A 55,708-nucleotide genomic window follows, 5' to 3' on the forward strand; every position below is an offset into this window, starting at 1 on the left:
AGGTTACCCACGTGTTACTCACCCGTCCGCCGCTAACATCCGGGAGCAAGCTCCCTTCTGTCCGCTCGACTTGCATGTATTAGGCACGCCGCCAGCGTTCGTCCTGAGCCAGGATCAAACTCTCCGAGGTATGCAGGATGCATATCACACATGCGTTGCTACTACACGATGTAGTGAACTTGGCATGTAATCATTTCCTGCCTCGTCAGCGTTTGACTGACTACCTATGAAGTATCATAGGATTTTTTTATAAAAACTCGAATTAACAGGTACGTTTTGTCTTGTTTAGTTTTCAAAGATCATCTTCGCCGTCTCTCAGAGGCGACTTTATTAATATAACATTCTATCAAGATAAAGTCAACAACTTTTTTCTTAATGTTATTTATCAACCGCGCTGTTTCAGCGGCGAATACAAATATAACACCTTTTGAAAGAAGAAACAAGTATTTTTTCTAAATAATTTATTTTTCCTTATCTCTTCTTATATATCGATACAAATGCTGCTCATCTCGGGAATTGTCTATTGTTGATCCTGCAGGTCTTTAGTATATTTATATTAGATTGAAACTAAATAACCGCAGGGGGAGCTTTGTGCTGAGAGTGAACATTCGTTGTTCTGACCCTTTGAACCTGTCAGTTAATACTGAAGTAGGAATGTGGAATCACTTGGATACATATGGTGTATTCAAATCGATATGTTTTTCTATGAATAACATACTCATCCTTACACGGTCTCTCCTTGCTCAATTCATGAAAAAGGAGATTTTTTTATGCAGCAATCAAATCAATTGGTACGACTGATGGAAATCGCGATTATGACTTCACTTGCACTTGTATTAGATTACTTATCAGGTCTCTTTTTAAGAATGCCGAATGGCGGATCTCTTGCTCTGATTATGATTCCCGTTATTCTCATGTCTATTAGATGGGGGATATCTACCGGATTTATCATCGGTGTGTTAATCGCAGGTCTTCAGCTGATGAATAGCCCGATCATCGCTACACCTGTTCAAGGATTCCTCGATTACTTCGTTGCATCTGTTGTTATTTCTTTAAGCGGCTTGTTTTCTGGATTGATCAAAAAAGCCATTCAGGATCAAAAGCGAAAGCAGCAATTTTTCTATATTACCTTAGCTGTTTTTGTTGCTAGTTTCTTCAGGCTGCTGACGTTCTTTATTTCTGGCGTCGTTTTCTTTTCTCAATATGCACCGAAAGGAACACCAGGATGGGTCTACTCTTTAATTTATAACAGCACATATATGGTTCCTTCATTTATTATTTGCAGTATTGTTCTTTGTATACTCATTCCAAGTGCATCCCGTTTGGTTTTTCCTCATCAAAAATAACCGGCTGATGACAGCTGGTTATTTTTTTATGCATAATTTGCTGCTCTATGGAATCTATTAATAATAGAAGATTTCATGCTGGAGGTACGACAATGAGCCCTTACTCCATTATGCTTTGCTGTTATATTCTCAGTCTTGCTTATTTTTTGGCAGGCTTCTATGAAGCTTTAAAAATAGCAGGCGTGAAAGGAAAAGTAGAAGCTTCACCGTTTATTTCTTACATGTTGCTTGCTGTACTTTTCACTTTTTTCTCTCATTATTACTGGAAGCTGACGATTTAATTCGTTTTACATGGTTATTCAATCTAGACAACTCCCATCCATACCCTATTTCATTATGGTTCTCGCCAGCCAGCTCGAACTGGCTGGTAACGACAAAACTAGGTTGAAGCTTTTGATAAAATTGTTTCGCCGAATTTTGTTCAAACACCCATAGCAGCATATTCTGATAACCCTTTTCTATTAAATATTCCACTCCTTTTTCCATTAGAGCAATACCCGCCCCTGATTTCTGTTTCTGTTGTAATAAATAGATGGCATATAGCTCTCCATCATATGTAGAATAGCGTTCGTCACGTTGTTTTCCGAAAGAAGCAAAACCAAAAACGCCATCCTCATCTTCCGCGACAAACGTGCCTTCAAGCGGTCTTCTTCTCCAGCTCTCTTCCCGCTCTTCAATGGTTAAACCATCTAAATACTCCTGCGAAATAATCCCTTGATAGGTCGTCTGCCAGCTTTTCACATGAATCTCGGCGATTTTTGGAATATCTTGATGTACAGCATGTCTCACCTTCATCCGCTCCACTCCTTTTAGCTTTTTCCACCTTATCTTCATTATGATAAATTTCTATTACATAGAATTCAATGACTAGCGTTTTGTCAGCACATCTTTCAATGGTTAAATCTTCTTCTATAAAAAAGTGACACCTTCTGGTGGAAGGTGTCTTTTGATTTTAGTGTTCTATTTGATCATCAGCTTTTTCGATTTTTCTTGGTTGTTTGATTTCATTTGTCAGTTCTTGAATGCTTTGCTTCACATTGCCTTTGCCAGAAAAGTTCTCAATAATTTCTTTCACATCAATTCCAGAGGATGCTTTCAGACTCTCTTGAAGACTAGACATGAGATTTGTGGCATAGCCTGTAACTTTATTGGCACCGCTGCCTTCACCGTTACCGCCTGTATCCACAACAGTAATTTTATCAATGTTAGAAAGTGGTGCAGATACTTGCTTCGCATATTCAGGAAGCATTTTGACAATCATATCAAGAATCGCTGCCTGACCATACTGTTCGAATGCTTCCGCAATTTTCTCTTTCGCTTCGGCTTCTGCAAGTCCTTTTAGTCTAATGACTTCTGCTTCTGTTTCCCCTTTCGCACGATCCGCTTCCGCTTTGGCAAGCCCGTCAATACGAACTTTCTCAGCTTCTGCTTTTGCCATTGCTTCAATGCTGTATTTCTTCGCATCTGCTTCAGCAAGACGTTTTGCTTTTTCTGCCGCAGCCGACTGCTCAACAGCATAACGGTCCGCATCTGCTTTCTTTTTCACTTCAGAATCATATTGACGTTCACGACGCTGAATCTCTTTTTCTTCTAATTCAATTTGTTTCTGACGCTCAATGATTTTGACTTGCATTTCTTGTTCAGTTACGTGCTGACGGTTACGAGCGGTTTCTAAATCGTACGCTTGGTCAGCACTTGCTTTCGCTGTATCCTGTTCACGTCTGAATTCTGCTCTTTTCAGTTCATTAATCTTTTCTGCTTCAGCGATTTCAGTAGCACGCTCAAGCTCAGATTTCTTCGCATCTTTATCTGCTTCGGCACGTTTGATCCGTGTTTCTTTATCTGCTTCAGCTGTTGCAATATCTGCATCGCGTTTTACTTGGGCAATTCTTGGTTTACCTAGAGATTCTAAGTAGCCATTTTTATCACGAACATCTTTGATCGTAAACGAGACAATGACTAGACCCATTTTCGCTAAATCTTGAGAAGCAACGCGTTGTACTTCTTGTGAAAATTTTTCTCTGTTTTTATAAATCTCTTCAACTGTCATTGACCCTAAGATGGAACGAAGGTGACCTTCTAATACTTCTCTCGCTTCGTTTTCACGGTCTTCTTTTGTTTTACCTAAAAATTGCTCTGCAGCAGTAGCAATTTCTTCAATCGATCCACCAATTTTTATGATGGCCGTTCCATCCGCCATGACCGGTACACCTTGTTCGGTATAGACTTCAGGGGTTGAAACATCTAGCTTGCTAGATAGTAAGCTGAGCGGCTCTGCTTGTTGAAAGACTGGAAGGACAAAGGTACCGCCGCCTCTTACAATCTTAATCTTGTTTCCACCTTCGTCCACGTGGACATTTTTACTTCCTAGATAACTTCCTGTCACGATTAATGCTTCATCTGGACCTGCTGTCCGGTATTTAGAAACAAATACACCAATAAGTGCAATAAGAATGACAAGCACAATTCCAATGATCACTAAAATAGTTGTTCCTGGCATAGCATTCCCTCCTAGATTTCTTCATTTGGTATAACAGATAAGACGCCTTTGTTCACTTCGACAACTAGCACACGGGTTCCATATGGAATCTCCTCTTGGTCGAAGCTGACAGCTGGCTTTGAGATTTTCCCGCTGTTACTGATTAACAGCACTTCTCCAAACCCGTCTTTTGGAACAGATACAATGATCTCCCCAGTTCTTCCTTTTAAATCGGCCTCCGTATAAGAGAGAGATTCTTCAGCAGAGGAAAGCGGGACTAATACAAATACATTCAAACAGGTCACAAGGATCACTGCGAGGATGGCAGATAATAGTGCGCCAAGTCCACTTCCTACAATTGCTGTTTTTTCAGAGATAAACCCTCCAGCCGAGAAAAAGGTAAGAAATGCGAGGATCAATGTTGGTTGAAGGAATGGAACAGGGATCGCTTCAAACCATCCATCAAATACATCGCCGAAAAAGACGAAAACAAGTGTCAGGATTCCTGATATCATCAATATGTATAAATACAGCGTCTGAAGAGGCAGCCCAAACACATCCATCTTCCTCACCCTTTCTTCATGAAATGAACATCTGTTGTTTCATTTAGACCATACTCACCTCCAATGTATTCCTTGTAACAGGTAATACGAACCACTTTTGTAAAGGTTTCATATTTCATCACAATTCTTCAAAGGGATTTTCGGATAGCTCAAGAATGATTGTCATGTACCCTTATGTTAAAATTTGATCTTGAGGTGATGAAGAAAATGAGTTTATTACATGAAGCAAGACAAGAATTGTGGCACGAGCTGCAAGGTTTGAGCGAAGAACAATTGAACCAAAAATTATCTGATGATACTTGGAGTATTCAAGAGGTAGCAGATCATTTAAAGAAAATGGACCTAGTTGCAGCAAAACATCTAGCTGCTGAGGGGAAAAAAGCACCGATCAAAGAATATGAACCAAAGCCGGTGGAAATGGCAGAGGATCGTTCGAAAAAAGCCACTGCGCCTAGTATTGTTGCGCCTGAGCACAAGCATGTGACACCTACACATTTAAAGGATGAGCTCGATACAGCTCGTGAGCAGCTCAATCAAATTTTATCAACATTTACTGAGGAAGATTTCAAACGCGTCATTGCACACCCTGTGTTTAAAGAGCTATCCCTTAAGCAATATCTTGATTTTATCGGCGCACATGAAAAACGCCATATTCATCAAATCAAAGAAATTAAAGAACAACTATAAAACATAAAAAGGACTCCCTTTAGGGAGCCTTTTTTCATTGTTACACTGTTTTAGGTGTTAACTCAAAGCAGCGCGCATAAATCCATTTGTACGCTTTTTCGTTTAGATCTCTTGGGTTTCCAACTGTTTGCGGATCTTTCATCGCTTCTTTAGATAAACGGTCAATCATATCTTTTGATACACCTTGTTCTTCTAATGAAGGAATTTCTAAATCTTCTACTAAATCATACATCCAGTTCACGGCTGCTTTGGCTGCTTCCTCTGTTGTCATTCTGCTTGTATCAACCCCAAACGCTTGCGCAATTCGTGCGAATTTTTCCGGATACCCTTTCCAGTTATATTCCATCACTGGTCCCATCATCGCTGCAACACACTGACCGTGCGCGACAGGAATAATGCCTCCGAGTGTTTGGCTCATCGCATGTGCAGCGCCAGCTGATTCACTTCCATAAGAAAGCCCGGCAAGCATCGCAGCTTGTGCCATTCCATATCTGGCTTCCAAGTCCTCACCATCAGCAAAGGCACGGCGAATATAATGAGCTGCATATTCAATGGCCATGAGTGCTACCGCATCTGTAATCGGCTGAGCAAATTTCATCGTATAGCATTCAATCGCGTGAGCAAGCGCGTCAATTCCAGTCATTGCTGTCACATGAGGCGGCATGGATACATGAAGCTCTGGGTCAATCACTGTAAGATGAGCTGCAATAAGAGGACCACCTGTATTGAATTTGAATTCTCTTTCTTCATCAGTAATGACTGCCCATTGCGTCACTTCTGAACCTGTACCAGCTGTTGTTGGAATAGTGGTTAAAGGCGGGATTCTGTTTTCAAGCGGTTTTTTCCCCTCTGCCGCTTCGTAATCAAGAACTGAGCCTTCATGAGTCGCCTCTACTCCAATTGCCTTGGCTGTATCCATTGAGCTGCCGCCGCCTACTGCGACTAATCCATTACAGCCTTCTTTTTCATATAAAGCAGATCCTTCGTTCACTAGACGGACTGGCGGATTTGGCTCTACTTTATTAAATAGAACAACATCAATTTGCGCTTCTTTTAATGAAGCAATGACGGGGTCCACCACGCCCGCTTGATAAATGCCGGGGTCTGTTACAAGCAATACCTTTGAAACGCCGTATGCTTTTACTTCTTCCCCAACATGTTTCACTGCACCAATGCCATGTTTGATGACAGTCGGAATTTCAAATGTATGGAATTTCTGCATGCTTTCAATTTTCATATTTAGTGTCATATAGAATCTCCTCCAAATGCGTAATTTTTATTTAAACCAATGAACTGCTTCAGGTTTTGTATTTCGATATAAATGCTTCAGCTCGGTATATTCTTCAAGTCCCGTGCGTCCTAATTCACGCCCAATGCCTGATTGCTTGTAGCCACCCCACGGTGCTTGAGCAAAATAAGGATGGAAATCATTGATCCAAACCGTGCCTAATCTTAATTGCCGAGCCACTCTTTCGGCTTTGCTGATATCAGAAGACCACACAGCTCCTGCTAATCCATAAATCGTATCATTTGCCAGCTTGATGACTTCTTCCTCTGTATGGAAGGATTCGACTGTCAGGACAGGTCCAAAGACTTCTTCTTGCACAATCCGCATATCTGACGTGCAGCCTGAGAAAATGGTCGGCAAGTAGAAGAACCCATTTTGCAGCTCCTCTGCGTCAGGTCTTTTTCCACCTGTCTCTAACTTAGCGCCTTCTTCTAAACCAATGCTGACGTATTTTTCTACTTTTTCTCGATGCTCAGCTGAGATGAGCGGCCCGCTCTGGGTGTCTTCATCAAAGCCGTTGCCTAGCTTGATTTTTTTCGTACGCTTCACCAGTTCTTCTAAAAATTCATCATGAATGGATTCTTCCACCAGCAAACGTGACCCTGCTGAACACACTTGCCCTGCATGGAAAAACACAGCATTCATTGCCTGGTCAACCGCTACGTCTAAATCAGCATCTTGAAACACAATATTTGGATTCTTTCCGCCAAGCTCAAGGGCTATTTTTTTCACATTACCGCTGGCTCCCTGCATAATTTTCTTCCCTGTATCAATACCGCCTGTAAATGAAATCAGATCTACTTGATCATTCACAGCAAGCTCATCTCCAACCGTTGCCCCAGGTCCAAGCACTAGGTTTGCAACGCCTGCCGGAACGCCCGCTTCTTCCATGAGTTTAAATACTTTTATCGTGGTGAGTGGTGTGATTTCACTTGGCTTTAGAACGATTGTATTTCCCGCCGCAAGAGCCGGCGCGATTTTCCAGCTTGCTTGAAGCAATGGATAGTTCCAAGGAGTGATTTGTCCGCATACACCGACAGGCTCTCTGATTAATTCACTTTTCGAGTTTGGAATTGGCGATGCAATGATTTCCCCGCCATCTTTATCAGCCAGACCTGCGTAATATTGGAACACGTTCGCAATATCATCCATATCTGCCTTGCTTTCCTCTAATGTTTTCCCTGTATCAAGCGATTCCAATTTGGCTAGTTCATCAAGATCACGTCTAATCAATTCAGCTATCTTAAACACAATATTTCCTCTTTCAAGTCCAGAAAGATTTGCCCAGTCCCCTTGATCGAAGGCTTTTCTCGCTGCTTTAATGGCTAGCTGCGCGTCATTTCTAGATCCTTCGCTGACTGTCGCGATCACTTCTTGATTGAACGGATTGATGATATCCCGCGTGTCGCTACTTTTAGCGCCAACCCATTGTCCGTCTATAAATAGTGTTTGACTCATAGAAGGAACCTCCTCTGATTCTCTTTGATAAGTTTGTTAAATAAAAATTTAACGTTTTGAACATAATTAACTTATCATGTTCAAATTTTTCTGTCAAAGGGGAGATATGCTTCATTTATTTTGACTTTTTGTATTCTTTCGTTAACATATAGTCCATAAAGATTTTTTTGAACGTATTGAATTCTCTTAATAGAAAGCAGGGACAAAATGAAAAAGCAGGAACAACAGCCGCAAGCAGAAGATCGTATTTTAGCTGCTAAAGATCTAGTCATTGATTCCATAGCTGAAACGATGGATCTCTATGGCATTACGCGAAGTGCAGGTATTCTATATGGGACGATGTATTTAAATGAGGAAATGACACTGGATGAAATGCGTGAAGAGCTGCAAATGAGTAAGCCGAGTATGAGTACAGGTGTGAAAAAGCTGCAAGACATGAATATTGTCAAAAAAACGTTTCACCGGGGCCGAAGAAAACACAGCTTTGTTGCTGAAAAAGACTTTTTTAAGTTTTTCACAAACTTTTTTCCACAAAAATGGGAACGAGAGGTCGAGGTCAATTTAACAGCAATCGAAGAAGCGCAAGAGCAGCTTCAAGAGGTGGCGCATGATGATCAGCTGGAGGAACATGTAAGAGAGGAAGCGCAGCAGCTCATTGAGCAGCTTGAAAGCTCAAAAGCCTATTATGACTGGTTGAGACGATTAGCCCATTCTGTTCATTCTGGCGAAATCTTTGACTATATTCCAATTGAGCAGAAGGAAAAATAGGCGATGTATTTACGTTTTACAGCTTGAATTTCACAGGAGGATTGATTATAATAAATTATGTCGTCATACCTCGGGGCATTAGCTCAGCTGGGAGAGCGCTACGCTGGCAGCGTAGAGGTCAGCGGTTCGATCCCGCTATGCTCCATACGAAAAACCATTCTTGAGAAATCAAGGATGGTTTTTTTATGTACATATCTCTTATGCTTGTTCTTTGTTTTTTCGTATTCTTAATCAATTTATGATGCGGTATGTAATCACAGAAAGATAAGTTAGGATGAGAATGATTGTATAGGACACAGGAAAATCGCTCGTCATTCCGTGATAAATGAAATAGATGAGTAACGCTGACAGCATGATGATTTGGAACAGTTCTTTTTTCATTTTTCTCTCCTCTCATGATAGTGATTTGGTTGATTATATCACACATGATGTCATTTTTTGTTAGCTATCAGCAAGGAAGCATTTCCTCACTTGCTGATAGCACTTTTTATAGATCGTCACTTCTTCAGCAATTGTTCGATTTTGTTCTTCGTCTTCGGTCCGTAAATTCCGTCTGCCGCTAAGCCGTTCATGAGCTGAAACCGCTTGACTGCATTCGCTGTTTTCGGTCCATAATAACCGTCAATCCCGTTGTTTTTTGCCCCTTTGTCTGGGTAAAAATAGAGGGATGATAAGGCTTTTTGCACAGCAGTGACTTGAGGGCCTTTTGTTAAGGGCTTGGTTACTTTTAAAATGCCAGATGGCAGGTTTGACGATTTCTGTTTGGAAACGGGTGCTTTGTGGCTCAAGCTTTCTGCCTGAACTGGTTTTCTTGTGCTTTTGCTGCCGGTATGCGCTGTGGCTATGCCAGCTTTAAACTGATCCCATCGTCCGAGAAGTTTCCTTGGACACTCTTTCCCGCTCCAATGTTTATGAGGCACTACATTTGATAAAGGAATCCCCAAATCTCCTATCAGCTTGCGAATGAGCCATTGGGCATTTTCGACTGCTTGTTCAAAGTTACCGTCTGCATTTTCACAAATTTCAATTCCAATTGACTTCATATTGCCGGTGCCTCTGCCATCCCCTGCATGCCAGCCGTTTTCGTTTAACGGTAAATGCTGATAAATCACCTGATCATCAACAGTGTAATGCCAGCTGACACCGGTACTTGAACGTGCAACAAACGCTGCATGACTGGCCGCATTAGCACCTTTTGCACTATTTGACGTATTATGCACTGTAATATAGAGCGGCTTCATCGTGTTTCCTGGTCTGTTGCGATGTTGTTTTGGGATCAATGCTTGAATGATTTTCACCATGTCGTTTCTCCTTCAAGTATTATTTTGTTAGCCCTCTTTGTTTCAGAGCATCTTTTTGTAATTGGCCTTTGTAGGTCACATAATTGTTTTTAAACCAAGCTATTACCGCTGTGACCATAGTAAAAATCGTAGAACCTGCCACATAAAGTGCTTCACCTGCGGTTTGTACTTGCTCCTCACTAATCGGCAGCACCGTCTGTCCAAACATGATAAGCGTTTGATTGATCAGAGCAATAAAAAGAAGCACTGTGCGAATCACAGTGCCTTTGTCGAATGTTTTCATGATTTTTCCTCCTATTTTAAATTTCGTTCTATTTTGTCGAGTTTGTCGATCACGACGTCATACTTTTCACTAAACTTGGCTAGTACATCATTTTGCGCCTCGATTTGCTCATTGAGCTTGTTTTCTCGTTCCTTTGTTGTGTTTAATACGTAAAACAGCACCCAACAAAACAACACCGCAAACGGTCCTTGTGTCATTAAATATTGAGTTAAATCCATTTCCACTGCACTCACCTACTCCCTCACTTTGCGCGTCTTTAAAGAAGGCAAAATAAAAACGCCTATTCAGCGTTTGTTGGATATTCTTCTTTTGTTATTTCTTTGTATTGTTCCGGCGTAATCTTCTCGAAACGAACAAATTTTGCTACATCTTCATTTTCATAACACTTCCATTGATAGAACAATGAAATACTACGGAACCAATCCAATTAAATGACCCCCTTTTCATTCAGCAACATGATAAGTTCTGATATTGTTTTTGATTGTTCTTCTACTCTCTTTTCTGACTCTGACAGCTGCTGAAGCAGATCAGCATTTTGCTGTTTTAATAGATCAATTTCTGATGGTGGCAGCGGTTTTGGCTGCAAGTTATCAATGTATTCCTGTGTTGCCGACTCATACCATGCTCTTTTCGTTTCATTGTATTTACCTTTGTACAAACCATCTTGAGGTCTTACATCTGTATATCCTTTTGGGATGTCTGCATCCTCTTCAATTTCTATTTCTTCCCCTGGAAGGTAATTGAATTTTTCGTCGTATTTATATATCCAGTTCATTTCATCCCTCCTGTGCCGCCATGAATTTAAAGCCGAAAGTAATAAATTCATTTGGGTTTGTTGAATTGGAGACACTTTGTATATACACATTACCATCAGTATCAATATGTGTCCTGTGTGTTTGTGGTGTTGAACCAGCACCAATACTAGATGCTACCCCTATGAAATGCATTCCCTGTATAGGACGATAACCACTTGGCAATGTAAAAACAGGTACTTCAAAACCGATAGTCCCCCCTGTAATAGAACCCATTAACTCTACCTCTCCAAATGGATTCTTATAAAATTGCACTTTTTGAGTGCCGTATTGTTTCCATCCGTTTATTATTGTTGTCGGGGATTTCCATTCTATTTGCTCTGCGCTGGTTAACAAACGTTCCCATTTTGACCATACGCTATTTACAACTGTTTTTCGCCATGTTCGGCCGAGATTATCAAAAGCAATAATAGAACCGTAGTTTCCTGCACTATTACATACCCAAACCCCTCGTAAAGCAACACCTGGTCCGTTAATAGCTGATGTGTCTGAGGTGAAATGAACAAAACCTTTATAACGAGGTAGTATGTCATGAAAATCAACAGAATTGATTATGTGAAATTTTCCATAACCATCTGGATTGGTAATAGGAAATGCTTGAATACCATTTAAATCTTTAACTGTGAGCTGCCTTTCCCATTCAGTCCATGTATAGTCAGTCTTCCTGATTCTATAAAAAGAGTTCAGACCATTGACTGCATCATAGATAGCTTGTAGCATGGTATTCCCATAACTGATAACAATCATAAACGCCCTTTTGATCTCTTTTGGACCATTTAGACCTGCATTATAAACGAGATACATTCCTGTTTCCGTAATTTCGTTATAGTCGGTGGTCTCACCTATACTTTTATAAAAGGGTTGCCCATTATCCCTTGTTATTTTATGAAGCTGACTGTTGTTCCATTTATCTTTTTCAGCTGCTGTCGGAATCTGAGTCCAAGTGATAGATAAATGGCTAGAATTATAGTAGAAGTAATATGCATTGCCTGATGTATCTATCGCAAAACCTGTTCCAATGTTATTTTGTCCCACTGTCTGTATCCCTCTAATGGCGAATTGTGAAGGGCTATCCTCTATTCCACTGGGCGCATAAAATGTACATGTCCCTTTGTCTTTAATTGAGTCATAAATTTTTGAGCCGACAGGAATATTTAAAAGTTGTACTCCATTATCTCCTGTAATTTTATACAGCTGCGACTCATTCCATTTCTTTTTTTCTACTTCTGAAGAGTGTTGGCTAGAATCATCGATATGAAGAGTTAATTGTTCTGATATACCAGTGTCGTTATAAAGCAATGTTTTCAACATATCGTTGAATAGATCAGCATGAGCTTTATCACTCGTTTCAAAAGAACGAGGAGTTTTTATATCCAATGTGTTCTCTCCTTTGTTTCAATGAGATTGAGAATAATTTATGATTTATTAGTTTTTTAACGCCATCGGAATCACCTTTTTTCCGGCAAAAAAATAAAGCCATTAGGCTTCGTATTTGTCTCCTGTTATGTCTTGATAGTCATCTGCCGAAATCCAGCCAATGCTTACATAAAATGCAATGTCCTCTGGGCCGTAACATTGCCAGTCCCAAAATTGTTTGATATCTGCTACAGTCGGAAACATCATTCTGATTCAGCTCCTTTAAAAATAGCAAATAGCTGCGTTAATTGTTTTGATAACAAAGCATTTTGTTTTTTCAAAAGCTCTATATCATTTGGCGGGAGAGGGGCTGGTTTTAGGCTATCTATATACTCCTGTGTCGCTGATTCATACCATTGTTGTTTTTCCACATCAAAAGCAGCTTTATAAAAAGAAGGATTATTGGGTGGAGCAATTGTTGTGCATTGATCTGGAATGACATAATTACCTTCATCATCCCTTTCGAACACTTCGATAGGTCTGACCAATTCATTTTGATGATTGTATTCATAGGCTTGTATCATCTTTATCACTTCCTTAATTTAATGGGACGACTGTGTCTAAATAGTATCCAGTTACTGCACTGTTATTCACTGCATGTAAACCGGTTAATTTTAGCTCTCCTGTCTTATATATATATAATTTACTATGACCGGTTGTACCCGATACTGGTACTGATACTACTATGCCTTTATCAGGTAATCCATTAATTGGAATTTTACCACAAATAACTTCTCTATTCGCTACTAGATGACCTCTCAACAATAATAAGTTTCCCCATTTAACATATTGAACTGGTCTGTCACCAATAGAAGAACCATTATCTAATGTGACATCTAGCCACTTGACACTTTCAAAATCAGCATCAGTTACTATTTTTTTCCACCCTTTGAAAACACCGTCAGTATGAACAGTACCAAACCAATGAGTGTTGTCATAACTTCTAATGATATGAATAGTCTTTCTACCATTTACAGTTTCTAAGATATCGATATTAAACCAAGAAGAATCATTATCGACAGGCATATTTAAAACATTAGATCCAACAGCAAAGTAAAATCCGGATGGCAGCGTTAAAATATCGGTACCTATTGGCATTGAAAGTCTTAATCCCTTTGAGTTTAATAGGTTATGGTCATTGAGACGTTTCCACCCGCTCCACTCTTGTTGGGTACCTGTTACATCAGTTGTAGAACGGTTAATATAGACATCTCCTGTATTGTTTGCACCGATGACCCAGCCGTAGGTATTTTCACTAAAAACAGACAAAGCCCTCATGGAACTTCTTGTCGGAAGATCTGGATGTGCTTCATGGATGTACCATGAGTGAACTCCCGGTAATTTTATCAGCTTATCTAAAATGCTAGGATCATCTGCATTAATTCTTTCAAAAGCTTTTCCATCATCAGCAGTGATTTTAGACAATTGTCCTGCATCCCATTTGTTTTTTTCATTTTGAGTCGGCATCTGCACCCAGTTGATTCCAATGTCTTTCACATGATAAGAAAAACAAAATGAATTGCCTGATGTGTCAATTGCAATTCCTACTCCAATATTATTTTGTCCCACAAATTGAAAGCCTCTTAATGCAGCATTTCCAACAGCTGGAGAATCAGCTACTCCAGAACCTCCTGGGGCATAGAATGAGCAGGCACCTAGCGCTTTAATTTCCTCATAGATACTGCCACCAGCAGGGATATTAATCAATTGGGACCCGTTATCATTTGTCATTTTATATAGCTGCGATTCATTCCATTTCTTCTTTTCTGAACCAGAGACGTGAGGGTTTGTATCTCCCGTATGAAGATTGAATTGTTCTAATAGTTCCTGGTCATTTTCAATCAAAATCTTCACTAGATTGTTAAAGAGATCTGCATGAGCCTTATCGCTCGTACTAAAAGGTTGAGGTGTTTTTATGATCTTTTTCTCCTTTCAAAAAACCATTATTATTAGGCGATGTGATGCATTGAACTTATGTTCTCGTTCCTTTGTTGTATTAAGCACATAAAACAGAAAAAGTGAAAGACAGCTACCTCCGATTTGCTCACACACTTTCTTTTTCAAATAATCCTATCTTAGCTGTGACAAGGTAACATAAGCTCTATTTACCGTAATGGTTCTCCCAGTGTTTTTGGGTGTAATATAAAATGTTAATTTATCTCCTGCTTTAAACTTTTGTTGAAGGTATAATACACATACACTTGATGAGACGACAGGATTCCAGTTACCTAATCGTTGAAATTCTATCCCATTCACATAACACGACAAAATGCTATCTGATCCAACAGGAATGTTATTGCTATTAAGATAAAGCCTAATTAAATACAGACCAGTATTTTTCAGTGTAATTTCAGCGCGCGAACGATTATACTCTCCTAAATCGTCTGATCTTGTATCACCAAAATTCAGTTTTGTTGGAACGTTTTCAACTGCTGATACAGAAGAATTATCGAGATCATACGTATCAACAAAAGAAGTATTATCCATATCCTCCTTTGTTAAAACACGTTTCCAGCCTTGCCATCCCAAATTTAAATCAAGATAGTTTGTGTACATGTAATTGTTATAATCTATTGCTATGACCCATCCAAATGTACCTTTTCCATTGCTATCTTGAGAAGTAAAATGATACATACCACGACACGATCTTGTTGTTGGGCTGTTTAATGCTTTACCTGTGGCATAAAATGTACCATGCTTCGGGCCTAAAGAAACAACCTTTTCAAGTAAATCTTCACCATCAGAAACAGATAGAATCACCCCTCCATTATCCGCAGTAATCTTAGATAGTTGCCCTTCATTCCATTTATTTAAATCGTTTATATTCGGAAGAGGTGTCCAAGTAATAGTCGTATGCCCATGATTGTAATAAAAGCTGTATGCCTTCCCTGCTATATCTACCGCAAAGCCTGCCCCTATGTTATTTTGGCCTACTATTTGCATGCCTCTCAGTGATATATTTGACGATGATGGAGAATCTTCTACTCCAGGAGCTGCGTAAAATGTACATGTTCCTTTATCCTTAATTGCATCAAATATTCTTGAATCTGCTGAGACATTGATAAGCTGCATACCATTATCTGCAGTTATTTTATAGATTTGCGAGTCATTCCATTTTTTCTTTTCTTCTTCAGATGCATGTAAGTTCATATCTTGAGTGTGACTCGTAAGCTGTTCTAACAGTCCATTGTCGTTTTCAAGCAAGGTTTGAACCATTTCATTGAATAAATCAGCATGAGCTTTGTCACTAGTTTCAAATGTTTTCGGTGAATTTATTTCCATTAAAATCCCTCCATCAATAAATATCATCAATCTCAAAAACAAATTCGATGTCGCCGTCTTTTTGTTTGTCTGTCATGGTACGGATGGCGGTGAATTTGCCGTCTTCGTCGACAAGTGCTAGTTCGTTGATCACTTCTCCTGCCAGTTCCCCTTCGGCGATCGTGCAGGTGTAGCGGATTTTTGCTGGTTCCATGAAGGTAAACGAATCAATATTTTTTTGGACTAGTTCTTTTTTGAGTTTTTGTTCAGTGCCGTCTAGTGAGATCGGTTTTCCATCCTTCGTTCCCCCATTTCCAAATGCCATTTTGACGACTTTTGTGAGTTTTGTTCCTTCGGCTCTTGCCTTTGCCATTTGTTGACGTGCATACAGTGTTGTTACGGTTAATTGATCAGCCATTGTGATCCTCCTTATAACTCTATTTTTTTAGAAGTTGCTGCTAGCATTTTTGATCCGTCCAGCGGAACAGATCCATCGAGAATCCAGTAATGATCCTTGATCAGTAAGCTTCCACCCTGCTCAGTTTGGACATGTACTGGCAGACGGAACGTTATCTTCTTCTTGGTTTGATGCTGAAGCTGATTTTTTGTGCGTAAAGTCAATGCCGCTTCTTGCTTCGTTTCATGTACCGCTCCAGTCATGACATAGTTCATGCGATGTGCTGTTTCTGACTGATGTTGAAGCCGCATTCTCATGTTTAATGAATGTCTAAAACGAGCAGGCACATCCGTTGTACCTCGTGTTCCACTGAGGTAAAACGTACCATTTAAGACAAATTCACCATTGAGTAAAATCGGGATATGATCGAAAAAACCCACCCTGCTGCGCAGTGTGAGCCTTCCGTGATGATCATTTTTTTCATGTACGTCGGTATGATGAAAAGCCGTGAACGTATAAGCCAAGTGAGCAGGCTTTAACGTTTCAAGAATTTCTACAATATATCTCGTGTTTTGCAGATCATCTAGGTTTACACGTAAGGCGAAATGATAGCGATTGGTTGTGAGACGGATGACAGCACTTGGATTCTTGAGAAAGCGATTGACTGATTTCTCTAATGAAAGATACGTGATTGGCGGAATATTTGACATCATATTGAGTAAGCGTGCCCTGCGCAGTTCAATTGAATCATCTGATTCCCGCTGCACCTTCAGCATTCTTTCCCATCTGTTTAATCCCCATGTCGCAGTTAAAGGAAAGAACTGATCCGTTAAGTCGAAAATGGATTCGTCCAATTGCTCAAATTCTGGTGCCTCTGTCTTGAGCAGGTGATCCACTTCATAAATTTCTGTAAAATATGGCGGCAAATAGTTTTTCATTTCATCCTGTTTGCTCAATAACCTTCACCTGCCTAAGACGCGGAATCTCAATATCCTGTAATACTAAGTTTTTCGACTCTCCATTCAATAACACATCTGCATAATCTGATACACTTTCTGAATGGTACAGAATATCATTTAAGGCGGACATTCGAATGGTACTCTTTTCAAATGCGATTGATTTCAACAGCGTCTTGACCTTTTCTTCTATTTCTTTCTGAGCTCCTTCAAGGGTCCAGTCCATTTGAAGTTCGACAGCTACTTCTATGTCGATATCCAGCCATTTGGCACTTTCAACGGTTGCTTTTGAGCCTATAGGCGCTTGTCCTTCTCCTTCACCTGGCACTGGGTCAATATATTCCTGTACCCTTTTGACAAGAAGGTCTGATGCAACATCTAGATTTCCATCTGTGATAACAATTTTGACCGTCCCTTCTCCGTTCCAAAGCGGGAACACTTTCGCTCTGCCAACACCAGTCACTTCCTCAGCCCATTTTTTATAATGCGCCCTGTTGGCACTGACAGCCTCTCGTCTCGCACGTATTAAATATCGATCATATAAAGAAGCGTCATCTTCCTCCTCTTGACCTGGTATGACCAGTTCTTTCATCGTAATCGATTCAAGTCCTGGAATTGTATCAAGTGACAGCAGCGGCTGATCTGTTAATTGAACATTGCCGGCTTTACCAGGTGTCTCGCATTCTAGCGTGCCATCCTTCGAATATTGGAAATAAACGTCTTCAATAAAAAAACGTGAGCCAGCTGGAATGTTGATATTTTCTGGCTGAATGGCCGCTGACCAAACCGCTTTAGTGGCGGGTTTTCTTTTAATTCCTACTTCAGCAGCCCGCCGATCTAGAAACTCTCCTTGTGCTGTATCTGCAAAGACCAGCTCAAACACTTGATCAAGCCAAATATAGGACTGGGCCAGTTCAGCGGCAGCAGGTGCCAAGGCATTCCAAATCACACTGTTTTCTCTTTTATCTATATCGTCTGGCAGTCTATCCAGCATTCTTTCCATTAATGCTTCGTACGTCTGTTCTTCAAACATCGCCCTCCATCACCTCCTCTATTTCTAATGTGCCCTCATCTGTGACAATCGCTAGTTTGACATGAAACGAGTCATTTTGCTTTGTGACCTCTAACTCTTCAATATGATCAATCCGCTCGTCAACGAGCAGTGCTTCCTCTAGAAGCCTTGGAATCTCCATTTCTTTGTATTCATCCGTGGCTTCTGTATCCGTCAACAGCTCCTGAATTTCAGTACCAATGTCGTGGCTGTAGATAGGATGTGCATACCGCTCTGTTCTAAGTGTCATATAAATAAATTGCCGGATTGCTTCAATACCTGAAATGGTTTCGCCTGTCAGTCTGCCAGTTTCAAAATCTATTCGATACGTCGTCGAGGTTTCGACCTCTTCATCTTCTTCTATTTCCTCGATTTCTTCCTCTGGTGAAAGTGCCACGTTCATCACCTCCCTTACAATTTGTCGATGATGTAAAAGGACTGGCCTCCTGCCATTGAAAGCACCATAATACTGTCTCCTCTTTTTAACTCATCATCCTCACCCTTATTTAAACGCTTCGGCCAAATCAGTAATTCTTCTGGAATGATCAGCTTATGATTTTCATTTAATCGAATGCTCAGAGGGGAAACCGCCGTTACTTCTCCGATGACAAGATCAATTGGAGATGCAGCGTCTACTGCATTCACTGCCAATCGTTTAATCGCTTCACTTAATCTCACGCCTGATCACCCTTTGGCATAGAATTTTTCTCAACAACATCAATGGTCATGGTGTGTTTCACCCCACTGAATTCATGTTTATCTTGATCGATCCAGTAAGTTTTTTTCACGTTGATTTCAGGAATTTTCAAATAGATTGGGAGACCGCTTTGCAGCTCAGGAATTCCTAGCGCTTGGATGCTTTTGACTTCTTGTTTGACGCCTTTTTTCTCTGCCAGCCGTACTTTGGCTCTTTTTTGCAGCTGCGGCTGGTTGATTTGCCCCGTGACTGTTTCAACATGCTGTAAAATACCGTATTTATTCTGACCGGCTTTATCCTGTTCGATCACCACAATCTCGGATTTACTGCCTTTTTTCTTATTCTTCCCCTGTTCATCAGCAGACGTACGCATTTTGACACGAGTGGCTGTCTCTTCAATCGAGGTGCTGTATTGATAGCTGATGAGATTAACGCCTGATTCAATGACCCATACGTCCTCTGGATCAGGCCAGGCTCTCAGCCCCATCTTGCCTTTAGCAGAATAGATTTGATAGTTTCTTCCCGTCTGCCGCTTCGTTTCTTTCAATGCTTTCAATATCATGTCATACAGGCTCGTATCATTTTTAAAGACTAGTGATTTGATGACATGTCCTGTATTGGCGATTGAGGTCATTGGAATTTGAAAGTCAGCTCCAATCCGCCTTAAGATTTGATCTGCTCTTTGATTTGAAAAAACATAGACATCTTGGTTTTTCACCAAATATTGAAGCATATCGTATGCGGTAAAGGTCAGCTTTCCTTCAACTGGCGTCCGGGAAAAAACAATGCCCCTGAACAGCTCTTTTCCTTTCCATTTAAAAAGAACCGTGTCTCCTTCTGAGACACGGTAATATGTTTGACTGCCTTGCTTTGTGATAATATTTGCCTGAATAGAGCGAGGGGCTTGATACCTTTGCCCCTGAAGTGTCACACTCTCTGTGACAAGCTCATACATGGTGCCGCTTCTGATGGCAAAAAGCTCGATCAATGCCAGCCCCCCTATTGTGGTATTTTTAACCTTTGTCCAGGGAAAATCCAATGCCCCGGCTGTTTAATATTCCGCCTGCTACGTTTAATCATCGCTAATTTATTGGCATTCCAAATACGCCGCCATTTTGTACTGTCGCCATAAAATCGGCCAGAAATGGCCCATAGCGTATCCCCTTTTTTGACAGTGTACATTTTTGGTGGTGTTTTTGAAGGCCTTTTCTTTTTCGTTTGTTTTGCTTTTTTCTTTCGTTTGATTTTCCTGGGCGATGCGCTTTTATATTCCTTTAACTCGATCGTAAATTCACGATCGCCAATATCATATGAACCTTCCTTGTGGGTGAAGCTTTCAATGCTGCACGTCATATTGATTTTTGTCCCAGTTACAATCAACCGCACAGATTTCTTTGAACGCATCATTCGTTCAATTTTCGCTATTGCATTCTCTGGTGATGGAATGCTTTTATATTCAGCAATCGGCGAATATTTCTTAGGAAATAATGAGGTGAATGATACTTGTTTCGCCGATGGTACGTCAATAAAGGTCAATTCTCCAAAAGAGGCGACCTTCACTGTTTCATTTTGTACGTTATTTGTGATTTCGAGTTCGGATGGAAGGACAGGGAATCGCAACTTGTCCTTTCCTTGGGAAATCCACAATTGATACACTGATTTACCCATCGATCACGACCCCCTTCGTTCCTGTATGAAGCTCTACTTCTAGTTCATCTACAAGCATTTGTTTAATTTTTTCTACTAGCGATTGCTGATCTTGTCCATTATGGAAATGCTGATCTCCATTGAACTGAATCGTAATCTGTTTATTACCTGACGATGTTGTACTGCCAGTAGACTGAGCTGAGGTGACTTGCTGCATCTGTGCTTCTGGTAAAGGAGCAGATGCATTTGATGGATCATATACTTGCATCCCAAGTGCCTTGGCTGCCTGCGTCAATAAATACCTTCCGCGAATGCCTCTTTCTTCAGGAATAATCCATTCGCGTTTGTTTCCTTCACCGACTCTTGCAACCTGCTCTTGAGTAATCAATCCGCCATTTGCGTAGCCTTTATAAGGGCCGCCTCTTCTCATACTTCGTAATCCCGGCGTGTTGAAGACTGTTCCATATCTGCCCTTAATGTAGTTAATGGCTGCTACGGCATTATGAATTGGGTTCCAAATGTCATTCATGCCCTTGCCTTTATTGGCGTTAAACGTCGTTCCAATGGTTTGCATTAAGCCTTTAGAAGGTGTTCCCTTTTTGGCGTTGGAATCCCATAAGTTGATCGCTCTCGGATTTCCATTTGATTCATGCTGCGCGATAGTCATCAGACCTGGAAGCCAGTTCATAGATGTGCCAGTTGCCATGAGAGCTGCCATGAGCCATTGTTTAATATTAAGCCCTGAAGCTCCCATACCGCTGAAGGCACCGATTAATGAACCAGCCTGATTTTCAGCAAATTTTTTCACATCAACTGAATCAAGCCCTTTGACGACACCGATCGATGCAAATTTCCCAAGACTCATCATGACGCGTGAAGGGGAATGAATGTCTAATTCCTCTCTAAACGCCTGCTCTACTTTCTTCGCCATTTCTTTGGCTGCTTGCGTGACTTCGCTTCCTTTGGAACGCATGCCGCTGTTAAAGGCGTCAATCATTCCAGAACCCCAGCCTGGTGATTCTTGTTTTGCTTGCAGGAATGGTTGTTTGATGTGCTGGTCTACGTATTGGCTCGTGCCAATTGATGTGGCATTTTGACCTGCCGCAAAACCACTCACCGTCCCAGAACCCCAAGTTGGTGATGCTGTCATCACTTGTTGGTATGGTGCTTTTACACGACTTTGCAAGAAGCTATCTGTTCCTGTTGGTGTCATCTGCTGACCATTTGCAAAGGCAGAAACCGTTTGTTGACCATACTTACCTGAGTCTGATGTCAATTGACCAAAAGGCTGCTGAATATTCTTTTGTTTCCATTGATCAAGAGAGATCACTTTACGGTTTAACCCTTGTTCAAAATCGTTATTAAATTGCTCGCCAATGCTGGAGGCTTGAATGTTCGCATTCATTGAGACTGATCCGCCTCCGCTCATTGAACCTACAGAAGCTGATGCAGTTGTAGGTGCTGGAGAGCTTGACACTTGAGTTCCTGCCGCTCCGCTTGGTACAACAGACATTCCAAGTTGAGAAGCAGCCTGTGCCAGCAGCATCTTTCCACGTCCTCGATTATTTTGAGTTGGAATGACAAATTCGTTACCTGCTTCACCGACCCATGATAAGGTTGGCTGGGTGATATAGCCGCCTGTGGCTTTTTTATCAGGGGTTCCAAAGACTTGTTTCAATACAAAATCAACCCCACCGCTAGCCTTATTAAACAAATCTTTGACCCAACCAAACGCTTTAGAAAACCCCTCACCAATAGCTTCTGCTACTTTTACAATCGGCTTTTGAATGTTGTCCTCAAACCATTTGGATAATCCATCCCATATATCTGTCACGACTTTATACGCTTCTTCAAACTTTTCCCCGAAACTGTCTTTAATGGTTCCTACCGTATCTACAAGTGGATTCCACACATTTTCCATAAACCATGTCGATACAACCCCAAAGATTGATTGTATCTTTTGCCATGCATTTGATAATGCTGTCCAAATCCCTGTAGCGACTGTAACAACTGTGCTGCTTAGCGGCGTCCAAACGTTCTCGATAAACCACCCTGCAACTGCACTGAATGTTTCTTGAATCCACGTCCAGGCATTGACTAGGCTTGACCAAATGGTCGTTGCTACCGTAACGACTGTACCGCTTAACGGTGTCCAGACGTTTTCGATAAACCAGCCTGCTACTGTACTGAATGTTTCTTGGATCCACGTCCAGGCATTGACTAGGCTTGACCAGATGGTCGTTGCTACCGTAACGACTGTACCGCTTAACGGTGTCCAGACGTTTTCAATAAACCACCCTGCAACTGCACTGAATGTTTCTTGGATCCACGTCCAGGCATTGACTAGGCTTGACCAGATGGTCGTTGCTACCATAACGACTGTACCGCTTAACGGTGTCCAGACGTTTTCAATAAACCACCCCGCAACTGTACTGAATGTTTCTTGGATCCATGTCCAGGCATTGACTAAACTCGACCAGATGGATGATGCTACTGTGACAACCGTGCTGCTTAATGGTGTCCAGACATTTTCTGTGAACCAAGTCGCAACTGTTGACCAAACTTCAACAATTTGATCTTTAATTTCAATGGCTTTTTGGCCAATCTTTTCAAATCCGCCGCCATCAAACCATTTTCCGATCGTTTCACCGATAGATTCGCCGCCCATACTTCCAGCAATGCCGCCTACTAGACCACCGATGGCTGTACCTACTCCTGGAACTACGCTTCCAATAGCTGCACCTGCTGCTGCACCTGCCATCCCGCCGGCGATACCGCCTCCAGTCGTACCGATCTTTTCACCAGCATTCTCTTTTTTCATACCGATTAAATTTGTTGCACTAAGTAAACCACCTAGAATAGGTACTTTCTTTAATAATTTACCGCTCCCTTTACCGATATTTTTCACCGCATCCCCTAGTCCACTTAACCCCTTGCCACCTTTCATTAGACCCGTAAGGCCACCAACTGAAGCTGCGATACCCGCACCTTTCTTTAGTCCACTAGGGATTTTTCCAAATAACTTACCTGCATTTGTTTTCAGTTTCCCTAATTTACTTGGAGGCCTTCTATTCATTTCGGTTCTTGATGTGGCATTTGGATTTGTTGGTCGTCTCGGTGAACGGCCATTTCTCGCTTTAGTAGATCCTCGGCTGCTTATACCTCTTGCACAACAAGGGCAACAACTACTGCGAAACAAACCTTTTCCACCTCGCGGCTTAGGCTGCGTTTTAGGAGCCGAATTAGATGGTGTTGATGTTGGTGCAGTTGTCGGAGCTGTTGTTGGTGCTGTTGTTGGCGCTGTTGTTGGCGCCGGAGTGGTACTGTTGTTTTCACTTGATTGATCACTTGTACCAAAGAGGCGATCTAATCCAGTCTTCACCCATTGATCTAGTTTTTCTTCAGGATTAAATTTAATCTTCTCTTTAATTCTTCCGATCACATCTTGTTTGTACTCTTCTATTTTATTTTCAACCCAAGGAAGTGCTTTTTCATCCCAAAACTTTCTAGGACTCAATTTTTCCTTCACTTTGTCTGCAACGTCACCTGCATATTTTTGAATTTCATTTAATCCTTTATTGGCAAAGTTCTGTAGCAAACTCTGTTTAGGTTCATCCGTTTTAGCTGACGGACTAGCAGCCTCAGGCTCTTTTTTTATGGTTTTTTCTTTCACAACAGACTCTGCCTGATCTCGTTTTTTCAGCTTACTTTTTGCATTGTCTTGAACTGACACTCTGATTTCGTGTTTGGACATCGTCAAGCTTTTGAGTGTCTTTTTGATTCGTTGAATTGCTGCGGTGGCTTGGTCAACCATGTTTAATCTCATATAGTACGTTCTGTTGATGAGCTGAAGGATTGATTTTTTGATTGATGATATTTTACCTGATAATTGATCGTTCAATTTAAACGTCATCATCATGGGACTTGTCCCCACTTGTCTCAAACGATCTATGCTGGTTTTAATGACATCCAGTCCCTTTGCTTGAATGGATATGACCATATGATTCGGTAACATATTTAACTGATTTTTTAATGATTTTAGATCACGATAGATTCCCTGATCCAGTGTCATGGAAACAGCTGAAATTTTCCGGAGAGATAAAGTGAGATTTCTCAGCTTCTTTTCATCCATTTCTAGGCTTATTTTCACCGGTTTTCTAAATGGTTTGAGCTGCTTCTCAAACGTTTGAAACCGTTTTTGAATGCGTAATAGCTTATTCGAAACCCGGTCTTCTAATTCAAATCGCGCTGTAAGTTTCGCCATTTACTTACCTCCTTTCTTTGCTTCTTTTTCTAGCATGTCTAGTTTGTAGCTGATCAGTCCGAAAAGAAATGCTTTGAATGGTCTTGGTGATTCGTATAAATCAAGGAGTTCAGATGGGGAGTAGTGAAGTTCGTGCATCGCGTAATATAAAAACACGGCTTCTTTATCCCCATCTTTTATTAGTTTTTTGCTGCTTCTTCTAAATCTTCAATTTCATCTTCGAATCCGTTGATTTCGATCGCTTTGTTTAACCAGTTCGCATATTCACCGCCAACTGACAGGACACGTTTTGCTACTTCAACTGGATCTTGTGTGCTGTAGGCTTCTCTTAATTCCTTTGAACGGAAATCTGGGTAAATCGTCGATTCAATTGCAATACGTGCGTAGAAGCGCTGGCTGTCTAAGTCTTTTACACGTCCTCTGCCTTTGACATTTTTGAAGGTTGTGTTTTCTTTTTCCAGTTCATCAATACGTTCAGTTGTAATAGCTTTAAAGACAAAAGGAATGACATTCCCTTTTTTATCAACAAAACGCTTAGAAATCGGTACTTTGACTTCTTCCGCTTCTACTGTTTGTCCTGGCATAAAAAATGAAAGATCAAATGTTTGTTTTTCACTCATGTTTAAAAACTCCCTTTGTTATGTTTTTTTGAATGCAAAAAAGCACATCCATTTTTTGAATGTGCTTTCCAATCTTTTCATGTATAATTTTAATTGTACAATTGAATGGCTTGCTCAAGGGCGTCTGGCTCATCCCCGATAGGAAGGGGGTGATGCATATGTCAACATTTGAAGCGATTTCCCTCATGTTTTTATTCGGGATGTTTATCCTTACTTTGTTGACTTATATAAACAAAAAATAGACTCCCCTTGAGCTTTGGACGGTTGAAGGGGAAGTCTATCCTAAAAACTATCTAAATTGATTAGCCAGCCCCTTTGAGGGCCTCATTGTACATTGCCGGGATGTTAGAGCATCCTGGCTTTTTTATTGTATGCAAATAGCTTTGCATGTAAACATATTTTAATGAATCGAATACAAGACGCTGCCAGACGAAATTTAGACGGCTTCAAGACGGCTGTATTACAACTGCATTATAGCATATTCAGTTTTTAATTTGCTAATTAATTAGCTGATTTCCTCCACTTTTCTTAGAAAGTATTCTTCAGCTTCTCAGGAAGATCAAAGTCTTCAAACGTGAAAGGAACTTCTTCTTCAAGCGCCTCTGAATCAACATCCAATCCAGCGATTTTAGCTGAATCAAAGTTGACATCAAATAATGTCACACGCTCAGTGCCACGGCCTGATGATTTATCGTCAATGACAGCTTGAAGAGTGAAATATGGATCTTCTCCTTTTTTCACGTAATTGAGCATCAATTGAACGAAACGAGATGTAACTTTATAAAAGGTTGCCGTTCCTGTTCCGTTTGCTCCCGTTGTTTTATGACCAGTCATTCGGCGGCCCATGACGTTCACTTCTGATTTGTTTTTCTCCACGTTTGCTTCGAAGGTTTTGATAAATGCAAGCTCCTCACCTTCTAAGAAAAGACGACCTTCTTTACCTGAAATTGTATTTTGCGCTTTAAAAGCCATCTTACTTCACCTCCACATTGAAATAGAATTTTTCTGCTGCATCTACTGGTTGAACCGCTAAATCGATGATAAATCCATCACGATCTTCATTGAGGCCGATCACGATATCTGTTTCTGAGTTAAAGCCTGTAATGCCGCTGCCATCTTGAAGCTGTGTGAGATACTGGGTAATCAGTGTTTTCACAAGCTGCACACCATCATCTGATGCTGGAATGTCATTGCCATTGGCTTTGCGTAATTTAATCAGATTTTTTAATTCGAAAGTTAAATCATTGTTGATCGCATCAAGCACACGAATGATTTTGTTTTTCGCCATTTGCTGGTTCTTTTCAGCTGTGAAGCTTGTCAAGGAGTTAATATCTTTTTCAACACTCACCGTGCGATCTCTCGCATCAAAGGTGAAAATGAACTCCCCTTGTGATAATCGGTATTCTACTTGATCATTGTCAAGGCGTTCTAATGTATCGACTGCTCCTTCGTATTCAACAAAGGTGAGTGACTGATTGAAGTTTGCTCCGGCACTTGCACCTGCGACCCATGCTGTTGTTTGAGCAGGTGTTAGTTCTGTTCCATCTTCGAGTACAACACCGCTTGTCACATTGATGATTCCTTCTTGATCAGCTGCGTAATTAGCCACAACCCCTTGCACCTTACGTCCTTGCTTATCACGTAAACGATCGATAAATGAAGCGAAGGTTGCTTTTAATTGCTCACTATTATCGACTGGAAGGGCAATGACATCGAAGTATTCTGTTTCTGCTGCTTCTAGGAAAGCTGTATAATCTGCAACACTTGCCACGCCGTTTTTCCCGCCGCTTAGTGCCACACCAGCTGTGATGACTGCTTCACCTTCACCAGAAAATTGAACGTACTTGTTTTTCACAAGATCTTTGACATCAGTGACAACCTGTTTGTCCACAATATCTGTTCCCAGATAAGTGATAACATCGCGCTTTGTGCTATCAAGTACATTTTCTGCCACTTGTACTGTGATCTCATTTCCTTTTAGGCCGCCATAATTTGCTGTGACCACAAAGTTTTCAGCAATTTCAGCTTTAGCCGGCTCCCCTTCATTTAAGCGGTAAAGCAAGACCGTTTGCGCTTTTTTCTTTGCTTCACGGAAAAGAAGAAGTGACTTATCATCAATGTTAAGTCCAACCTTCTTATTTAAGTCTTCCATATTTGAAACGGAAATAAAGGTTTTTGGTTCTCCCCAGCTCATCACAAGAGGAAGTGCCACCGTACCTCGGTCACCTAAAGTAATTCGCTGCTCTGCTGTTGTTTTAAAATTAAAGTAAATGCCAGGACGCTTTTTCTCTGTACCTGGTGTAAAAGTGCCTCCGTTCATCCTTTAAACCTCCTTGGACAAAAAAGCATCAATGTGCTTTTTTGCTTCTGTTTTTGTAATTGGTTGATCTTTGATATAAAAAAGAGCGCCTTCAAGGATTTCTGGTTTGACCCCAAAAAGATCCTTGCTGTGCTCCTTTAAGGCTTCAAATGAAAAGCCAAATTCTTTTTCTTCGCCGGCTGTTTGAGCGGGCTGTGCATTTTTAGTCTTGCTCACGTTTGATCACCCCATCTGAAAAGTTGATATCTTCAAGGCTTGCCTGTTTGTCCCGGTTGTACCAATAGCTGCTATCCCATGTCAGGACAATCGCTGCTACGCCTTGATCTATCATTCTTGTTTCCACTCTTTTTATGCGGACATAATCATCAAGCACCTCTCCGTCTTCACTCATCATCTGAATGATTTGACGATCAGCAAGCAATGCATCAACGATTGTTTCTGCCGCATCATGTGCTTTTTCTGTATCAATATGAAAGACTTTCACTTGTAGCGAATAAGATTTCATAAAGGTAGAAACCGTATCTGGACCACTGATCACTGTCACAGGCGGCACATAAACAGATGGCACTTGAAAGCGTTCTGGCAAAAGACGATCATACATTGTCACAGGAAAGTGTGTGTAGATATAATGCATGATTGCCCCGACTTCTTGATTCATTCCATCACCTCCCAAAATGTCGATCGAACCAGCTTTGCAGCTTTCGATCCAGCGACTGTTCAAACATTTGCTCATAGAGCATGACAGCATGATCCCAGTAGCCATTACCTTCAATCCATTGAGAGGCAAGCATCATTCCTGTACTTGCATTCGGATCATATTCAAAGCGGCTGCCAGTCCATCTGCCAGGCACCCATCTTCGCTCTCCACTTGAAGAAATGGCATGTCCGTCATTGACATAGGAGGCATATTCAAGCTGCGTTCCTACTTCCAGTGTGAGACCGCCTTTTGACATGAGAAAATGATTCTCCTTGTCGCCTTGTGTAAAGGATCTTAGAAGCCGGCCTGTATCAACAGCATTCTCCTTGATTAATTCATCCTGAATGATGTCTAAAAACTGTAGGCCCATGTCCTCCAGCCAATCTTGGTATTCTGTCTTTAAGCCGCCATCACACGCTGTCTGCAGTTGTGAAATCAGCCGTCCAAGTCCATCAATTTTCATAGATTTTCCTTCCTGACTGCCATCACTTCGATGTGATGATTTTTCACTTTTTTAGGCTGCTGTAATTTGAGTGACACGCCATTCCACACCATTTTGTCATGCAAGCGAATATCACTTCCTAAAGGAAAATGGACAAGATAGGATTGATAAATGACTGTATTCGGCTCTTCTTGCACAAGTGACTGGTTCTTTTCTATGACATAACAAGCTAGATCGGTCAGGCTGGGAGCGTGGGGATAGGAAAGTGTCATTTGTAAATCATCAGCTGGAATTCCAAATTTCCCGCGGGCAGACTCCTTATGTTCAAGGTGAAAAAGATCACAGCGATCTGTTAATAGAGATTGATAGCTCATAATGATCTCACCTTTAGTTTGGCACTGCCGGCAGTTAATGTTGGTTCAATGTAATCTACTAGCAAGGCATATACATAGGGTCTGCCTTTCACTTGATCAGCTGCCTTTGCATATGAATAATCGCCCATTTTCTCTGACGTAAAGCCTTTCATCATAGATTCGTCATCATTCAGCATGGCAAAATATTGGGCCATTTTTAATAATGCGATTCTTGCTTTTTCAGGGAGAGGCTGATATTTTTCGCTTGAGAAATCGTGACCTACGATCTGAAATACCGCAGCTTCTGCTTCGATAATATCTGCTGTCAGTCTTTCTACAGATCGATTTTTCACACGATCAAATACAGAATAGGCCTGCAGTTCTTCAGCAGAAATGATCATGGTCTGCCGTCACCTACTCTTTCACTTTCATCACTTTTGCTACAGCATCCTCTTCCTCAAATTTGCTGTCTAGCTTCGCTGTGAGGACAATAATAAATTTACGGCTGCGAATATCTTTTTCTACTTCAATTCGAATATTTCGAGAGAAACCTACGATAATATTTTTAGGATGTGTCAGCAAAATATCTGATACATCTGTTCCCGCTTCGTCATATGGCTGCATATTGGCAAGACCTTTGACCGGCACACCGAATGCAGAAGAAAGTCCGCCTTGAATGGCCGCATCTCCAAGGCCCGTCTGACGATTTGCTACTTGATCCTTCCATTCAACTTCTAAGCTTGGGGATGTGTAGAAACGGAAATCCTGAGGAACGCGTAAATATTTTGACGGCATCGCTTTATAAGCTTGCTTAAACATTTGGCGGCTGATTTCCGCTCCATTTGCATCTACGATATGAGATACTGCTTGTTTTCTCACGCCATCCATTTGAGCTAGAAATGGATCTGCTGAAGTCGTATCGCCATTGACGATGAGCTCTTCAATGTCAACCGCTGCTCGTTCAGCGAGCATTTGCATAATCGTCTGCTGAATGCCGTCTTTCTCAATATTGTTTTCAATGCTGTCGTAGGTCATGTGGATCTCTGCGATGACCTCTTTCGCATTTAGCTGGACAGTGCTTGTCGCTGGGACAACACGGTCTTTCGCATCAAGCGCTTTGCCTTCTTCTGCTGGGCGCAAAATACGCTGGCCAAAGCCGATTTTTTCGATTTTTTGTGAATCACTTTCCATTGGAATGATACGTGCATCATTTAAAACGGTTGGTGTATTTTGCATCATTCTAATGAATGTGTTGGATTGGGTTGCGTTCATGAGACCGCCGGTTTTTAAGCTGGCAAGTGTCATTTCGGCCTTGCGAATCAACTCTTGATTTCTCACACTATTTCCTCCTTATTTAGGCTTATAGTAAGCCATCCCATATGGGCTTTGTACTGTCGTTTTGTGTATCGTGGATTGTTTGTTTTGACATGCCGCGCGCTTTTTCAAGCATGTGAATCCGCTCTGAAATAGGCAAAAGCTGCTGCTGAAGCACTTGCTCAAGCGCAGCTTTTTCTCTGCTGGCTGATTTCTCTAAAGAAGAAAGCTGATGACGAATTGGTGCTACGGCTTGCTCAAGCACCTTTTGGACAGGTTCTTCTCCAGTTTGATCTGTTTCCTGCTGTTCAGCATGCTGTAAGACGTTTTCGATGGCCATTTTTGCTTTTTCAAGCTCTCGTACTTGCTCCGTCGTCAAAGCGGCGTCTTGTTTTTGTACGGAGGCTGGCCTTTCACCAATCGTTTGAAGCACATCTTCTGTCTTCAAAATCTCCTGCACGATTGGCAGCAATTGCTCAAGCGCTGATCTTACACCCGCCTCATCACCATCACTTGACTGTAAGGTTTCCAGCAGGTGGTCTAAAACGCTCCAAAATTGTTGTGACATGTTTGCACCTTCCTCTTTCAAAAAGAAATTTTTCAGCAAAGAAAAAAGCCCTCTCTCATTCGTGCTTTGAGATAGGAGCTGATCTTGTTCTTCAATTGCTACGATGTCCGCCGTTCCTGCCATTGAATATCCTGTAATGTGGCCTTTCTGAATTTGATCCCAAATCTCTTGAGAAGCCTTTGTTACAAGCACCCAAGATCCTTTTCGAATCAGCTCACCGCCTACTTCAAAATCAGCTGGTGCAATGTATGATTCAACCACTTCTCCAACACCATGTTGAAAATCATGCTGCTTATCAATGTGGCGGGCATCCTTCATAAAACCATGTGCTGCTCTTTCAATTTCTTTGGCAGACATAAAGTCTTGGTGTGCATCAGGTGTATTCGGTTCATACACGACACCATACACAAGGCGATGAGCATCTTCTGCCTTTGTCAGCACACTCACCTCTTTTTGAAAGTCAGGCTGGCTTTTCTTTGCCTTCATCAAAAAGAATTTCTTTTTGTTTGCGGCTCTGTCCACGTAGGAAACATGCGTAATTTTTGCGTTTTTTAATTCTCTTGGCATATGTTCACCCCCTTTCAAAAAAGCGCACGCGCTTCGGTTTATTCTTTCAACTGATCTGGCTCTCGTTGAGGCTGTTGTTCAGCTGATGTCATGCGGCTTTCTAAAGGTCTGTGATAGAGATCCTCCGGCCATTCCTCTAACGTTTTCCCAAGGATACGTCCCGCCAGATCTCGCAAATCGTTTGGTGACACTGCCCCAGCCTGAATAAATGGTGTCAGAACCTTGGCAATCTCTAATGGGTCTCTAAAGTCAGGACCATTTAATAGGAAACGGACATGCCAAATATCAAGATCCGGCAGGAAAAGGGTATTGAGTTTCCCTGTGATGAGGTGCCGTTCAGGCTGAAATACCTGTTCTTCTGTTGTTTTCCGCGCCGTATCGGCTGTCGCTTTGTTATAGTCTTGAGACTCACCTGTATAAATAGGCGGCAGTCGAAAAGCAGAGCGGATTTTGTTTCTTGTTTTTTCATCGTATTCTAAAAAGAGTGCATCTTCTTGCAAGATCTCTGCTAGGGATTTGAAGTTCACTTTGACATTTGAAACATCTTCTTCTCCAGTTAACCCTTTTTCCGTCGGGAGACCTTCGACTTCAAGCAATAGAAACTTATGTGCATGATCAGAGCCTTCTATATCGTCCATATAATCTTGAAGCTGCTGATAGGATGACTCAGACAGCATTCCATTTTCGACAATGATGGCACCAGGTACGTGCCGCCCTTGTTTAAAATAAAGGTAGTTCAGTTCTTCTGCCTTGCGTGCCCCATACATATTGACGATGTTGCCAATCCAGCGGGGAATCCCATACGTTCCACTGCCGATTTTAAAATGAATCACTTCTGTTGCACGCAGCGACTCTGGGGTGGTGTCATCGTATTTGCCTGTTTCACAATGTAAAATGCGCGGATCACCATACTCCTTGAAGAAGACTTTCTTTTCATTGATCACCTGCACATATTTACGGAATCGCTTCTTTCGATTCATTGTTTTCAATTCGCCGTTTTCTGTATACCGAAATTCGACGTCGACTGGCTCACTCAGCTTGCAAATGCGGATATGGAGCGCATCTAAATACTCGATTCCTGCCGGCTTTCCCTGGCCATCTCGGAGAACTTCTAAAAAACCATTCCCTGTTTTCTCCCGGTCTTCGATGACATAGCCAAGCACCACATCAGCAGACTCATCATAGTTCATGTATTTCGTAAACTCTTCAAGTCTTGTCCATTCCTTCTCTGCCGCCTTCTTTTTTGCCGGTTTCACGCCTTCTGCATTAAAGTCAAAGGCATATTCTACACCAAAACCAAAGCCTAAAATATTGGTCTTATACGCATCAATACATTGCTGAAGAATGGTTGAATATTCTGCCATACTTTTTAATTCATAAATATTGTAAGGCGGGGGAACAATGTCATCCTTTTCGTAGGAAAATTCATCTGCATACATTTGTTTTGTATGATCAGACATGTTTGCCTTCATAATGGTTGCTTTCAATTGTTTCATTGTATGGACCTCCTCTCTCTGTTTGGACGGACACGCTCCGAGGCAGTCTGTTTCAAATCTGTCACTTCATAATCATCCAGCGCATACCAGATGGCTGATAATGTGTGTGGATCGATTTGAAATTCATCTTCTTCTAGACGTCCATCCTTATCTGCCTTATAGGTTAGTGATTGAAGTTCATAGATGGTATATGGACATGCATCAGAACAAATAATTTTCTTAAACCGTTTGATCTTTTTTGTATACTGTAAACGTGAGCCTTGGAACTTATGTGCCGCCACCATTTGAAAGCCGCGCTGCCGAAAATAGTGAATGGTTTTAGGTTCGGCTGCATCGGCTTTAATCAGTTCTTTTGATTCAATGAACTCTTTCAAGTCAAGGGCTGTTTCATCATCTGTTTTCCCGCGGTCGTAATATTCCCAATAAATATATAAGTACTTTTTTTCATGATCGACAGCTAGCCGAATGAGCGCATTGTATGATTCAACAAATCCAAAATCCATGCCTGCTCGTTTCAGCGGTCTGTCAATCTGCTGAATGGCTTCTAATACATCAGAATGGCTTCTCACCTCAAATTGAGGAAAAACCTTTGTGCCATTAATGCCGAAATATCCCTTCCTCGCAATGCGATAGAGGTCTGGATCATACTCTTTCAGCTCATCCAGCTGCTTCACGTAGCTTTTAGGAAGGAATAGATTATCTTCTGCCGTGGAGTGATGGTAATACGTATCCTTGATAACAACGGTTCGCTTTTTGTATAAGGTTTCATCATCTAAAACAAAACGCTTCAGCTGTTCATCTCGAAAAAAATGTCTATACGTCCAATTATCCTGACCAACAGGATTGGTCGATAACATCATATAAAGCGGTAAGGATGGATGCCTTAGCCTTCCAAGCAGCTCTTTAAATCCTTCATAAGAAACCTCTGAACATTCCTCAATCCAAATGATCGAGATGTTGTTGATTGATTTCAATTTTTCAGGTTTGTCCAGCCCTTTAAATAAGATGCTGCTGCCGTTTCGAAACGTCAGTGCAAGCGGCGAACTTCGGCACTTCACCACATGGTCGATGCCGAGGTCGCTGACGATCTCTTGTAATAAAGAAAAGGTTGATTCGCGGTGCGTATCATACACGTCTCGAATGACAAGTGCTGTCCGCTTTTCTTCCAGCAGCTTTAAGACGAGCTTTAAAGCAATGTGATAGCTTTTAGAGGAGCCATAGCCTCCAACTAAAAATTGAAACTTTTGATTCCAATCGAATAGAAAGTGTTCAAAGTGAGGATTGACTTCTTTTTCAATCAATGGCGTCATGAGTCGTCCTCTTTTCGCTTGATCATGATTTGAAGATCTTCCTCTTTTTCTTCACGCACTGCTTTTTTTGTTTTTTCGATCGTCAGTTCAATTTGTTTCAGCCTTAATCTTCGTTCATCCTTCGCATGTGCGAGCTCTTCAAACTGTTTTATTAAACGCCTGAGTTCACCCATTGCACGGGATTGTGCATTTAGAAACGTCGCATGCCGATCCCATGAAAATTGAAACGAATATTCTTCTGAGGTGATGTCTAGTTCTGGCTGAATGCCTTCTCCTGTTTCTTCTAATGAAGAAGGCATGTATGCCGCCTTTTTCAACTCTTTGATCATGTCCTCTTGATCTGCTACATACATGATTCGCTGCGCCCGAATAATGGCTGCATATTGAATTTGAATTTGATCCCAGATTAAATCAAGCGATGTGCGTCCATCCATTTTCTCCATGATTTCAATCGTTTCATCTGAAAGAAATTGATTGAAGATTGAGTGTGCTTGCTTTGACGAAGTTTTTTGTCTTTGCCATCCGTATCGCCTTTTCCACGATTTGACGGTATGGATCGAGACATTGTAATGATCAGCAATTTGCTGGTACGTCATCCCCTTCATATAATCCTGCTTGGCCTCTATCCGTTTATCTTTCATTTACATTCACCTGCCGCCTCCTTTTAATTCGAATGATTCCCTTTGAAGGAATCATTTGTGTAGGGCTAGCAAACATTCGTTTGGTCTTTCTAACTATAGGTGGCAACTGTAAGACAAGCTTTAGCTGATTTATTTTGGATAGAAAAAACGCCTATTCAGCAGCTCTGAATAGGCGTTCTTGTACTTTTTTGGACATCTTCGTCCGCGCTCTTTCCATATGTTTTTGCACAGTTCCTTTTTTGACATCCAGCATGACCGCAATCTCGCTAAACGATAATCCTTGTGTTGTGTGCATAAAGAATACATCCTTTTCTCGATCTGTTAAAACAGACAAAGCTTCATCAATTCGTTTTTTGTCTCTCTCACTGACTTCTCTTTCTTTCTCTTGAATAAGGGTATATTCATGTGATAAAGCCTCTAACACTTCTGGATTTGCAAGAATGGTTCGCTGATAGACTGAACGTCTGTCTAACCCTCTGCGCGCACCTGGCTCTCTTCCGATTTGTAGCCATTCTACTACGTATTCTAGATCGCTCACCATACTGGCGATCATTTTTTTATCATGCTTGTCTTGAACGGACAGCTGATGTTCTTCTTTTTCTTTAAATGGTTCATATTGTTTTCTAGCATTCTTTAAGGCTCTTTTATATTCAATGAGTAAATCTTGCATATTCGCTCTCTCCCTTTTTTAAGAAAATAAAAAACGGACACCAATCAGGTCCCCTTTTAACAGGGTCTTGATCAGTGTCCGCAGGCTTTCCGTCTTGGACGTATTATGATTTGATGTGTTTAGTCAGTTAGCTGATTTTAAAACCAATCTCGTGATCTACTCTTGCAAAATGACCTTTTGCCGTTTGAATAATGGTTTTTCCATGTTCAGGTACATCCATTTGATAAGCCGTTCCTACATTTCCATCTAACACGATGACTTGAATTTTTCCTTTTTCCATCTCACCGACAAATGTTTGGTTATCTTGAATAAATAGTTGTTTTGGCTCGTTCATATGCTTGTCTCCTTTTTTGGTGATGGCCTCGTGCCACTACCTACCGTATTGATAATGATTTCAACTCTTTCACACATACTATAAAACTGGGAAACTCTTAAATCGACAATCTGCAGAGGGACTTGATCAGCTATAGAATGAAGTGCTTCTTGAATATGCTGTAGACTTGGCTGTAAGATGCTGACGTGTATCGGGCGTATCAACCCTTTTTCTGCGTATGTACGCTTTTTTTGGCAGTCAGCAATGTTAAGCGGCATGTGATCAAATAAACGAATTTCAAGTGATAGTGCGCCTTCTAATTTTTGCGGGCATTGTACTTTTGCAGCTGATCGTATTCTTTTCATCAATGTCTCTTTTGTTAACAAATGTTCATGTTCAATGATTAAATGGATGACCATGTTATGATCTCCCGTCATCCTCTGCCCACTGGCGGATGTCTTGTTCGTTTTTACTCGCTTTGAGCAAGCATTTCAAAAATGTCATGATTTGCTTCCATCGTTTCACGTCGCCCTGATTCCTCCTTTATTGTCATCGACTTAGCTTTCAGGAGGGTCATATATGTCTCTTTCTCTTCTGCTGTGGCAAAAACAAACATCGGTTTCTGTTGAAAAAAGGCGATCCAGCCGCCAGCTTGGTCTAAACAAAGCTGCGCTTCTTTTCTAGCATCAAACATCAGCTGATGTCTCATCTTCTTCAGATCCCTCCAAACTGTCATCAATTTCTGTTTGGTATCCATATCGTTTCATGTCATATGACCAGTAGCTTTTTGGATAACCAAAGTTACTCATCTGTGTCACCATTGGATGTTCAATATTCATTCTGCTCGTCTCTCCTTTTCTAAGAACTGATCTTCTTCTAGATAATTACTCTTATTGTGTAACTTCTGACCAAAAAAAAGCTCTTGAACACCGGTATTTAGCAGATCTGCAATATGCTTTGCTATTTCTAAGCTTGGCTTCGTTCTGCCCATCTCTATATTCGCATAGCCGCTTGTGTACTTATAACCTAATTTTTTCGCCATATAGGTTTGTGTTTTTCCTTGCAATATGCGCTCTTCTCGTAAATTTTCAAGTTTCATCTTTCCACCTCTTACTCAATATGTGTAAGTTATATTCATTATGATAATATACACAAAACGAGTAAGTCAACCATATTTTTATTCTTTTTGTGTATTTATTTATCTTTTCCGTGTAATTCATGATAAAATTTACTCATAACATGAAAAAAGGTGTTTCTGATGGATAATTTGACTGGGAAGATTTTAACTGAATTAAGAGAGAAGCATGGATGGAGCAAGTCAACAGTTGCTAAAAAACTCGGATTAAAGGCGATGTCCACTTATGCAAACTGGGAATATGGCTTGAGAAAGCCCGACGGTGAAATGATTGTGAAAATTGCTGAGTTATATGGGGTCTCAACCGATTATCTTCTCACAGGTAAGGACAAAGGCAGACACGATGACGATCTTGCAGACGATCCTGATTTGCAAATTGCGTTTAAAGCCGCCTCAGATTTTTCCGAAGAAGCACGAAGACAAACCATCGATTTTATTAACTACATTAGAGAGAAAGAGAAGCAAAAAGGCCGTCAGCCAAAACAGCGAGACGACCAGTAATCACTCTTTCATCTGCTTTACGTTGCTGGGATGAACCCAGCTTTTTTTATACCTCTTTTTTCCCTTAAAAAAGAAAGAGCATATGAATAAAAAATCATGTGTTTTTTTAAATATATGTCTTTCCCGACATAATATGTGACAATTTTCACCATAATTACTCTTTTTTCACACATTTCAATTGACATATAATTCTATTAATATTAATATATGTATATACCAAAAAAAGGAGTGTTACCGATGATAAAATTCATGAAAGTCTGTACATTGTCTTTAGCTGCTTTAGGTGCTCTTACGTTCTCCCAAACTGAAGGTGCTCATGCAGCTGCACAGCCAAAAGAACCAGTCATAGCAAAAGCTCCTATTATGAATAAAGTAATTACAGTGAACCGTACGCTTTCTGTAGGTTCTTCAATCGCCGTCTCTCTTCCAGCAAGCCAAATTTCTGTGTCGGGTGCAACGTATGCGATTCAATTAGATCAAACGGCTCCAAACTTCACTTGGATTCGTGCCGTACAACGCGGTTCAGTAACCGTTTCTTATTATAATTCACAAGGCGAGCTTGTCATTAACTATATTACGGTTCGATAAGCAATCTAGCTTTACATATCTGAAGGCGATGACATGGAGTCATCGCCTTTTGATGTTTAAAGTTGGTTTCATTTGATTCGTGATTGCCAACACCTCTCCATTATGTTAACTTTTAATAAAAATAAGTTAACATAATAAGGGAGGCATTAATGATGAAAGAGCAACTGTCTTTATCTTGGGAAGCGATAGCGGAGAAGGCCATGAAAAATGAACCGATTACGGTGCAAGAGGCTTTAGACATTCTTGAAGCTGACGATAGTGAATTGTTACCTATTATGCATGCAGCCTATCAAGTACGATTTCATTTTTTTCAAAAAAAGGTGAAATTAAATATGATTTTCAACGCAAAAAGTGGATATTGCCCTGAGAACTGTGGATATTGTTCACAGTCGATGATTTCAAAAGCACCGGTTGAAAGATATACAATGCTTGATCAAAAAACCATTGTGGCAGGGGCGCGTGAGGCTCTCAAAAGAAAAGCCGGGACTTATTGTATTGTGGCAAGCGGGAGAGCGCCTTCTCATAGGGAATTAGATGAAGTTACAGCAGCAGTAAAGGAAATCACTGAAACGATGCCTTTGAAGGTGTGTGCCTGTCTTGGGTTATTAAATGAAGACAAAGCGAAGCGGCTGAAGGAAGCGGGTGTTCATCGGTATAATCACAATATCAATACACATCACGATCATCATGATCACATTACGACAACTCATACATACGATGACCGCGTGTCGACCATTGAGCAGGTCAAACAGTCTGGCATGTCACCTTGCTCAGGGGTCATTATTGGAATGGGTGAAACCAATCAGCAAATCGTTGAAATGGCTTTTGCGCTTAGAGCACTTGATGCGGATTCAATTCCAGTCAACTTTCTTCATGCCATTGAAGGAACACCGCTTGAGCATCAAGAACGGACACATCCGATCAAAGCATTGAAAGTGCTGGCAATGATGAGATTTGTCAATCCAACAAAGGAAATTCGGGTATCCGGAGGCAGAGAGTTTAATTTACGGACACTCCAGCCACTCGCACTTTATGCGGCAAATTCGATTTTCGTTGGTGATTATTTAACAACAAAAGGCCAGCAAGTTCAAACGGATCATCACATCATTGAAGATTTAGGGTTTGAAATAGAAGAATGTGCGTTATAAAAAAGTCTGCCGATTCACCGGCAGACTTCTAAGATTAGAATCTTTTATGAAAATCGACAGTTCCGCTTCCATCTTCTCGGTCAAAGCTGCCAACAAACGTCCAGTTAATATATCCACCGTCACCATTGTTGACAAACGTACCATCTTCAAATACCCAAATACCAAACGTAATACCGTCATATTCAACACTATCATAGTAGACAACATTGTTCAGACCGCTAAAGTCGTGATCTTGGCTTAAATTTTGGACAACTACGTTGTAGTTTTGACCTGCTTCATAGAACGCACTGTATGCCGCGTTTTTTACGAATCCATCACGATTTTGAGATGATTTTACTGCTTGTTCAATTTTATCGGCAATGGCTACTGGATCAATTGAGACACTTCCATCAACACCTGTTGTTGTAGCAGCTTCAGCCGTTTGACCAAAAGTCGTAAGAGATAGAGGGGCAGCAATCATTGACGTGGCGATGACAGAACCAACAAACATTTTACTTGTTTTTCTCATATTTTCTAACTCCTCCTTTAATTGGTATGTTTATGTACTACCCCTTTCTCTGTCTCTTAAACACTAATTTATGAAAAAAATTCTTATTCTACCAATTAAGAGGGTGTTTTTAGTGTTTAATTAGGCGAAATAACAAAAAAACTACTCTTTTATAAAGAGTAGTTTACATATTACATGAACAGGATAAATAAAATCACACCTAGGATAATTCGGTATATCGCAAAAGGCACCAGTTTGATTTTATTGATCAGTTTTAGGAAGAATCGAACAACAAAGAGAGCCACAACAAACGCACTCACAAAGCCGACGATAAAGAATGGCAGCATGTCTGTTGTTAAATATTCAGCATTTTTCACAAGGGTTAACAAGCTTGCTCCCGCCATAATTGGCATCGCCATGATAAATGTAAAGTCTGCCGCAGCACGGTGATTCAAACCAAGAATAACCCCGCCTGCGATCGTCGAACCTGAGCGCGAGAAGCCTGGCCATAATGCCAAACATTGAAACAGTCCAATATAAAGCGCCTGTCTGTACGTCATGTTATCGACAGAGCTTGTTTCTGTTTTCCGTTTATTGATCCAGTCAGCGACAAGCATCAGCACTGCCCCTAAAATCAAACCGACAGCGACCGTTCTGACGTCAAATAAGTATTTATCAATATAATCTTCAAATAAGAATCCTAAAATGACGGCTGGAACAAGTCCAACAGCAATTTGGGCGATGGTCAGCTTATGCCCGCTGCGCTTTTGTTCTTCGGTGATATTTTTCTTTAAGCCCAATAAGTTTAAAATACGATCTTTAAACACGATCATGACAGCTAAAATAGAGCCTAACTGAATCACGACTTTAAATGTATTAGCCGCTTCTGGCGTAATAATTTCCTTTGATTTTAGCCAAAGATCATCGACAATGATCATGTGACCTGTAGATGAAACAGGTGCGTACTCTGTTAATCCTTCGACAATTCCTAAAACCAGTGCCACGAATAAATCCCATAGATTCATGATTTTCTTTCCTTTCAATTCTGATCTTTTGAACACGCCAAACATCTATGTCCACATAAAGACAAGCTTCCTTTATCGAAAGCTCGTCTTTATGATACTATATTTTTTTCAAAAAAAGATTATGACATCAAACCTTTTCTTCTTTATACAAATTGGACCGCATTTTAAACCAATCAAACAGGTGGGTTGTGATAACCTTCAGAACGGCATACGTCGGAATAGCGACAATGATGCCGATGACGCTGAACAATTTACCAGCTGTTAATAGAACAAAAATAATCGTAATTGGGTGAATATGAAGGTTTTTCCCCATCACCTGAGGCGAAATAAATTTACCTTCAATGAGCTGAACCACTGTCCAGACAATAATAAGTTTTAAAAGCATCACTGGTGACGTCACAAGTGCAATCACAATCGCTGGTGTAATCGCAATTGTTGGACCAAGGTAAGGTACTACGCTTGTACATGCCGCAATGATAGCAAGCAGCAGCGCATAGTCAAGTCCAATGATCATATAACCGATTAACAGAAGAACACCGATACAGAAGCTGACAATAATCTGTCCGCGAATATACGAGCTCAGCCGGTGGTTCATTTCGTGAAGCACGATATGTGTATGTTCTCTCATTTTATTTGGAATGAATTTCAAGAAATAGTCAGGCAGCTTTTTGCCGTCTTTTAATAGATAAAACAGAATGAACGGCACCGTCACGATCGAGATGATAACTTCTGTGAGCGCCCCTAAGAATGTTCCTACACCGGTAAAGGTGCTTTCCAAAATCTTCGTCGCTTGACTAGATGCTTTACTTACCAATTCAGACACATTAAAGTTCATCGTTTTTTGCACTTGATTAATAAAGTTACTTCCCGTTAATTGTCTAATTTGTTCTTCTACTGTATCGACGTATTTCGGAAGATTATGAAATAGACTCATGGTTTGAGCTTGTAAAAAAGGAATAATAGACACGATGGTCACTGTAATAATCCCAATAATGACAAGATATAAAAGCAAAATGGAATAGATCCGCTTGATTCTTGCTTTCTCTAACAAGTTGACAATTGGATTTAATAAATAATACACGACCCCCGTTAAAATAATCGGTAAGGCAATGGTTTTGACGAGTACAATGAGCGGTGTGAAAATAAATGATGTTTTCATGAAAACAAGGATATTCAATCCGATTAATAGCAGGACGAGTAAAAAGAGAACAAACTTGTTATCAAGAAAAAATTTTCTAAATCGACTGCTCCACATTTGCATAGAATTCATATCGTTCCTCCAAACACGGGCTATTTTATGAGTAAATTGTACACTACTTGATCATGATATGGTGATCATTGTTTCAGCTTTTTTCCCATTTTGCAATAGACATCGCCCATATAATGAGAATCGGCTGTCCAATAAGTCTTATCCATAGCAAAGCTTGTTCTGTATTTTCTTGACCTGGAAATGGTATTCCCTCACGTGCAGCAAATAAGTTTGCCGGGAAAATGAGTACAAGATAGACAGCAATGAATTTTGCCGCTGAAATCCTAGAATTCGGCAAAAGCAGCAGCACGGCCAGCAGCCATTCAAGACATGCAGTCACATAGACCATTACATATGGAAATGGCCAGCCTGGCATCATGCGAGCAAAGCCGCCCGGCTCTATTACATGAAAAATACCAGCAACTATGAATAAAAGCGCAAAGGTGTATGTACTTCCTATATGCAGGACGCGCTTCATGTTTCCTCCTCTCCCTTCTATCCTGAGTATTACCCGAAGAAGGAAGAAACTACCCACTTTTCGTACATTTATATCCTTTATGTAAGACGCATCAGCCTATATAAAGGTTTCATCCGCTTTTCAATAAAAAGAATATTCTTTCATACAAACGCTTTCAAAGCATGTATAATCAGAGGAAAGCAGAAGGAGGGAATCACATGATTCGATTTGCTGTCATCGGAACGAACTGGATTACAGATCGGTTCTTACAAGCTGGTGAAGGAATCGCTGACTTTACATGTACAGCCGTCTATTCACGATCCGCTGAAAAAGGACAGGCCTTTGCCGAAAAATACGGGATTGAGACGGTTTTTACGAACTTACAACAAATGGCGGAAAGTGATACGTTCGATGCCGTGTATATTGCGAGTCCAAATGCCCTTCATAAAGAGCAAGCCATGTTGATGATGGAGCATCAAAAGCATGTTTTATGCGAAAAACCATTCGCCTCTCATCGAAAAGAAGTGGAAGAAATGATTGCCGCAGCAAAAAAACATCAAGTGTGTTTGATGGAAGCGATGAAAACGACATTTCTGCCAAACTTTCTGCAAATCAAACAGCACCTTGATCAGCTTGGACCTATCAGGCAAGTGGTCGCGCATTACTGTAAATATTCCTCAAGATACGATGCCTATCGAAACGGCGAGCTTCCAAATGCCTTTAAACCGGAGTTATCCAATGGTTCGTTAATGGATATCGGGGTATACCTCGTTTACCCAGTCATATCCTTATTTGGTCTGCCGAATCAAATCACCGCGAGAGGCTATAAGCTTTCTTCTGGTGTGGATGGAAATGGTTCAGTCCTTTTACAGTATGACGGGCATCAAGCACTTCTTTTTCATTCTAAAATTTCAACGTCTCATTTATCCGCTGAAATTCAAGGCGAGGATGCCACGATGGTGATTGATCAATTCCACCGGCCTTCACGAATCACGATACATGACCGTGATGGACATCAAACTGACATCTCGCTCAAAGATGATCAGCCAGCTATGTCTTATGAAATCAATCATTTTATTGAGTGTATTCAGCAGGGAATGGGGCAGTCTCCGGTCAATACATTTGCGTTATCTGTTCAAACCATGTCCGTCATGGACGAAGCAAGAAGACAAATGGGCGTGATGTATCCTGCCGACAGACAAAATGTGTAGGGCATAAAATGATGAACAAAGGGCGAATTATTTTTTGGTTCGCCCTTTGTTTTTTACGTTTCGTGTCAGTCGCTTATTTTGCCGCTAACACATCCGCAAATGCTTTTACATACGGCGGAAGGTCCGGCGGACGTCTGCTGGAGATGAGGTGGCCATCTGTGACGACCGCCTCATCAAACCAATCCGCACCGGCATTTGTCATATCATCTTTAATACCAGGTGTACTTGTCACTTGTCTGCCTTTCAGGATTCCTGCTGAAATCAGCACCCAGCCGGCATGGCAAATCTGCCCGATTGGTTTTGCCTTCGCATCAAATGTACGGACGATGTCTAATACTTCTGGATAACGGCGCAGTTTATCAGGCGCCCATCCGCCAGGGACAAGCACAGCATCATAATCATCAGCTTGAATGGAATAAAAATCTGCATCAGATACCGCCGGCACACCATACTTCCCGATGTACTCATGATTTGCTTTTTCACCTACAAGATGGACAGTCGCCCCTTCTTCTCTTAAACGCAGAACTGGATACCACAGCTCTAAATCTTCAAAATCATCACTGACAAACGCAATGACCTTCTTATCTGATAAACGCATTCTATCTCTCCTCTTCTTTCGATTTCCTCTATTGTACGAGATGTCCTCTTAAAAAGAAAAGCGGTTCCCCTCGAGGAGAACCACTTGACCTTATTCGCTGATCTTGAATTTTTTAATTAAATCGCGTAATTCTTCCGCCATTTGGGAAAGAGTCGTGGATGAAGAACTAATCTCTTCCATTGAAGCAAGCTGTTCTTCTGCTGAAGCTGCGATATCTTGGATGCTTGCTGAACTCTCTCTCGATACATCTGCAATTTCATTCACTGCTTTAGAAATTTGCTCAGATCCTTTCGACAGCTCGCGCACCGTTGTATTCATTTCGTTCATTCTTGCTGCGATTTCCGCTGTTTGCTCATTTATTTGTGAGAAGCTTTCTTTCGTTTGATCTGTAATAGTAAGACCGTTCTTTACTTCTTCATTCACTGCTTTGAACATATTTTGAGATGTTTCAATTTCAGAGACGATTTCATTCACAAGCTTTTCAATCTCTTTTGCTGAATCTGATGATTGAACCGCTAGTTTACGCACTTCTTCCGCAACAACGGAGAAGCCTCTGCCTGACTCGCCTGCGCGTGCTGCTTCAATAGCGGCATTTAGTGCAAGTAAATTCGTTTGATCCGCTATGCCGTTAATCACGCCTAGGATGTTTGTGATATCTTTTGATTTATGCTCGAGTCCGTTGATCACGCCTTCAGCTTCTTTCACTGAATGGTCAATCGTCTTCATTTGGCCGACAGTTTGCTCCACAAGCTGACCGCCTGTTTCCGCGACTGTTTTTGATTGAACAGATGACGCTGTGATGACATCAGACGTTTCGGCAACTTCGTTCAGTCCTTCATTCATTTGTTTTAAATGAACTGCGCTTTGCTCCACCATTTCGCTTTGATTTTCATTGCCGTTTGAGAATGTTTCAATAGACGATGTAATATGTTCGGTTGCTTTTGTTGTTTGACCTGCACTTGCCGTCAGTTCTTCAGATGATGAAGCGACATTCTCAACAGATGTTTGTACAGCTTGAATGACATCTCTTAGAGACTCACTCATTTCATTAAAGCTTGTGCCAAGCTGTCCAATTTCATCTTTTGAGTGGACATCAATTTTTTCTGTCAAATCTCCCTGACTGATCTTCTTCGAAGAAGAGACAAGAGTGGAAAGTGGTTTTGTAATGGAACGGATGATAAAGAAGATCAGAATCCCGCCAATGATAAGCGCGCCGGCTAAAATGATGGCGGCCATATTAAAAACTGGCTGTGCAGCTTCTTCTACTTCACTGACAAACATCGTCCCGACAATCTTCCAGCCAGTCGCCTTGTTTGTGGTGAACTCCATTTGCTTTTCTTTCCCTTCAAACATATAACTCATAGATCCGTTATCTTGTGAGTACATTTTTTCTAACCATTCACCAGATAATTTCGTTCCTGCTTTTTTCTTTGGATGTGCCACATATGTGCGGTCCGGACTTCCAATAAAGGCATAGCCTTGTTTCCCAATGTTAATGCTATTGGACTCTTTTACTAGATTCGCAATGTCTAGGTTCATCGCGATGACGCCTGATCCATCCTCTAGTTTTTTAGAGATTGTGACCACCAGCGTACCGGTTGATGCCGTTGCATATGGAGCTGAAATAGACAGCTCGCCGTTTTTCGCCCAGCCGTCTTTATACCAATCCCGCTCAGTTGCGACATAATCGGCAGGCATTTTTTGATTAGGATATCTTGAAAACACTTTGCCGTCACTTGAAGCGACAAAAATACCTTCTGTGTCATCATTCATACTCATGAACTGCTCAAAGCGTCCTTGAATATCGGTCGTGCCTTTTTGCTTGAGCTTTTTCTCCGTGATCCATTTGCTAAAGAAATCGGCTGCGTCTGTTTTCACTTTTACAACCTTCGTAATATTTTTATCTAGCTGCTCTACATTTTCCTTTGCGCTTTGCATAATTTGATCATTTAAGGAGGTGCTTGCCGTATGATATGAAGAGAATGCCAATACGATGATTGGGCATAAAAGAATAAATAAGAAAGAGAATACGAGCTTTTTTGATATAGATGGCTTTCTGAAATACTGTATGAATTTCATAAAAAAGAAAACTCCTTTTAGTAAGATAGTATATATATCGGAAGTACTACTAGGTTCTTTACTTTTTTAACTTATTAAAGTCTAAATAAGTCCAAATTACCCAATTTATATGCATTGAATGGAAAAACACCTGACGTTTTGGCGTCAGGTGTTTCGCTACTCTCTTACATTTTAAATTGTTTAATGAGCTCTCTTAGTTCTTCTGCCATCTGAGATAAAGTGGCAGAGGAAGAACTGATCTCTTCCATAGATGCAAGCTGCTCTTCTGCTGAAGCTGCGATATCTTGGAAGCCTGCTGAGCTTTCTCTTGAGAGCTCTTTGATTTGATTCACCGCATGAGAAATATCATTTGAGCCATGCGATAGCTCTTTGGCTGATCCGTTCATTTGTTTCATTTGTTCTGTCATTTCTGATGTTTTATCAGTGATTTTCTCAAAACTCACTTTTGTTTCATCTGTAATGTTTAATCCAGACTGTACTTCACCTGCTACTTGTTTAAACATTTTCTGCGATTTTTCTATTTCCTCCACAATTTCGTTCGTCAGGCTTTCAATTTCTTTTGAAGAGCTTCCTGATTGCTCTGCCAGCTTGCGGACTTCTTCTGCGACAACAGAGAAGCCTCTGCCAGCTTCACCTGCTCGTGCAGCTTCGATCGCAGCATTTAAAGCAAGGAGATTCGTTTGATCCGCAATACCGTTGATGACCCCCAGAATATTTGTAATATCCTTTGATTTCTGCTCTAAACCTGCAATGACAAGCTCTGCTTCTTTTACTGCCTGCTCAATGGTTTGCATTTGACCTGCTGTTTTTTGAACGAGTTCTCCTCCAGCCTGAGCGGTTTTGCTCGATTCGATCGACGATTCCATCATATGAGAGGTCGTGTCGACCATATGCGATAGGCTGCGATCCATTTCGTTTAACTGAACTGAGCTTTTTTCGATCATATCATTTTGATGTTCAGTGCTGTTTGAGAACTGTTCAATAGAGGATGTGATATGCTCGGTCGCTTGAGCTGTCTGTCCTGCACTTGCCGTTAATTCTTCAGACGAAGCAGCCACATTTTCAATCGAATTTTGAACAGCTTGAATGACTTGTTTCAGCTTTGCTGACATGTCGTTAAAGCTTTGCGCAAGTTTACCTATTTCATCGTGCGTACGAACTTCAATATGCTGGGTCAAATCACCTTGACTGATTTTCTCAGCCGATTCAGAGAGCTCTATCAGTGGCTTTCGAATCGATTTAATAATAAAATAAACCGCGATTCCGCCAATGACAATCGCAGCCGCAAGGATGATCATTGTTAAGTCGAGCACTGGCTGAGCGGCTTTTTTTACTTCATTCACATACATCGTTCCAGCAAGCTTCCAGCCTGTTGCTTCATTTGTGTCAAAAAACATTTGCTTCGGCTGGCCATTGTATTCATATTCAAAGCTGCCTTGTTTTTTATCATACAATTTCGAGATAAAGTCACCAGTCAGCTTTGTCCCAGCCTTATCGGTTTTATGGGCAACATAACGCTGATCTGAGGTGGCGATAAACGCATAGCCTTCTTGGCCAATTTTGATGCTGTTTGTATCTTTTATAACCGTATTTAATCGTACATTTACCCCGATCACACCAGATCCATCTGCTAATTGTTCTGATATTGTGATGAGCAGGTCATCAGATGACTTACTTGTAAAAGGATCTGAAATAATGAGTTTCTTATCTCCCATCGATTGCTGAAACCATGGTTCATTTTTTGCGCTCTTTGCATTATCTTTGTGTATCTCGGAATATTCAGTTAGTTTACCAATTTGATCTGCAACAAATACTTCTACTACATCGTCATCTGTTTCCGATAATTGCTCTAATTTCACTTTGAGTAAATCTTTGTTTTTAGCAGCCAATTCACTCTTTTTGACCGATTTGGATAAGTATGAAACAATGTCAATTTTAGGCTGTATATCTTTATTAATGAGTTCATTTAATTGTTGAACACCATTTGCAGCGCTAGACATAATCTCATCATTGAGAGACTTTGATGCCACTTCATAAGAAAATGCGGCCAATACGAGAATTGGCACTAGGAGAATCGCTAAAAATGCAGTAATTAATTTCTTCGACATCGTAAAGTGCTTAAAAAAGTTGATTTTTTTCATAACTCTACTCCTTTTGATTTATGATTTGTGGTCTTTCTCTTCTATTCTTAGGTAATATGAATTATTTTTCAAGGAATAATGTTCAAAAAAACCAAAAAATAAGTACAATTACCTATTTCTTTTTATTCAATAAATAAAAAGAGCCTCTAGTTGGAGGCTCTTTTCTTCATGTCTATTCAACTTTAAACTTGCTAATTAAATCGCGTAATTCTTCTGCCATCGAAGAGAGTGTGGCAGAGGATGAGCTGATTTCTTCCATTGATGCCAGTTGTTCTTCTGCTGAAGCAGCAATGTCTTGAATATTTGCTGAGCTTTCACGTGATACGTCTGCGATCTCACGAACAGCCTCTGACACATGTGCAGAGCCTTTTGAAAGCTGGACAACGGTTTGATTCATTGTTTGAAGCTGGTTAGAAATTTCTTTTGTCATGTCGAAAATATTGTGGAAGCTTACTTTCGTTTGTTCAGTGAAGCTTAGGCCTGATTGAACTTCTCGATTCACCGCAGTGAATACTTCCTGGGATACGTCGATGTCTTGCACGATTTCATTGATCAAATTCTCAATTTCTTTTGCCGAGTTAGCAGATTGAACCGCAAGTTTTCTTACTTCTTCTGCTACAACGGAGAATCCTCTGCCAGATTCACCAGCTCTTGCTGCCTCAATTGCTGCATTTAGTGCAAGTAAATTCGTTTGATCGGCAATTCCATTGATGACACCGAGAATTTGGGTAATGTTTTTAGATTTATTTTCAAGCGCCCTGATGACGTTCTCTGCTTTTTTCACGGACTGATCAATAACATTCATTTGAGAGGCCGTTTTTTCAACAAGCTGTCCGCCTTCTCCTGCGATATCTGTTGATTTGATCGATGAAGCCGTAATAGACTCAGCTGATTCATTCATATTTTGAAGACCACGGTTCATTTCCTCTAACTCGACTGAGCTCAATTCGACTTTATCATTTTGGCTTTCATTTCCGCTGGAGAATTGTTCAATGGCTAGTGTAATATGCTCAGTTGCTTTACTTGTCTGTCCTGCACTGGCAGTCAGTTCTTCTGATGAAGATGCGACATTTTCGACTGAAGTTTGAACGGCTCCAATGAGGGATCTCAATGAATCAATCATCGTATTAAAGCCTTTACCAACTTGTCCAATTTCGTCATCTGACTGGATCTGAAGCTTATCGCGCAAATCACCATCGCTGACTTTTTTCGAGAAACGGGCAAGATTGGATAATCTTTTTGAAATAGAGCGGACGATAAAGAAAATAAGGGTTCCTGCTACAATGAGTGTGACACTGAATACGATAATGGCAGTATTGAAAACGGGCTTTGCCGCTTCTTCTACTTCAGATACGAGCATCGTTCCACCAATTTTCCAGCCGGTTAATTCATTGGTGACATATGCAACCTTTTTATCTGTTCCTTTGAGGGTATAGCTGCCGCTTCCTTCTTTGTTTTTATAAATAATACTGGCCAGATTTTCATTGACCTGACTTCCTGACTTTTGGGTTGGATCTGCTAAAACCGTTTGATCTTTCTCCATCATGAAAGCATAGCCTTTTTGCCCAATTTTGATTTCTTTTAGTTTTTGGAGCAGGCTGTCAATTTCCATATCAAGACCAATGACACCTGAACCATCTTTCGTTTTTTGGGCAATTGTGATCACCATTTTGCCTGTGGATGCTGCTACATATGGTTTTGTGATGACTTGTTTGCCGTTTTCTGCTTTCAATGCCTCTTGATACCAAGGACGTTCTCTTGGATCGTAGCCATCCGGCATCTTTTGGACTGGGTATTGCATAAACAATCCCTTTTCAGAGCCTGCATAGATCGCAGAAACATCTTTTTCATTAATTTTTCCAAATTGCTGTAATTCTTTAATGGTTGCATTTCTATTTTTTTCTTGAAGATTAGACGCTTTGAGTGAATCTGAGAACAGTGTCACAGCATCTGATTTGTTTCCAATATTCTCATTGATTAAGGTATCAAATGCATTGACCTGACTCATCGCACTGCCCATAATCTGTTTGTCTAGCTCTGTCTTTGATGTAAAAAACGCACTAATTGTCAGTGCCACGGTTGGCAGGATAAGAACTACCAAGAAGGCAATGATTAATTTTTTTGAAATGGATGGTTTTTTGAACCATTGGATCATTTTTCCCATTTTAACTTTCCCCCTTTACTTCTCTAAAGTTAATATCGGATGAAAGGTGTATTTTTAGAGACTGGAAATGACGTTTAAAAATAAAAAAAATACCCAGACAATTCTGGATATTTTTTCATCATTATTTAATTAATTTTAAATTGACTTGTGAGCTCTTTTAGCTCCTCTGCCATGTTGGCAAGTGTTACAGAAGAAGACGTGATTTCTTCCATAGATGCTAGCTGCTCTTCTGCTGAAGCCGCAATGTCCTGAATGTTTGCTGCGCTTTCTCTTGAGACTTGGCGCATCTCCTGCATCGCTTGTGAAACAAGCTTTGAACCGCTCGATAGGTCAATGGCTGTATCGTTTAATTGTGACAGTTTTTTCGACATTCCTTCTGCCGCCTCATAAATGTGCTGGAAGCTTTCTTTAGCTTCTTCTGTCATACCGAGCCCTGCGTTTACTTCTCGATTGACTGCTTTGAACATATCTTGAGATTTAGCAATTTCTAACACAATTTCTTGGATAAGCTTCTCAATTTCTTTCGCTGAATCTGCGGATTGGACAGCTAGTTTTCGCACTTCTTCGGCAACGACGGAGAAGCCGCGTCCTGATTCACCTGCTCTTGCTGCTTCGATTGCTGCATTAAGCGCAAGTAAGTTTGTTTGATCCGCAATGCCGTTAATGACATTTAAAATACTCGTAATATCTTTAGACTTGTATTCTAATTCTTTCATGACCTGTTCTGCTTCTTGTACGGATGTATCAATATGTTTCATTTGGCTCGCTGTGCTTTCAACAATTCGCCCGCCTTGACCAGCCGCCTCTGTTGATTGAAGTGAGACAGCAGCTACTTCAGATGAGGTTTGTGACATATCTTGTAATCCTTCGTTCATTGCCACAAGCTGATTCGTACTAGATTCGACTTTCTCGTTTTGTGCTTCATTTCCATTTGAAAATTGTTCAATCGACATCGTGATATGCTCTGTTGCTTGACTCGTTTGACTGGCACTTGCCGTCAGCTCCTCTGAAGCCGAAGCCACATTGTCGACAGATTGCTGTACAGCACGAATGACGTCACGAAGAGATTCACTCATCTTGCTGAAACTTCTTGTGAGATCTCCTATTTCATCCTTCGATTTCGTTTCGAGGGTTTCTGTTAAATCCCCTTCACTCACTTTTTCTGAGAAATCAACAAGCCTTCTCAGTCCAATTGTGATCGAGCGAACGATGAAGAAGATAGCGACACCACCAAGGATAAATGAAGAAATTAAAAGAATAATGGCAGAATTCCAAACTGGCTGTGCTGCTTCTTCTGTTTCTGAGACAAACATCGTTCCAGCAATTTTCCAACCTGTTAAATCATTTGTTACAAAAACGAGGCGTTTTTGTTCTCCTTTATTCTCATAAGTTGATGTTCCTTCTTTGCCGCTGTAAAGGATAGATGAAATATTTTCTGTGACCTTAGATCCTGATTTTTCTTCTGGATGGGCTACAATTTGTTTGTTTTTATTTGCAATAATTGGATATCCTTCTCGTCCAATTTTAATATCTTTTATTTTATTTACAATGTCTTGCACATCAATATCGATTCCGATGACTCCCGACCCATCCTTCAGTCGCTGAGCAATCGTGACAACCATGCCGTTTGTTTTGGAAGAGCCCTTTCCGTTTGTTGTGGCAGAAATGTATGGATTGGAGACAACAGGCTCACCTTTTTCATCCTGCATCGCTAGTTGATACCAATCACGTGTTGTTGGATCATAGCCTTTTGGTATGTCTACTTTAGGAAACTGAATGAAATCACGATTTTTACTTGCTGCATAAAAACCTACTACATCATCTTCATTGATTTTGCTGTATATCTCAAAATGCTCATACAGTTCGTCCTGGTTTTTCTTTTTAAAGTCTGCAGCAGTAGATGTTTCAGCAAAGAGTTTCACCGCTTTTTCCTTATTCGAAAGCTTTTGCTCGATCATGTCATTCAGTTCATTGACTCTTGCATTTGCTCCGTACATGATTTCATGATCTAGTTCTTCTTTGGCAATCTGATATGAAATCGTACTGAGTGTAATAATGGGCAAGACGAGAACAAGTGTGAATGAAATAATCAATCTTTTAGAAATCGATGGTTTTTTCAACCATTTTATGACACTTTTCATGTTTTTCCTCCTTTTAAACGTTATTTTATATATCGGACGGCTTGATATTATTTTCATGTTTTTCAAATAAAAAGGATGACTTTTTGTTTATTTTCACAAATTGATTCCTTGCCCAAGCACCCTGCATACGCTAATACTAAAGGGGGCGCTTTTCATATGATTATCCTTTCAGGACAGCCAGTGACTAATGAGCAGCTGGCATCGTTTCAGCTAGAAGGACAAAAGCGGATCATTTTGATGCAGTTACAGGCCTCGAATGGTACGTTCCGCTATAGGCAAGCATCTGATTTGTTATTTGAGGTCACTTTAAGATCGAACATTATGAATGCTGCAAGAAATTTGAATAAAAGCGGTGCCTCATTTGCCATCTTTCAAAGATCGCGTGCAAATGATGCGTTTTGGCGTGTATCGGAAGCAGGAGCACTAGAGCTGCGCTATCAAGTGGAGCCATCTAGAGGCATTAAAGACATTTTTGAAAATGGTTCAAAATATGCATTTGAATGCGCAACCGCGATTGTCATTGTGTTTTATATGGGGGTCTTGCAAACAGTAGGAGAGGAGAAGTTTAACCGAAGACTTCGCAGTTTAACACTGTATGACTGGCACTATGATACTTTGTCAATTTATACAGAGCGCGGAAATGATTTTATCTATGGGGATTGTTTATATTTCGAAAATCCAGAGTTTAGCTATCAGCAGTCGCAATGGCGCGGGGAAAATGTGATTTACTTAGGAGAAGATCAATATTACGGTCATGGGCTTGGAATTTTAACAGCAGCAGAAATTATCGACAAACTGAATAAGAGAAGACGGCCAGGTGCAGTTCAATCCGCTTATTTATTACCGCAGACTACCCGGATGGATGTGATTTATCTCAGGCAAATGTTTGGCAGCTAAAAAAAGCCTCTTGTCTATTGGTTATGACAAGGGGCTTTTGTATGCCTTGCGCTTACGATAATTTTGGAGTGTGCCAAGCAACGTGTTCGCAAGGATCTCCATTTCTTCTAAATCTTTTCTTGTGACCGGTGGATCGTGCCTGCTCCACTTCACGTATCGAACAAAATAGTAGTGACGAATGGGCGTAAGGACGGCAGGAGAATGAGGAAAATCATCAAACCAGAATTCAATCTGACCTTTTTTTCGGTAGGAATGTTTTAAGATGTCCATCCTGTCACACCACCCGTCATGATTTTATATCTGCGTCAGTTCGTGCATGATGTCTTCAACGGTTAAAATCGAGCGAATACGCCCAACGCCCTGTCCTGCCCACAAAGCCATTTGTTCAGGGTTACCGCCGGCAGCAGCTGCTTTTCGCATCGGTGTTGTCCATACATGCTGAACCGGATAAGGAAGAACCCTATCTTCATGCAGGCTTTCATCCTCCATCCACTGATTCACAATGCCTCTCGCTCTTTTCCCAGAAAAAAGCCTTGTCACCCTTGTTTCACTGCCTTCTGCCTGTAAAATGGCCTTCTTGTATACCTCTGCCGCAGCACTTTCCTGGCTGGCTAAAAACCTTGTGCCGATTTGAACCGCATCTGCTCCAAGCGCCAGCACTGCTTTCACACCTGCTCGGTCCGTGATACCTCCGGCAGCAATCAATGGCACGCGGCAGAGCGGTTTGACATCAGAGATCAGACTGATCAGTCCCAGCAGTGCGTCTCCTTTTGCCCGTAAAAATGTGCCGCGATGCCCCCCTGCTTCACTTCCTTGCAGAACAATAGCATCCATTCCTTTTTCCTCTAAAAGCAGTGCTTCCTCTTTTGTTGTGGCCGTTCCGATTAAAAAGATTCCCTTTTGTTTTAAGCGGTGAATCGTTTGTTCTTTTGGACAGGCAAATGTAAAGGAAACAATCGGAACGTCTTCTTCCAGAAGAATGTTGATTTTTTGTTCAAAATCATCCCACAATTCTTCTTCGCTTGGCATCCTATCTGCTGACGGGCGTGCAGGCAGTCTCTTTTCCCAAAATGCCACATCCTCTTTTTTCACTTCTGGAATTGGCTCTGGTACAAACACATTGACCTGAAACAGGCGAGATGTCAGGTGTTTGACCTGTCTAATCTGCTGTCTTAAATGGTCAGGCTGCACATATCCACTTGCCAGGCTGCCAAGCCCTCCATATTCCGAAACTGCGGCTGCCAGCTGCGGTGTCACAGCTCCTCCTGCCATTGGCGCTTGGATGATTCCATGTTCAATCTGCAGTAACTTTTTGATATCCCCCATTTACTTCCCCCATCTCTTACTCGTTTGACGATACTTGTACATAAAAATGACGATGTCTCGGCCCGTCAAACTCACAGAAATAGATTCCCTGCCACGTGCCAAGTACAAGATCTCCATCATGAATGAGAACATGCTGAGACGCCCCCATATAACTCGCTTTCATATGCGCTGCCGTATTCCCTTCCATATGGCGGTCCTTTGGATGTTCCCACGGGAAGACTTCATCAAGCCGGCGAAGCATATCCCGTTTCACATCTGGATCCGCATTTTCATTAATGGTGATCCCTGCTGTTGTATGTGGACAATAGACGATGACAGTTCCGTTTTGTATGCCTGTTTCCCTGACATATTGGAGAACCTCGTGTGTGACGTCGATCATGTCATCGCGTCTGTCTGTTTGTACATTGATTTTTTTCATATGAGCTGCCCCTTTTTGACGTTTCTATAAATTCATACCCTTTTTATGTGAAACAAATCTTCTTACCTAAAGTTTACCAAGCAAAAAAACCTCGTCAAGCAGTACGAGGTTTTTAAGAGAAATGAACCTTTTTGACTTCAATGGTTCGAATATGGTGG

At 41.0% G+C, this 55,708-nt stretch carries 66 protein-coding genes, 1 tRNA gene, 1 rRNA gene, 2 pseudogenes and 1 riboswitch (1 of these 71 cut by a window edge); of the genes and pseudogenes, 10 read left to right on the top strand and 60 right to left on the bottom strand.

Annotated features, from left to right (window positions below; genetic code table 11):
* Positions 1-130 (bottom strand): 16S ribosomal RNA (locus tag ACN6NB_RS14100); the annotation flags it as partial.
* A gap of 440 nt (positions 131-570) precedes the next feature.
* A riboswitch (TPP riboswitch) is annotated at positions 571-672 on the top strand.
* 98 nt (positions 673-770) lie between these two features.
* Here ACN6NB_RS14100 and thiT point away from each other — a divergent pair.
* Positions 771-1,346 carry an energy-coupled thiamine transporter ThiT gene (thiT, locus tag ACN6NB_RS14105; protein ID WP_039180928.1) on the top strand — a complete coding sequence of 192 codons (576 nt, stop codon included), beginning with the start codon at positions 771-773 and terminating at the stop codon, positions 1,344-1,346.
* Between the two features lie 240 nt (positions 1,347-1,586).
* On the opposite strand, the gene ACN6NB_RS14110 is transcribed toward thiT, so the two are convergent.
* The 3 genes from ACN6NB_RS14110 to ACN6NB_RS14120 form a co-directional block, all read right to left on the bottom strand.
* Positions 1,587-2,141 (bottom strand): GNAT family N-acetyltransferase, encoded by a 555-nt coding sequence (locus tag ACN6NB_RS14110; RefSeq protein ID WP_144491465.1) that lies wholly within the window; start codon positions 2,139-2,141, stop codon positions 1,587-1,589.
* Between the two features lie 157 nt (positions 2,142-2,298).
* Complete coding sequence (locus ACN6NB_RS14115) at positions 2,299-3,846, bottom strand: flotillin family protein (protein ID WP_144490222.1); 1,548 nt, start codon at positions 3,844-3,846, stop codon at positions 2,299-2,301.
* An 11-nt stretch (positions 3,847-3,857) separates the two neighbouring features.
* Positions 3,858-4,388 (bottom strand): NfeD family membrane protein, encoded by a 531-nt coding sequence (locus tag ACN6NB_RS14120; RefSeq protein ID WP_047204079.1) that lies wholly within the window; start codon positions 4,386-4,388, stop codon positions 3,858-3,860.
* A gap of 207 nt (positions 4,389-4,595) precedes the next feature.
* Between ACN6NB_RS14120 and ACN6NB_RS14125 the strand changes: the two genes are divergently transcribed.
* Positions 4,596-5,075: a DinB family protein gene (locus ACN6NB_RS14125; protein ID WP_180272435.1), complete on the top strand. Its 480-nt coding sequence runs from the start codon at positions 4,596-4,598 to the stop codon at positions 5,073-5,075.
* Between the two features lie 40 nt (positions 5,076-5,115).
* On the opposite strand, the gene ACN6NB_RS14130 is transcribed toward ACN6NB_RS14125, so the two are convergent.
* Positions 5,116-6,324 (bottom strand): iron-containing alcohol dehydrogenase, encoded by a 1,209-nt coding sequence (locus tag ACN6NB_RS14130; RefSeq protein ID WP_039180944.1) that lies wholly within the window; start codon positions 6,322-6,324, stop codon positions 5,116-5,118.
* Between the two features lie 27 nt (positions 6,325-6,351).
* Complete coding sequence (gene betB, locus ACN6NB_RS14135; RefSeq protein WP_144491466.1) at positions 6,352-7,821, bottom strand: betaine-aldehyde dehydrogenase; 1,470 nt, start codon at positions 7,819-7,821, stop codon at positions 6,352-6,354.
* Positions 7,822-8,028: 207 nt separating this feature from the next.
* On the opposite strand from betB, the gene cudC reads away from it, so the two are divergent.
* Entirely contained in the window at positions 8,029-8,589 is a 561-nt protein-coding gene (gene cudC / locus ACN6NB_RS14140) for a choline uptake/conversion transcriptional regulator CudC (RefSeq protein WP_126682233.1), read from the top strand.
* Positions 8,590-8,661: 72 nt separating this feature from the next.
* Positions 8,662-8,734: transfer RNA gene (locus tag ACN6NB_RS14145), tRNA-Ala, on the top strand.
* 86 nt (positions 8,735-8,820) lie between these two features.
* On the opposite strand, the gene ACN6NB_RS14150 is transcribed toward ACN6NB_RS14145, so the two are convergent.
* The 21 genes from ACN6NB_RS14150 to ACN6NB_RS14250 all read right to left on the bottom strand — a co-directional run bounded on the left by ACN6NB_RS14150 (position 8,821) and on the right by ACN6NB_RS14250 (position 25,294).
* Complete coding sequence (locus tag ACN6NB_RS14150) at positions 8,821-8,970, bottom strand: hypothetical protein (protein ID WP_185847156.1); 150 nt, start codon at positions 8,968-8,970, stop codon at positions 8,821-8,823.
* 116 nt (positions 8,971-9,086) lie between these two features.
* Positions 9,087-9,890 carry a peptidoglycan recognition protein family protein gene (locus tag ACN6NB_RS14155; protein ID WP_047204001.1) on the bottom strand — a complete coding sequence of 268 codons (804 nt, stop codon included), beginning with the start codon at positions 9,888-9,890 and terminating at the stop codon, positions 9,087-9,089.
* 19 nt (positions 9,891-9,909) lie between these two features.
* Entirely contained in the window at positions 9,910-10,173 is a 264-nt protein-coding gene (locus ACN6NB_RS14160) for a phage holin (RefSeq protein WP_034624525.1), read from the bottom strand.
* Between the two features lie 11 nt (positions 10,174-10,184).
* Positions 10,185-10,397: a BhlA/UviB family holin-like peptide gene (locus ACN6NB_RS14165; protein WP_008344062.1), complete on the bottom strand. Its 213-nt coding sequence runs from the start codon at positions 10,395-10,397 to the stop codon at positions 10,185-10,187.
* Positions 10,398-10,453: 56 nt separating this feature from the next.
* Positions 10,454-10,600: an XkdX family protein gene (locus ACN6NB_RS14170; protein WP_008361668.1), complete on the bottom strand. Its 147-nt coding sequence runs from the start codon at positions 10,598-10,600 to the stop codon at positions 10,454-10,456.
* Positions 10,601-10,948, bottom strand: coding sequence for a hypothetical protein (locus ACN6NB_RS14175; RefSeq protein WP_144491467.1), 348 nt, complete (start codon positions 10,946-10,948; stop codon positions 10,601-10,603).
* 1 nt (position 10,949) lies between these two features.
* Positions 10,950-12,362: a hypothetical protein gene (locus ACN6NB_RS14180; protein ID WP_144491468.1), complete on the bottom strand. Its 1,413-nt coding sequence runs from the start codon at positions 12,360-12,362 to the stop codon at positions 10,950-10,952.
* A 102-nt stretch (positions 12,363-12,464) separates the two neighbouring features.
* Positions 12,465-12,608 carry an XkdX family protein gene (locus ACN6NB_RS14185; RefSeq protein WP_034624530.1) on the bottom strand — a complete coding sequence of 48 codons (144 nt, stop codon included), beginning with the start codon at positions 12,606-12,608 and terminating at the stop codon, positions 12,465-12,467.
* Entirely contained in the window at positions 12,605-12,925 is a 321-nt protein-coding gene (locus ACN6NB_RS14190) for a hypothetical protein (protein ID WP_126682237.1), read from the bottom strand. The genes ACN6NB_RS14185 and ACN6NB_RS14190 overlap by 4 nt, the downstream gene beginning before the upstream one ends.
* 13 nt (positions 12,926-12,938) lie before the next feature.
* Positions 12,939-14,255, bottom strand: coding sequence for a hypothetical protein (locus tag ACN6NB_RS14195; protein WP_260982281.1), 1,317 nt, complete (start codon positions 14,253-14,255; stop codon positions 12,939-12,941).
* 216 nt (positions 14,256-14,471) lie between these two features.
* A complete protein-coding gene (locus ACN6NB_RS14200; RefSeq protein ID WP_144491469.1) occupies positions 14,472-15,683 on the bottom strand; it encodes a hypothetical protein in 1,212 nt (403 codons plus the stop codon).
* 13 nt (positions 15,684-15,696) lie between these two features.
* Positions 15,697-16,080, bottom strand: a complete 384-nt coding sequence (locus ACN6NB_RS14205; protein WP_024423249.1) for a phage tail-collar fiber domain-containing protein — start codon at positions 16,078-16,080, stop codon at positions 15,697-15,699.
* 11 nt (positions 16,081-16,091) lie between these two features.
* A complete protein-coding gene (locus ACN6NB_RS14210) occupies positions 16,092-17,015 on the bottom strand; it encodes a YmfQ family protein (protein WP_144491470.1) in 924 nt (307 codons plus the stop codon).
* Positions 16,999-18,048 carry a baseplate J/gp47 family protein gene (locus ACN6NB_RS14215; RefSeq protein WP_144491471.1) on the bottom strand — a complete coding sequence of 350 codons (1,050 nt, stop codon included), beginning with the start codon at positions 18,046-18,048 and terminating at the stop codon, positions 16,999-17,001. The genes ACN6NB_RS14210 and ACN6NB_RS14215 overlap by 17 nt, the downstream gene beginning before the upstream one ends.
* Entirely contained in the window at positions 18,041-18,463 is a 423-nt protein-coding gene (locus tag ACN6NB_RS14220) for a DUF2634 domain-containing protein (RefSeq protein WP_024423252.1), read from the bottom strand. The genes ACN6NB_RS14215 and ACN6NB_RS14220 overlap by 8 nt, the downstream gene beginning before the upstream one ends.
* Before the next feature lie 14 nt (positions 18,464-18,477).
* Positions 18,478-18,744: a DUF2577 family protein gene (locus ACN6NB_RS14225; RefSeq protein ID WP_144491472.1), complete on the bottom strand. Its 267-nt coding sequence runs from the start codon at positions 18,742-18,744 to the stop codon at positions 18,478-18,480.
* Positions 18,741-19,751, bottom strand: a complete 1,011-nt coding sequence (locus ACN6NB_RS14230; RefSeq protein WP_048237251.1) for an XkdQ/YqbQ family protein — start codon at positions 19,749-19,751, stop codon at positions 18,741-18,743. Before ACN6NB_RS14230 ends, ACN6NB_RS14225 begins: the two co-directional genes overlap by 4 nt.
* Positions 19,752-19,762: 11 nt before the next feature.
* Positions 19,763-20,431, bottom strand: coding sequence for a LysM peptidoglycan-binding domain-containing protein (locus ACN6NB_RS14235; RefSeq protein WP_098677634.1), 669 nt, complete (start codon positions 20,429-20,431; stop codon positions 19,763-19,765).
* Positions 20,424-24,674, bottom strand: a complete 4,251-nt coding sequence (locus ACN6NB_RS14240; RefSeq protein WP_474253397.1) for a transglycosylase SLT domain-containing protein — start codon at positions 24,672-24,674, stop codon at positions 20,424-20,426. The genes ACN6NB_RS14235 and ACN6NB_RS14240 overlap by 8 nt, the downstream gene beginning before the upstream one ends.
* Positions 24,675-24,812 (bottom strand): hypothetical protein, encoded by a 138-nt coding sequence (locus tag ACN6NB_RS14245; protein ID WP_095285871.1) that lies wholly within the window; start codon positions 24,810-24,812, stop codon positions 24,675-24,677. It lies immediately after the preceding gene.
* A 41-nt stretch (positions 24,813-24,853) separates the two neighbouring features.
* Entirely contained in the window at positions 24,854-25,294 is a 441-nt protein-coding gene (locus tag ACN6NB_RS14250) for a phage tail assembly chaperone (protein ID WP_012011040.1), read from the bottom strand.
* Positions 25,295-25,479: 185 nt separating this feature from the next.
* Here ACN6NB_RS14250 and ACN6NB_RS14255 point away from each other — a divergent pair, with 185 nt between their 5' ends.
* The gene (locus ACN6NB_RS14255; protein ID WP_231730857.1) at positions 25,480-25,536 is read left to right on the top strand and encodes a putative holin-like toxin; all 57 of its coding nucleotides are present in this window, start codon (positions 25,480-25,482) and stop codon (positions 25,534-25,536) included.
* Positions 25,537-25,822: 286 nt separating this feature from the next.
* On the opposite strand, the gene ACN6NB_RS14260 is transcribed toward ACN6NB_RS14255, so the two are convergent.
* The 18 genes from ACN6NB_RS14260 to ACN6NB_RS14345 form a co-directional block, all read right to left on the bottom strand.
* Complete coding sequence (locus tag ACN6NB_RS14260; protein WP_024423257.1) at positions 25,823-26,266, bottom strand: phage tail tube protein; 444 nt, start codon at positions 26,264-26,266, stop codon at positions 25,823-25,825.
* A 1-nt stretch (position 26,267) separates the two neighbouring features.
* Positions 26,268-27,614, bottom strand: coding sequence for a phage tail sheath family protein (locus ACN6NB_RS14265; RefSeq protein ID WP_126682248.1), 1,347 nt, complete (start codon positions 27,612-27,614; stop codon positions 26,268-26,270).
* Positions 27,615-27,617: 3 nt separating this feature from the next.
* On the bottom strand, positions 27,618-27,830 hold the full coding sequence (locus ACN6NB_RS14270; protein ID WP_039180988.1) for a YqzN/YkzM domain-containing protein: 213 nt from the start codon (positions 27,828-27,830) through the stop codon (positions 27,618-27,620).
* Positions 27,817-28,272 (bottom strand): phage tail terminator family protein, encoded by a 456-nt coding sequence (locus ACN6NB_RS14275; RefSeq protein ID WP_039180991.1) that lies wholly within the window; start codon positions 28,270-28,272, stop codon positions 27,817-27,819. The genes ACN6NB_RS14270 and ACN6NB_RS14275 overlap by 14 nt, the downstream gene beginning before the upstream one ends.
* A gap of 4 nt (positions 28,273-28,276) precedes the next feature.
* Positions 28,277-28,774: an HK97 gp10 family phage protein gene (locus tag ACN6NB_RS14280; protein WP_268465808.1), complete on the bottom strand. Its 498-nt coding sequence runs from the start codon at positions 28,772-28,774 to the stop codon at positions 28,277-28,279.
* Positions 28,771-29,127: a YqbH/XkdH family protein gene (locus tag ACN6NB_RS14285; protein WP_474253398.1), complete on the bottom strand. Its 357-nt coding sequence runs from the start codon at positions 29,125-29,127 to the stop codon at positions 28,771-28,773. Before ACN6NB_RS14285 ends, ACN6NB_RS14280 begins: the two co-directional genes overlap by 4 nt.
* A complete protein-coding gene (gene yqbG / locus ACN6NB_RS14290; protein ID WP_039181000.1) occupies positions 29,124-29,507 on the bottom strand; it encodes a protein YqbG in 384 nt (127 codons plus the stop codon). The genes ACN6NB_RS14285 and yqbG overlap by 4 nt, the downstream gene beginning before the upstream one ends.
* Positions 29,508-29,520: 13 nt before the next feature.
* On the bottom strand, positions 29,521-30,444 hold the full coding sequence (locus ACN6NB_RS14295; protein WP_024425904.1) for a phage major capsid protein: 924 nt from the start codon (positions 30,442-30,444) through the stop codon (positions 29,521-29,523).
* A 22-nt stretch (positions 30,445-30,466) separates the two neighbouring features.
* On the bottom strand, positions 30,467-31,555 hold the full coding sequence (locus ACN6NB_RS14300; protein WP_058838048.1) for an XkdF-like putative serine protease domain-containing protein: 1,089 nt from the start codon (positions 31,553-31,555) through the stop codon (positions 30,467-30,469).
* Between the two features lie 38 nt (positions 31,556-31,593).
* Positions 31,594-33,051, bottom strand: a complete 1,458-nt coding sequence (locus tag ACN6NB_RS14305; RefSeq protein ID WP_474253399.1) for a phage portal protein — start codon at positions 33,049-33,051, stop codon at positions 31,594-31,596.
* Positions 33,048-34,349, bottom strand: coding sequence for a PBSX family phage terminase large subunit (locus ACN6NB_RS14310; RefSeq protein WP_180272438.1), 1,302 nt, complete (start codon positions 34,347-34,349; stop codon positions 33,048-33,050). The genes ACN6NB_RS14305 and ACN6NB_RS14310 overlap by 4 nt, the downstream gene beginning before the upstream one ends.
* A gap of 8 nt (positions 34,350-34,357) precedes the next feature.
* Entirely contained in the window at positions 34,358-35,002 is a 645-nt protein-coding gene (terS, locus tag ACN6NB_RS14315; RefSeq protein ID WP_024423266.1) for a phage terminase small subunit, read from the bottom strand.
* Between the two features lie 151 nt (positions 35,003-35,153).
* Positions 35,154-35,672, bottom strand: coding sequence for a sigma-70 family RNA polymerase sigma factor (locus tag ACN6NB_RS14320; protein WP_039181011.1), 519 nt, complete (start codon positions 35,670-35,672; stop codon positions 35,154-35,156).
* Between the two features lie 127 nt (positions 35,673-35,799).
* Complete coding sequence (locus ACN6NB_RS14325; RefSeq protein WP_371412189.1) at positions 35,800-35,952, bottom strand: XtrA/YqaO family protein; 153 nt, start codon at positions 35,950-35,952, stop codon at positions 35,800-35,802.
* 50 nt (positions 35,953-36,002) lie between these two features.
* Complete coding sequence (locus tag ACN6NB_RS14330) at positions 36,003-36,404, bottom strand: RusA family crossover junction endodeoxyribonuclease (protein ID WP_059375845.1); 402 nt, start codon at positions 36,402-36,404, stop codon at positions 36,003-36,005.
* 50 nt (positions 36,405-36,454) lie between these two features.
* Entirely contained in the window at positions 36,455-36,694 is a 240-nt protein-coding gene (locus ACN6NB_RS14335; RefSeq protein WP_099663602.1) for a hypothetical protein, read from the bottom strand.
* A complete protein-coding gene (locus ACN6NB_RS14340; RefSeq protein WP_180272436.1) occupies positions 36,672-36,824 on the bottom strand; it encodes a hypothetical protein in 153 nt (50 codons plus the stop codon). Before ACN6NB_RS14340 ends, ACN6NB_RS14335 begins: the two co-directional genes overlap by 23 nt.
* Positions 36,821-37,084, bottom strand: a complete 264-nt coding sequence (locus ACN6NB_RS14345; protein ID WP_059375848.1) for a helix-turn-helix transcriptional regulator — start codon at positions 37,082-37,084, stop codon at positions 36,821-36,823. Before ACN6NB_RS14345 ends, ACN6NB_RS14340 begins: the two co-directional genes overlap by 4 nt.
* Before the next feature lie 159 nt (positions 37,085-37,243).
* On the opposite strand from ACN6NB_RS14345, the gene ACN6NB_RS14350 reads away from it, so the two are divergent.
* The 3 genes from ACN6NB_RS14350 (at position 37,244) to bioB (ending at position 39,357) form a co-directional block, all read left to right on the top strand.
* Positions 37,244-37,621 (top strand): helix-turn-helix domain-containing protein, encoded by a 378-nt coding sequence (locus ACN6NB_RS14350; protein ID WP_059375849.1) that lies wholly within the window; start codon positions 37,244-37,246, stop codon positions 37,619-37,621.
* Between the two features lie 237 nt (positions 37,622-37,858).
* A complete protein-coding gene (locus tag ACN6NB_RS14355; protein ID WP_474253400.1) occupies positions 37,859-38,209 on the top strand; it encodes a hypothetical protein in 351 nt (116 codons plus the stop codon).
* A 152-nt stretch (positions 38,210-38,361) separates the two neighbouring features.
* Positions 38,362-39,357, top strand: a complete 996-nt coding sequence (gene bioB, locus ACN6NB_RS14360) for a biotin synthase BioB (RefSeq protein ID WP_144490197.1) — start codon at positions 38,362-38,364, stop codon at positions 39,355-39,357.
* A 34-nt stretch (positions 39,358-39,391) separates the two neighbouring features.
* Here bioB and ACN6NB_RS14365 read toward each other — a convergent pair whose 3' ends face one another.
* From ACN6NB_RS14365 to ACN6NB_RS14380, 4 genes are all read right to left on the bottom strand, one after another.
* Positions 39,392-39,865 (bottom strand): hypothetical protein, encoded by a 474-nt coding sequence (locus ACN6NB_RS14365; RefSeq protein WP_024423274.1) that lies wholly within the window; start codon positions 39,863-39,865, stop codon positions 39,392-39,394.
* Between the two features lie 170 nt (positions 39,866-40,035).
* Positions 40,036-40,869 (bottom strand): undecaprenyl-diphosphate phosphatase, encoded by an 834-nt coding sequence (locus tag ACN6NB_RS14370; RefSeq protein WP_039183288.1) that lies wholly within the window; start codon positions 40,867-40,869, stop codon positions 40,036-40,038.
* A gap of 127 nt (positions 40,870-40,996) precedes the next feature.
* Positions 40,997-42,139 carry an AI-2E family transporter gene (locus tag ACN6NB_RS14375; RefSeq protein ID WP_039181030.1) on the bottom strand — a complete coding sequence of 381 codons (1,143 nt, stop codon included), beginning with the start codon at positions 42,137-42,139 and terminating at the stop codon, positions 40,997-40,999.
* 73 nt (positions 42,140-42,212) lie between these two features.
* Complete coding sequence (locus tag ACN6NB_RS14380; protein ID WP_474253401.1) at positions 42,213-42,596, bottom strand: DoxX family protein; 384 nt, start codon at positions 42,594-42,596, stop codon at positions 42,213-42,215.
* 197 nt (positions 42,597-42,793) lie between these two features.
* Here ACN6NB_RS14380 and ACN6NB_RS14385 point away from each other — a divergent pair, with 197 nt between their 5' ends.
* Positions 42,794-43,786: a Gfo/Idh/MocA family protein gene (locus ACN6NB_RS14385; RefSeq protein WP_144490195.1), complete on the top strand. Its 993-nt coding sequence runs from the start codon at positions 42,794-42,796 to the stop codon at positions 43,784-43,786.
* Positions 43,787-43,859: 73 nt separating this feature from the next.
* Here ACN6NB_RS14385 and ACN6NB_RS14390 read toward each other — a convergent pair whose 3' ends face one another.
* From ACN6NB_RS14390 to ACN6NB_RS14420, 7 genes and pseudogenes are all read right to left on the bottom strand, one after another.
* Complete coding sequence (locus ACN6NB_RS14390) at positions 43,860-44,384, bottom strand: type 1 glutamine amidotransferase domain-containing protein (RefSeq protein ID WP_024423278.1); 525 nt, start codon at positions 44,382-44,384, stop codon at positions 43,860-43,862.
* A 90-nt stretch (positions 44,385-44,474) separates the two neighbouring features.
* Positions 44,475-46,463 (bottom strand): methyl-accepting chemotaxis protein TlpB, encoded by a 1,989-nt coding sequence (tlpB, locus tag ACN6NB_RS14395; protein ID WP_058838059.1) that lies wholly within the window; start codon positions 46,461-46,463, stop codon positions 44,475-44,477.
* Between the two features lie 164 nt (positions 46,464-46,627).
* Positions 46,628-47,575 carry a methyl-accepting chemotaxis protein gene (locus ACN6NB_RS14400; protein WP_369880186.1) on the bottom strand — a complete coding sequence of 316 codons (948 nt, stop codon included), beginning with the start codon at positions 47,573-47,575 and terminating at the stop codon, positions 46,628-46,630.
* Positions 47,567-48,604: pseudogene (locus ACN6NB_RS14405) on the bottom strand (HAMP domain-containing protein); the annotation flags it as partial. The pseudogene ACN6NB_RS14405 and the gene ACN6NB_RS14400, both read right to left, overlap by 9 nt.
* A gap of 172 nt (positions 48,605-48,776) precedes the next feature.
* Positions 48,777-50,768 (bottom strand): methyl-accepting chemotaxis protein, encoded by a 1,992-nt coding sequence (locus ACN6NB_RS14410; protein ID WP_039181045.1) that lies wholly within the window; start codon positions 50,766-50,768, stop codon positions 48,777-48,779.
* Between the two features lie 125 nt (positions 50,769-50,893).
* Positions 50,894-51,844 (bottom strand): methyl-accepting chemotaxis protein, encoded by a 951-nt coding sequence (locus ACN6NB_RS14415; protein WP_369880190.1) that lies wholly within the window; start codon positions 51,842-51,844, stop codon positions 50,894-50,896.
* Positions 51,836-52,966 (bottom strand): annotated as a pseudogene (locus ACN6NB_RS14420) (cache domain-containing protein); the annotation flags it as partial. The pseudogene ACN6NB_RS14420 and the gene ACN6NB_RS14415, both read right to left, overlap by 9 nt.
* Positions 52,967-53,065: 99 nt before the next feature.
* Between ACN6NB_RS14420 and ACN6NB_RS14425 the strand changes: the two are divergent.
* Positions 53,066-53,806: a protein-glutamine gamma-glutamyltransferase gene (locus ACN6NB_RS14425; RefSeq protein ID WP_474253402.1), complete on the top strand. Its 741-nt coding sequence runs from the start codon at positions 53,066-53,068 to the stop codon at positions 53,804-53,806.
* Positions 53,807-53,827: 21 nt separating this feature from the next.
* Here the strand turns inward: ACN6NB_RS14425 and ACN6NB_RS14430 are convergent, their stop codons facing one another.
* The 4 genes from ACN6NB_RS14430 to ACN6NB_RS14445 all read right to left on the bottom strand — a co-directional run.
* Positions 53,828-54,076 (bottom strand): hypothetical protein, encoded by a 249-nt coding sequence (locus tag ACN6NB_RS14430; RefSeq protein WP_039181054.1) that lies wholly within the window; start codon positions 54,074-54,076, stop codon positions 53,828-53,830.
* A 24-nt stretch (positions 54,077-54,100) separates the two neighbouring features.
* Positions 54,101-55,132, bottom strand: coding sequence for a nitronate monooxygenase (locus tag ACN6NB_RS14435; RefSeq protein ID WP_474253403.1), 1,032 nt, complete (start codon positions 55,130-55,132; stop codon positions 54,101-54,103).
* 16 nt (positions 55,133-55,148) lie between these two features.
* Positions 55,149-55,550 carry a secondary thiamine-phosphate synthase enzyme YjbQ gene (locus ACN6NB_RS14440; RefSeq protein ID WP_039181060.1) on the bottom strand — a complete coding sequence of 134 codons (402 nt, stop codon included), beginning with the start codon at positions 55,548-55,550 and terminating at the stop codon, positions 55,149-55,151.
* 112 nt (positions 55,551-55,662) lie between these two features.
* Positions 55,663-55,708, bottom strand: the final stretch of a protein-coding gene (locus ACN6NB_RS14445) for a hemolysin family protein (RefSeq protein WP_024423287.1). 1,247 nt of this gene lie beyond the right edge of the window; the window shows 46 of its 1,293 coding nt (coding positions 1,248-1,293); its start codon lies off the right edge, out of view — the gene reads right to left on this strand; the stop codon is at positions 55,663-55,665.

The organism is Bacillus sp. 11B20, assembly GCF_056098985.1.

Excerpts from the sequence above, each read along its gene's own strand:
- ACN6NB_RS14190 (WP_126682237.1), bottom strand. The coding sequence starts at position 12,925 with ATGATACAAGCCTATGAATACAATCATCAAAATGAATTGGTCAGACCT.
- ACN6NB_RS14345 (WP_059375848.1), bottom strand. The coding sequence starts at position 37,084 with ATGAAACTTGAAAATTTACGAGAAGAGCGCATATTGCAAGGAAAAACA.
- ACN6NB_RS14285 (WP_474253398.1), bottom strand. The coding sequence starts at position 29,127 with ATGAGCTATCAATCTCTATTAACAGATCGCTGTGATCTTTTTCACCTT.
- ACN6NB_RS14120 (WP_047204079.1), bottom strand. The coding sequence starts at position 4,388 with ATGGATGTGTTTGGGCTGCCTCTTCAGACGCTGTATTTATACATATTG.
- ACN6NB_RS14350 (WP_059375849.1), top strand. The coding sequence starts at position 37,244 with ATGGATAATTTGACTGGGAAGATTTTAACTGAATTAAGAGAGAAGCAT.
- ACN6NB_RS14410 (WP_039181045.1), bottom strand. The coding sequence starts at position 50,768 with ATGGGAAAAATGATCCAATGGTTCAAAAAACCATCCATTTCAAAAAAA.
- ACN6NB_RS14175 (WP_144491467.1), bottom strand. The coding sequence starts at position 10,948 with ATGAACTGGATATATAAATACGACGAAAAATTCAATTACCTTCCAGGG.
- ACN6NB_RS14340 (WP_180272436.1), bottom strand. The coding sequence starts at position 36,824 with ATGAATATTGAACATCCAATGGTGACACAGATGAGTAACTTTGGTTAT.
- ACN6NB_RS14300 (WP_058838048.1), bottom strand. The coding sequence starts at position 31,555 with ATGCCAAGAGAATTAAAAAACGCAAAAATTACGCATGTTTCCTACGTG.
- ACN6NB_RS14265 (WP_126682248.1), bottom strand. The coding sequence starts at position 27,614 with ATGAACGGAGGCACTTTTACACCAGGTACAGAGAAAAAGCGTCCTGGC.
- ACN6NB_RS14150 (WP_185847156.1), bottom strand. The coding sequence starts at position 8,970 with ATGAAAAAAGAACTGTTCCAAATCATCATGCTGTCAGCGTTACTCATC.
- terS (WP_024423266.1), bottom strand. The coding sequence starts at position 35,002 with ATGAAAGATAAACGGATAGAGGCCAAGCAGGATTATATGAAGGGGATG.
- ACN6NB_RS14240 (WP_474253397.1), bottom strand. The coding sequence starts at position 24,674 with ATGGCGAAACTTACAGCGCGATTTGAATTAGAAGACCGGGTTTCGAAT.
- ACN6NB_RS14115 (WP_144490222.1), bottom strand. The coding sequence starts at position 3,846 with ATGCCAGGAACAACTATTTTAGTGATCATTGGAATTGTGCTTGTCATT.
- cudC (WP_126682233.1), top strand. The coding sequence starts at position 8,029 with ATGAAAAAGCAGGAACAACAGCCGCAAGCAGAAGATCGTATTTTAGCT.
- ACN6NB_RS14435 (WP_474253403.1), bottom strand. The coding sequence starts at position 55,132 with ATGGGGGATATCAAAAAGTTACTGCAGATTGAACATGGAATCATCCAA.
- bioB (WP_144490197.1), top strand. The coding sequence starts at position 38,362 with ATGAAAGAGCAACTGTCTTTATCTTGGGAAGCGATAGCGGAGAAGGCC.
- ACN6NB_RS14185 (WP_034624530.1), bottom strand. The coding sequence starts at position 12,608 with ATGATGTTTCCGACTGTAGCAGATATCAAACAATTTTGGGACTGGCAA.
- ACN6NB_RS14335 (WP_099663602.1), bottom strand. The coding sequence starts at position 36,694 with ATGAGACATCAGCTGATGTTTGATGCTAGAAAAGAAGCGCAGCTTTGT.
- ACN6NB_RS14385 (WP_144490195.1), top strand. The coding sequence starts at position 42,794 with ATGATTCGATTTGCTGTCATCGGAACGAACTGGATTACAGATCGGTTC.
- betB (WP_144491466.1), bottom strand. The coding sequence starts at position 7,821 with ATGAGTCAAACACTATTTATAGACGGACAATGGGTTGGCGCTAAAAGT.
- ACN6NB_RS14440 (WP_039181060.1), bottom strand. The coding sequence starts at position 55,550 with ATGAAAAAAATCAATGTACAAACAGACAGACGCGATGACATGATCGAC.
- ACN6NB_RS14375 (WP_039181030.1), bottom strand. The coding sequence starts at position 42,139 with ATGAATTCTATGCAAATGTGGAGCAGTCGATTTAGAAAATTTTTTCTT.
- ACN6NB_RS14280 (WP_268465808.1), bottom strand. The coding sequence starts at position 28,774 with ATGAAAATTGATGGACTTGGACGGCTGATTTCACAACTGCAGACAGCG.
- ACN6NB_RS14370 (WP_039183288.1), bottom strand. The coding sequence starts at position 40,869 with ATGAATCTATGGGATTTATTCGTGGCACTGGTTTTAGGAATTGTCGAA.
- ACN6NB_RS14205 (WP_024423249.1), bottom strand. The coding sequence starts at position 16,080 with ATGGCTGATCAATTAACCGTAACAACACTGTATGCACGTCAACAAATG.
- ACN6NB_RS14160 (WP_034624525.1), bottom strand. The coding sequence starts at position 10,173 with ATGAAAACATTCGACAAAGGCACTGTGATTCGCACAGTGCTTCTTTTT.
- ACN6NB_RS14320 (WP_039181011.1), bottom strand. The coding sequence starts at position 35,672 with ATGCAAGATTTACTCATTGAATATAAAAGAGCCTTAAAGAATGCTAGA.
- tlpB (WP_058838059.1), bottom strand. The coding sequence starts at position 46,463 with ATGAAATTCATACAGTATTTCAGAAAGCCATCTATATCAAAAAAGCTC.
- ACN6NB_RS14380 (WP_474253401.1), bottom strand. The coding sequence starts at position 42,596 with ATGAAGCGCGTCCTGCATATAGGAAGTACATACACCTTTGCGCTTTTA.
- ACN6NB_RS14415 (WP_369880190.1), bottom strand. The coding sequence starts at position 51,844 with ATGAGTGAATCTCTTCGTGACGTCATTCGTGCTGTACAGCAATCTGTC.
- ACN6NB_RS14235 (WP_098677634.1), bottom strand. The coding sequence starts at position 20,431 with ATGGGTAAATCAGTGTATCAATTGTGGATTTCCCAAGGAAAGGACAAG.
- thiT (WP_039180928.1), top strand. The coding sequence starts at position 771 with ATGCAGCAATCAAATCAATTGGTACGACTGATGGAAATCGCGATTATG.
- ACN6NB_RS14125 (WP_180272435.1), top strand. The coding sequence starts at position 4,596 with ATGAGTTTATTACATGAAGCAAGACAAGAATTGTGGCACGAGCTGCAA.
- ACN6NB_RS14365 (WP_024423274.1), bottom strand. The coding sequence starts at position 39,865 with ATGAGAAAAACAAGTAAAATGTTTGTTGGTTCTGTCATCGCCACGTCA.
- ACN6NB_RS14330 (WP_059375845.1), bottom strand. The coding sequence starts at position 36,404 with ATGGTCATCCATTTAATCATTGAACATGAACATTTGTTAACAAAAGAG.
- ACN6NB_RS14110 (WP_144491465.1), bottom strand. The coding sequence starts at position 2,141 with ATGAAGGTGAGACATGCTGTACATCAAGATATTCCAAAAATCGCCGAG.
- ACN6NB_RS14250 (WP_012011040.1), bottom strand. The coding sequence starts at position 25,294 with ATGAGTGAAAAACAAACATTTGATCTTTCATTTTTTATGCCAGGACAA.
- ACN6NB_RS14130 (WP_039180944.1), bottom strand. The coding sequence starts at position 6,324 with ATGACACTAAATATGAAAATTGAAAGCATGCAGAAATTCCATACATTT.
- ACN6NB_RS14200 (WP_144491469.1), bottom strand. The coding sequence starts at position 15,683 with ATGGAAATAAATTCACCGAAAACATTTGAAACTAGTGACAAAGCTCAT.
- ACN6NB_RS14275 (WP_039180991.1), bottom strand. The coding sequence starts at position 28,272 with ATGAATCAAGAAGTCGGGGCAATCATGCATTATATCTACACACACTTT.
- yqbG (WP_039181000.1), bottom strand. The coding sequence starts at position 29,507 with ATGATCATTTCTGCTGAAGAACTGCAGGCCTATTCTGTATTTGATCGT.
- ACN6NB_RS14305 (WP_474253399.1), bottom strand. The coding sequence starts at position 33,051 with ATGAAACAATTGAAAGCAACCATTATGAAGGCAAACATGTCTGATCAT.
- ACN6NB_RS14260 (WP_024423257.1), bottom strand. The coding sequence starts at position 26,266 with ATGGCTTTTAAAGCGCAAAATACAATTTCAGGTAAAGAAGGTCGTCTT.
- ACN6NB_RS14245 (WP_095285871.1), bottom strand. The coding sequence starts at position 24,812 with ATGCACGAACTTCACTACTCCCCATCTGAACTCCTTGATTTATACGAA.
- ACN6NB_RS14390 (WP_024423278.1), bottom strand. The coding sequence starts at position 44,384 with ATGCGTTTATCAGATAAGAAGGTCATTGCGTTTGTCAGTGATGATTTT.
- ACN6NB_RS14430 (WP_039181054.1), bottom strand. The coding sequence starts at position 54,076 with ATGGACATCTTAAAACATTCCTACCGAAAAAAAGGTCAGATTGAATTC.
- ACN6NB_RS14400 (WP_369880186.1), bottom strand. The coding sequence starts at position 47,575 with ATGTCAGCAAAGCTGAAACAAGTCATTCAAGCTGTTCAAAATTCGATT.
- ACN6NB_RS14155 (WP_047204001.1), bottom strand. The coding sequence starts at position 9,890 with ATGGTGAAAATCATTCAAGCATTGATCCCAAAACAACATCGCAACAGA.
- ACN6NB_RS14215 (WP_144491471.1), bottom strand. The coding sequence starts at position 18,048 with ATGTTTGAAGAACAGACGTACGAAGCATTAATGGAAAGAATGCTGGAT.
- ACN6NB_RS14355 (WP_474253400.1), top strand. The coding sequence starts at position 37,859 with ATGATAAAATTCATGAAAGTCTGTACATTGTCTTTAGCTGCTTTAGGT.
- ACN6NB_RS14325 (WP_371412189.1), bottom strand. The coding sequence starts at position 35,952 with ATGGAAAAAGGAAAAATTCAAGTCATCGTGTTAGATGGAAATGTAGGA.
- ACN6NB_RS14425 (WP_474253402.1), top strand. The coding sequence starts at position 53,066 with ATGATTATCCTTTCAGGACAGCCAGTGACTAATGAGCAGCTGGCATCG.